The sequence below is a fragment of the Sphingobium sp. PNB genome (assembly GCF_019873065.1).
Classification (GTDB): domain Bacteria; phylum Pseudomonadota; class Alphaproteobacteria; order Sphingomonadales; family Sphingomonadaceae; genus Sphingobium; species Sphingobium fuliginis.
Genome location: NZ_JAINEZ010000011.1, coordinates 1 through 57671 on the forward strand (window position 1 = coordinate 1; position 57671 = coordinate 57671).

At 63.3% G+C, this 57671-nt stretch carries 36 protein-coding genes and 2 pseudogenes (1 of these 38 running past the window's edge); 13 read left to right on the forward strand and 25 right to left on the reverse strand.

The annotated features are described in order from the left end of the window. Positions 1-81: 81 nt before the first annotated feature. From K7W03_RS05910 to K7W03_RS05995, 18 genes and pseudogenes are all read right to left on the reverse strand, one after another. A pseudogene (locus K7W03_RS05910) lies at positions 82-1170 on the reverse strand (conjugal transfer protein TraG N-terminal domain-containing protein); the annotation flags it as partial. Between the two features lie 35 nt (positions 1171-1205). Then, positions 1206-2630 carry a conjugal transfer protein TraH gene (locus K7W03_RS05915; protein WP_222885813.1) on the reverse strand — a complete coding sequence of 475 codons (1425 nt, stop codon included), beginning with the start codon at positions 2628-2630 and terminating at the stop codon, positions 1206-1208. A gap of 1 nt (position 2631) precedes the next feature. Then, positions 2632-3468 (reverse strand): conjugal transfer protein TraF, encoded by an 837-nt coding sequence (locus K7W03_RS05920; protein ID WP_222885767.1) that lies wholly within the window; start codon positions 3466-3468, stop codon positions 2632-2634. Then, a complete protein-coding gene (locus K7W03_RS05925; RefSeq protein ID WP_222885768.1) occupies positions 3449-5155 on the reverse strand; it encodes a conjugal transfer protein TraN in 1707 nt (568 codons plus the stop codon). Before K7W03_RS05925 ends, K7W03_RS05920 begins: the two co-directional genes overlap by 20 nt. Then, positions 5152-5916, reverse strand: coding sequence for a type-F conjugative transfer system pilin assembly protein TrbC (trbC, locus tag K7W03_RS05930; protein WP_222885769.1), 765 nt, complete (start codon positions 5914-5916; stop codon positions 5152-5154). Before trbC ends, K7W03_RS05925 begins: the two co-directional genes overlap by 4 nt. Beyond that, entirely contained in the window at positions 5913-6941 is a 1029-nt protein-coding gene (gene traU, locus K7W03_RS05935; protein WP_222885770.1) for a conjugal transfer pilus assembly protein TraU, read from the reverse strand. The genes trbC and traU overlap by 4 nt, the downstream gene beginning before the upstream one ends. Continuing rightward, positions 6938-7585: a type-F conjugative transfer system protein TraW gene (gene traW / locus K7W03_RS05940; protein ID WP_222885771.1), complete on the reverse strand. Its 648-nt coding sequence runs from the start codon at positions 7583-7585 to the stop codon at positions 6938-6940. The genes traU and traW overlap by 4 nt, the downstream gene beginning before the upstream one ends. Continuing rightward, on the reverse strand, positions 7582-8106 hold the full coding sequence (locus K7W03_RS05945; protein ID WP_222885772.1) for a S26 family signal peptidase: 525 nt from the start codon (positions 8104-8106) through the stop codon (positions 7582-7584). The genes traW and K7W03_RS05945 overlap by 4 nt, the downstream gene beginning before the upstream one ends. Next, a complete protein-coding gene (locus tag K7W03_RS05950; protein WP_222885773.1) occupies positions 8093-8500 on the reverse strand; it encodes a type-F conjugative transfer system protein TrbI in 408 nt (135 codons plus the stop codon). The genes K7W03_RS05945 and K7W03_RS05950 overlap by 14 nt, the downstream gene beginning before the upstream one ends. Continuing rightward, positions 8497-8892 carry a hypothetical protein gene (locus K7W03_RS05955; RefSeq protein ID WP_222885774.1) on the reverse strand — a complete coding sequence of 132 codons (396 nt, stop codon included), beginning with the start codon at positions 8890-8892 and terminating at the stop codon, positions 8497-8499. Before K7W03_RS05955 ends, K7W03_RS05950 begins: the two co-directional genes overlap by 4 nt. 31 nt (positions 8893-8923) lie before the next feature. Next, positions 8924-11470 carry a type IV secretion system protein TraC gene (gene traC / locus K7W03_RS05960; protein ID WP_222885775.1) on the reverse strand — a complete coding sequence of 849 codons (2547 nt, stop codon included), beginning with the start codon at positions 11468-11470 and terminating at the stop codon, positions 8924-8926. Further along, the gene (locus K7W03_RS05965) at positions 11470-12240 is read right to left on the reverse strand and encodes a conjugal transfer protein TraV (RefSeq protein ID WP_222885776.1); all 771 of its coding nucleotides are present in this window, start codon (positions 12238-12240) and stop codon (positions 11470-11472) included. The genes traC and K7W03_RS05965 overlap by 1 nt, the downstream gene beginning before the upstream one ends. Beyond that, positions 12233-13114 carry a DsbC family protein gene (locus tag K7W03_RS05970; protein WP_222885777.1) on the reverse strand — a complete coding sequence of 294 codons (882 nt, stop codon included), beginning with the start codon at positions 13112-13114 and terminating at the stop codon, positions 12233-12235. The genes K7W03_RS05965 and K7W03_RS05970 overlap by 8 nt, the downstream gene beginning before the upstream one ends. After that, on the reverse strand, positions 13111-14448 hold the full coding sequence (locus tag K7W03_RS05975) for a TrbI/VirB10 family protein (protein WP_222885778.1): 1338 nt from the start codon (positions 14446-14448) through the stop codon (positions 13111-13113). Before K7W03_RS05975 ends, K7W03_RS05970 begins: the two co-directional genes overlap by 4 nt. Then, positions 14441-15196, reverse strand: a complete 756-nt coding sequence (locus K7W03_RS05980) for a type-F conjugative transfer system secretin TraK (RefSeq protein WP_222885779.1) — start codon at positions 15194-15196, stop codon at positions 14441-14443. The genes K7W03_RS05975 and K7W03_RS05980 overlap by 8 nt, the downstream gene beginning before the upstream one ends. Next, a complete protein-coding gene (locus K7W03_RS05985) occupies positions 15196-15768 on the reverse strand; it encodes a type IV conjugative transfer system protein TraE (protein ID WP_222885780.1) in 573 nt (190 codons plus the stop codon). The genes K7W03_RS05980 and K7W03_RS05985 overlap by 1 nt, the downstream gene beginning before the upstream one ends. A gap of 12 nt (positions 15769-15780) precedes the next feature. Further along, a complete protein-coding gene (traL, locus tag K7W03_RS05990; protein ID WP_169493579.1) occupies positions 15781-16068 on the reverse strand; it encodes a type IV conjugative transfer system protein TraL in 288 nt (95 codons plus the stop codon). 27 nt (positions 16069-16095) lie between these two features. After that, positions 16096-16425, reverse strand: a complete 330-nt coding sequence (locus tag K7W03_RS05995) for a hypothetical protein (protein WP_169493578.1) — start codon at positions 16423-16425, stop codon at positions 16096-16098. Between the two features lie 347 nt (positions 16426-16772). Between K7W03_RS05995 and K7W03_RS06000 the strand changes: the two genes are divergently transcribed. From K7W03_RS06000 to K7W03_RS06010, 3 genes are read left to right on the forward strand one after another with little or no spacing between them, the layout of a single operon-like run. Continuing rightward, a complete protein-coding gene (locus tag K7W03_RS06000; RefSeq protein WP_222885781.1) occupies positions 16773-17234 on the forward strand; it encodes a transcriptional regulator in 462 nt (153 codons plus the stop codon). A 47-nt stretch (positions 17235-17281) separates the two neighbouring features. Next, entirely contained in the window at positions 17282-17518 is a 237-nt protein-coding gene (locus K7W03_RS06005) for an AlpA family transcriptional regulator (protein WP_222885782.1), read from the forward strand. A 54-nt stretch (positions 17519-17572) separates the two neighbouring features. Continuing rightward, the gene (locus K7W03_RS06010) at positions 17573-18265 is read left to right on the forward strand and encodes a HEPN domain-containing protein (protein WP_222885783.1); all 693 of its coding nucleotides are present in this window, start codon (positions 17573-17575) and stop codon (positions 18263-18265) included. On the opposite strand, the gene K7W03_RS06015 is transcribed toward K7W03_RS06010, so the two are convergent. The 5 genes from K7W03_RS06015 to K7W03_RS06035 are packed head-to-tail and all read right to left on the reverse strand — an operon-like array spanning position 18247 to position 30452. Next, positions 18247-21372, reverse strand: coding sequence for a helicase-related protein (locus K7W03_RS06015; protein ID WP_222885784.1), 3126 nt, complete (start codon positions 21370-21372; stop codon positions 18247-18249). The genes K7W03_RS06010 and K7W03_RS06015 overlap by 19 nt on opposite strands. After that, complete coding sequence (locus K7W03_RS06020; protein ID WP_222885785.1) at positions 21369-23231, reverse strand: phospholipase D family protein; 1863 nt, start codon at positions 23229-23231, stop codon at positions 21369-21371. The genes K7W03_RS06015 and K7W03_RS06020 overlap by 4 nt, the downstream gene beginning before the upstream one ends. Next, positions 23221-24387 (reverse strand): DUF6361 family protein, encoded by a 1167-nt coding sequence (locus K7W03_RS06025; protein WP_222885786.1) that lies wholly within the window; start codon positions 24385-24387, stop codon positions 23221-23223. The genes K7W03_RS06020 and K7W03_RS06025 overlap by 11 nt, the downstream gene beginning before the upstream one ends. 60 nt (positions 24388-24447) lie before the next feature. Then, positions 24448-27843 carry a UvrD-helicase domain-containing protein gene (locus tag K7W03_RS06030; RefSeq protein ID WP_222885787.1) on the reverse strand — a complete coding sequence of 1132 codons (3396 nt, stop codon included), beginning with the start codon at positions 27841-27843 and terminating at the stop codon, positions 24448-24450. Further along, positions 27843-30452, reverse strand: a complete 2610-nt coding sequence (locus K7W03_RS06035) for a PD-(D/E)XK nuclease family protein (RefSeq protein WP_222885788.1) — start codon at positions 30450-30452, stop codon at positions 27843-27845. Before K7W03_RS06035 ends, K7W03_RS06030 begins: the two co-directional genes overlap by 1 nt. A gap of 306 nt (positions 30453-30758) precedes the next feature. On the opposite strand from K7W03_RS06035, the gene K7W03_RS06040 reads away from it, so the two are divergent. The 4 genes and pseudogenes from K7W03_RS06040 to K7W03_RS06055 all read left to right on the forward strand — a co-directional run. After that, a complete protein-coding gene (locus K7W03_RS06040; protein WP_222885789.1) occupies positions 30759-31442 on the forward strand; it encodes a hypothetical protein in 684 nt (227 codons plus the stop codon). Beyond that, positions 31439-32455 (forward strand): hypothetical protein, encoded by a 1017-nt coding sequence (locus K7W03_RS06045; protein WP_222885790.1) that lies wholly within the window; start codon positions 31439-31441, stop codon positions 32453-32455. The genes K7W03_RS06040 and K7W03_RS06045 overlap by 4 nt, the downstream gene beginning before the upstream one ends. Positions 32456-32463: 8 nt before the next feature. Then, positions 32464-33468 carry a helix-turn-helix transcriptional regulator gene (locus K7W03_RS06050; RefSeq protein WP_226869740.1) on the forward strand — a complete coding sequence of 335 codons (1005 nt, stop codon included), beginning with the start codon at positions 32464-32466 and terminating at the stop codon, positions 33466-33468. An 87-nt stretch (positions 33469-33555) separates the two neighbouring features. Then, positions 33556-33654: pseudogene (locus K7W03_RS06055) on the forward strand (transposase); the annotation flags it as partial. Positions 33655-33712: 58 nt separating this feature from the next. Here K7W03_RS06055 and K7W03_RS06060 read toward each other — a convergent pair. Then, positions 33713-41116, reverse strand: a complete 7404-nt coding sequence (locus K7W03_RS06060; RefSeq protein ID WP_222885792.1) for a hypothetical protein — start codon at positions 41114-41116, stop codon at positions 33713-33715. Further along, positions 41113-52191, reverse strand: coding sequence for a hypothetical protein (locus K7W03_RS06065; RefSeq protein WP_222885793.1), 11079 nt, complete (start codon positions 52189-52191; stop codon positions 41113-41115). The genes K7W03_RS06060 and K7W03_RS06065 overlap by 4 nt, the downstream gene beginning before the upstream one ends. Positions 52192-53075: 884 nt before the next feature. Between K7W03_RS06065 and K7W03_RS06070 the strand changes: the two genes are divergently transcribed. The 6 genes from K7W03_RS06070 to K7W03_RS06095 form a co-directional block, all read left to right on the forward strand. Next, entirely contained in the window at positions 53076-53345 is a 270-nt protein-coding gene (locus K7W03_RS06070; RefSeq protein WP_222885794.1) for a hypothetical protein, read from the forward strand. A gap of 519 nt (positions 53346-53864) precedes the next feature. Continuing rightward, positions 53865-54251, forward strand: a complete 387-nt coding sequence (locus K7W03_RS06075) for a DUF1304 family protein (protein WP_222885795.1) — start codon at positions 53865-53867, stop codon at positions 54249-54251. 32 nt (positions 54252-54283) lie between these two features. Beyond that, positions 54284-55042 carry an MBL fold metallo-hydrolase gene (locus K7W03_RS06080; protein WP_222885796.1) on the forward strand — a complete coding sequence of 253 codons (759 nt, stop codon included), beginning with the start codon at positions 54284-54286 and terminating at the stop codon, positions 55040-55042. 21 nt (positions 55043-55063) lie between these two features. Continuing rightward, positions 55064-55597: a ComEC/Rec2 family competence protein gene (locus K7W03_RS06085; RefSeq protein ID WP_319024298.1), complete on the forward strand. Its 534-nt coding sequence runs from the start codon at positions 55064-55066 to the stop codon at positions 55595-55597. 88 nt (positions 55598-55685) lie between these two features. Further along, entirely contained in the window at positions 55686-57188 is a 1503-nt protein-coding gene (locus K7W03_RS06090; protein WP_222885797.1) for a helix-hairpin-helix domain-containing protein, read from the forward strand. Further along, positions 57185-57671: the beginning of a patatin-like phospholipase family protein gene (locus K7W03_RS06095; protein ID WP_222885798.1), read on the forward strand. Its footprint extends 1349 nt past the window's final position; only the first 487 of its 1836 coding nucleotides appear in the window; its start codon is at positions 57185-57187; the stop codon falls past the right edge of the window. Before K7W03_RS06090 ends, K7W03_RS06095 begins: the two co-directional genes overlap by 4 nt.

Genomic DNA, 57671 nt, shown 5'->3' on the forward strand with positions numbered 1-57671 from the left:
CCCCTCCCTGCGATCAGGCCAGACAACCGATCCTACCGGCCATCATAGTTGCCGCTGAACCGGCCATCGTAAATGTCGCCGCGCAACCGGGCCGCTCTTGGGCAACAGGAATAGCGGAAAGAGGACCGGGAAGAGGGCGTAGAACAGCACCGTCAGGACGATATTCAGAAGCGGCACCCACTTCATCGCATTGCTGGCGATCGAGCTATAGGTGCGCTCGGTCTGGATGTCGGCGCGCGTCTGGGAATAGACGTCGACACTCGACGTCCCGCTGCCGCCGGCCATCGAATGCATCGCCTGGCTCATCGCGTTGATCGTCAGCGTTTGCTTGAAAATTTCGGTCGCATTGGCCGAGACGCCGCTCAGATACTGGTAGGCCACGGGCAGGTCTGCGAACAGTTTGGCCTTGGCGAGCGCAGCTGTCTGGTTGGGATAGAGCTGGCGGCCGAAAACGGTGCCCATGTCGTCGACCAGGCCCGCCCACTGATTGTTCAGCGCATCATAAGCTTCCCGGCAGGTCACGATACTCGAGGTTACCTGGCCCGAGGTCGCATCGCGGGTCAGGAAGCGCTGTGCCCGGGCCTGACTGCCCGGTGCGATCGTTGCCCAGATGTCGTTGGATTCGGCGAGCTGCTTCATCGAATAGCGGCCGAGCAGCACGTCGTAGAAGACGCATTGCCGAAAATGCTCATCGAGATTGGCGGCAAATTCAGGGTCGGAGATGCGCAGAGACCGCGTGGCGTCGTACAGCCGGGCGCCGTAGATCATGCCGTTCCTGGAGTAGTTGAGATCGCCGGGCAGGCCGAACACGACTTCGGCCGAGCCCGTGAGATAGTCGCCGACCTGGCTGGTGAAGCTCGCCATGAGCGCGAGACCCAGCGGCACGTTGCTGACATTGGCCGGTGCAAGGCTCGGGTTGAGCCGGTCCGTTACATGGACGTCGAGACGCGGCACCATGAGGCAGGAGTAGATCAGTGTCGCGCCGAGGAACCAGTTGATCCAGGCGCGCCAGTCCTGGTTGAACGCAAGCGTGAGCGCCGACAGACCGAGGCCCATCACCATGACCACCTGGAGCAGGCTCTTGTAACCGCCGTTGCCGGTCCAGGCCGCGACTGCCTGGAACACATTCACCAGATAATCGCCGCCGCCGACCGTGAAAATTTCAACCATGTCTCATGTCCCGCTTGGGTATGCGCTCTGGGGAATCAGTGGGTGAGGGCGCGGTTCTGGACACCGCGCGACCAGTCGAGCGAGGCGGCCATGCCCGGAGACAGGGAGGCTGCGAGGACGTTCTCGATGAACGCCGTCTTCTCGATGATCTGCATGATCGCGTTGACCTTGAGGTGCGTGTTCGCCTGCCGGTCGGCGAGCGCCTGACGCACCACGTTGACCTGACCCTGCCACATGGCGATCTTCGCCTCATCCGCGCCGATGAAGCTCGACATCGAGCGGCCGGCCTCCCCGACGATGCGATCGAGAACGGCAAACAGCAGATCGACGCTTGCGATTTCGGCCAAGGTCTCACGATCATCGGTCGGCATGCCGCGGCCATAGGCAGCTTGCACCGTCAGGATCTTGTAGAGCGGCGCCGACGAGACCTGGAGCAGTTCCTTCTGCGCCTCGGTGATTGCCGTATCCTCGCGGATCGCCTGAACCATGCTGGCGATGAGCGCGGAGACACGCGGCCGCAGGGCCTTCGAGGCGGGCAGGCTCAGCGACTTGAACCCCGGATCAAGGCACTTGTCGGGCTCGTCGCAGTGAAAAATCAGGACATTGCTGCCGCTCGTGCCATCGAGCAGCGACGTCACGAGGGTTGATGAGGCTTCCCCGACGATCGGCACGAACTTGCCCGGCTCGTCATCCTTGGGCGGCACATAGATGATCGTGCCGAGGAGCGTCATGGCGTATTCGGCGAGCTCCTGGTCGAACGTGCCGTTCGGCGAAAAGAACGCGGACTTCTTGAGGATAGTCCAGGTGTAGTTGCGCGCGACGCCGGTGTTGACGTCGTCGTACTTCCCTGCGCCCTGGGCGGTGGTGCTGGCGCGCTGGCCTTTGGTCCCGCAGCCGTGCTTGGCGGCGGCATAGTCAGTGAAAATCCCCTCGGAATTGCCGATCGCCTCGCAGATCGCCTTGTCGGCGAGATCACCCTTGGGCCAGATTCCGCCGACCAGACCCTGGGCGAGCTCGCAGCTGTTGATGTTGAGATTGTTCATGAGTTGAGCCTTCTGGCTGAACTCCTGCATGATCTTCGAGCATTCCGGGCAGACCGTGTCAATCGCCAGGCTGAAGGCAAAGCCCACGGCGTTGTTCGCGACCGCTTTCAGCATGGCGACGATCTCGCTCGCGTTGATGAAGCTGAAGGAGCCGGCAAAAATGTCGATGCCGCCGCAGCCGGCGCGGGCGCGTGGCAGTTGCAGGTTCGCGATATTGGTCGTCTTCTGCGGGAAGCGCGTCCATATGTTGCCAAGGCTGTAATAGCCCGCCGATTGCCCCTGGAACGCGGTCGGGCCGTTGACGTTGGCCGCGCCGCCGACATCGTTCAGGAACGAGTCCATCGAACTGCCCACGTCGGCGGAAACGCTGGCGAGGGGGAGGGTGGCCGCGACGATCGCGGCGATGACGCGTTTAATCCTAGTAGTCACGGCCGGCTTCCTTCGATGTGAGGAGGTAGATGCGGTCCTGCAGCTCGTCGGCGGACATCACGCCGTAGCCGATCGGAATCGCCTGGCCCTTGGCGGCATCCCACAGCACGACGGCCGGGGTGATCTTGGGCTCGAGCCCCATGCGGCTCCGCTGGTTGGTCTCGACCGTGTAGGCCGGGAAGTGCCGGGAGGGGCCGCCATCGGTCGAGATCGCGCGCACCGTGATATGCCAGGTCGTGGCGACGCTTTGCACGATCGGCGACATCACCTCACAGGCGCCGCAGCTCTGGGCGAAGAAATAGAACAGGCCGTAGCGTTCGGAGAGATGCGCCATCACCGCGTTGCGTTCCGCGCCGCGCGCATCCTGCCATTGGCGCTTGCCCAGCGTCGAAACCGGACGCTGCAGCGTGTAGTCGAGGTCCGGATCCTGCCAGATCGCCCGCTGCCAGACGTCGCTGAACAGCGATGCCCGGTCGAGCTGCTCGCGCTGGAAGCGAATGTAGGCCGTCACGTTGGCCGGAGTCGGCTCGAGGATCGCTTTCGCCTTGAGTTCCCGCAGCTCGGCGGTGACCGCGTCGAGCTGGCTTGTCGCGCTTGTCGCCGGCGCCGTCTGCGCGTTGTCACGCTCGAGCGGCTTTGGCCGCGCACAATAGAACCAGTATCCGAGCCTGCGCTCCTGGCAGTAGAAGCTGTCCTGCCTGTCATCGGTTGTGATGAGAGGCGGTTCCTCGGCCCGCGCTGGAGCGGTGGCAAAGGGATAGGTGGCGGTGAGGGCCAGGCCGCCGGCCAAAAGCCGCCGACTGACCTTACTGGCGAGCGCGGGCATAGTAGTCCTCGATCTTCTGCTGGATTTCTTGGGTTGCCTGCAGTTCATCGGGCAGGCGGGCGGCATCGGTGAACTCGGCGTAGACCTCGCTGAAATCCATTTTCGAGAGGTCGAGCCGGGCAAACTCGTCGATACTGAAGCCGAGGCACTGCTCGGTCTTGGGTTTACCCCAGGGCTTGTTCAGCTGCTGGCGACCCTGCTCTTGGAGGATCCGCGAGAGCTTGGATTCAAAGCAGCAGTAGACCTTCCGCTTGGTCAGGCACACGCCGAGGAACGACGACGAACAATAAGTGCCGACGTAGGCGCACAAACCTTGCGCGTCCTTCTGGTGAAGCAGCATTTCCTCGCGGCTACAGCCCAGCGCCACGAGCAGCTGGATGCCCGGAATGAGCGGGAAACCCTTGCCCTTGCAGCAATTGAGGACCCCAAAGACCTTGGATGAGCAGGTCTCGCGAGTCCCCTTGAACAAGGTGAGCGTGTCCGGGTCGAATTCGCGCCGGGCCTGGTTCATCGCGTTCAATGCGACAACGGCATCCTTGAACTCGCCATTGGCCTCGCGCTCGATCGTCTCACACGACCCATCGATGCAGTAGACATCGCCATCGCAGATGAACTGATTGGTGCTCGCAGGTTGGTCGGGCACCGGACAATCGTAGACGCGCTCCCAGGTCCGGCAAGGCTCGTCGGTCAGGCAGTCTTCGCGAACCAGATTGCAGCCGGGCGTGGTTTCGAGCGTCTGGCAATCCTGCGCTTGCGTGAACTTCGCGCAGGTATAGCTGCGCGACCAGGCCCAGCATGGCTGCGCGACGGAAACCCCATCGACGATGCGCGTGACCGGATCGCTGTCGGTGCAGCTCTCGGTGTCCTGCTGGCAGGTGCTGTCTGCTGCGAGCCCTGCACATTGGCTCTCGTCGCGGGTCGTCGTGACGACGTTCTCGCCGGTCACCGTGTAGGGCGTGGCGCCATCGATCGGCGCCGTGCAGCTCATTTCATTGATCGTGAACGACGTGCAGCCGAATGAGGGGTCACAGATGTTGACGGGGATGGACTGGACTAAGCGGCATTGCGGAGCGGGGTAGCGCGCGCAGTCATACACCGTGTTGGGGTCGCCCGCGCCCGGCAAACAATAATAGCCGTAGGCCTGGCGCTGCTCGACTTTGGCGACCAGCGTGACCGGGCAGTTTCGCGTCTCCTGGGTTGCGGTGTAGCCAGTGTTGCAGGTGGCCATGTAACGGCCGCCAGTGCCGCTTCCGGGAGGCAAAGGGACGCAGCGGCCCTGGCTGCCGCTTATGCCCATTCCGCTGGTATAGGAGAGCGGGTCGCCGCCGATGACCTTGCTGCGCGCGATGGTTGCATCGAGGTCCTGCGGGGCGAAGCGCGCGCGCCGATCCATCGAGTCCCGCATCGTCCGGTAGCCCGTGCTCGAAGTGGCCTGACTGGCGGCCTCCCGGCTCATGCGTTCCGGATCGTCGAAATAGCCCGACTGGCTCGGCACCCCGCCAAAATTGGGGATGCGGCTCGCATCGGGATCGGTGGTGGCGGCCCCCTGTGCTGCGGCGGCCTTGTCGCGGCCGAAGGCCTTGCCGTCCGCTTTTGCCGCATCGGTCGTCGTCTGGGCGCGAAGCGGTACGGCCGGGTTGAGCGTGGTGGCAGCAAGACAGGCGATGGCGAGGAGCAGCCGTTTCATGGGACGGGCCTTTCGAGGCGGGCAAGATGTTGGGCGGCGAGCAGCGCTCCGGGGCCGCCGCCGCGCGCGAAGGTCTCCAATGCGTAGTGAGCCGTCACGTTGCCGGTCATGCGGTCGTGCGGGGGAACCTCGCTCTTGCAGTCAAATCCGTCGCACAGGTCGAAGTCACTGCTGGTGACGACATAGGTCGGAGCGGTATCGATCCCGAAAGCGCGGAACAGCCGAGGATCGATCCCGACGCCGTCCAGTTGCTCGCCTTCACGGGCGACCTTGGACAGTGCGGCGGTCAGCGCCTTGGCGCTGTTTTGCGGAAGCCCGCGAAAGACCACGACGCCGCCGGCGCGAGTCACATCCTCGATCATCGCGCGAAGCGCCGTCGGCGGCATCGAAGTGCTGGCGAAGGCGATGAACCGGGGCGCCTGACCCATGCCTTCGCTCGTCATCGCGCCCGCGGCGGCGACCATCTTGTCGAAATCGAAAGTGCTGTCCGGACCGACCCGTTGGGCCTTCGCAGCCTCCCCGACGTAGCGCTTGCCGTGGGCCTCAGCGCCCGCCGCACTCGTTCTTGCCTCGTCGGCCACACTTTCGGCGCGGGAACGGGCATTCGCTGCGAGGGCGTCGGCTTCGGCCGCCTGCACGGCGGCACGCGCGCGGATCGCCTCCAGATCGAGGTCGGATCCTGCGGTCTGCGCCGCGGCGCCAGCAAAAGCGGCAACGCTTGCAACGCACGCGATTACAGCGAGATGAGGAAATGTCTTCATAGTGCACAGCAGTTCCGCTTGCGCCAGACCAGATAGCCCATGTCCTCGCCGATGGCGGGATAGACCTGGCCTGCCGACATGAAGGTGGTTGAAGCGCCAATGGGCGCGCAGGCGTAGCGGCCCTTGGTCTGCGGATTGGGATTGGTGGCCTGAAAGCGGTATTGCTGCTTGCGCATCACCGGCATGAGGTATTTGCCGCAAAGACCTTTGCTGCCCATCGTGCCCCAGGCGACCAGCTCGCGGTGGAGCTTGTAGGAGAAGCGGGCAAGCGCGAGCCGAGAGGCCTGGACGTGACCGATCGTCGCCGAGACGTTGCCGTTGAGCGGGTACATGGTCCCCTGGCAGCCGGCGCACCAGAACAGTTCGTCGGTCGGCAGTTTCGCCGTCGCCGCCACGCAATCGGCGGCACATGCGGCAAGCGCCAAGGGATTGGCAAAGAGGACCGCCTCGGGATTGATGATCGCGGTGAGTTCGCTGTCCTGCCAGAGCGGGTCGATCTCGGTGATATAGAGAATGTCGATCGAACCGGACTCAAGGCACAGGAAATCCGCGACGATCTCCATCCAGTAGATCAGCGGATAGGCATACCAGTGGACGTGCCACTGCGAGTTGTACTGCGTCGCACCGCCCACGGCCGAGGGGCCGGCCATCGACTTGTAGCCGATGTCAAAACCCGGATCGAGCTTCATCCCACCCAGATTGACGAAGCACCACGGCTTCATGCTGACGTCGGCAAGCCGGACCGGCTCCCAAAAACCCATCGCGATCCCGGGCCTGGGGCCGCACAGACAGACAGGGAGCGCCGGATTACCCGTGTCGGGGCGGCTCGAGGGCCAGATCTTCAGGCCGCCGATCGAGATCGGGAACAGGCAGGACCAGCAGATGTCGGTGATGGGGTTGACGAACTTGCCCGTGCAGCGGCCCGGCCCTGCGGAGGCTTGAGCGGGTGCGCTGACCGCAAGGCTCAGGCTCGCGAACAGGAATATGCCGCAAAGCCATGCGAAGATGCCCTTTTTCCTGTTCATGAGGGGGTTCGCTCCTGCGGCTTGATCGGCAATTCCTTGACGATGAGGATGCGGCCCTGCTGCTCGACGGTTGCCGGCACCGCGCGAATGCCGAAGTGCTTCACGAGGGTGCCGCCCTGGTCGAAATAGAAGCGGCGCTGGCGGGCCTTCATGAGTTCGAGCGGGGCACCGCGCACGAGAATCAGCTTCGCGGCGGTTGGACCGAAACGTCGGCTCGCCCAGGCCAGCTGAGCGGGATCATCGCCGTCGAGGAAGACGAGGGGTGCACGCAGTGGAACCGTGTCGAGTGGATTGACCCGCGTACCTGCCGCGATGATGGTCCGCCCCTTGTCGTCAGCGATATCGCGTTCGACCGTGATCGTCGGATCGAACCGCAACACCCGGGTATCCGCGGCCAGGCTCACGCCGGCGACAGGTTCGGGCCGGTTGACTCGCGCGATGGTTCGCCGCTTCAACTCTTCGTTGAGCCTTGCGGTCTCGCCGGTCGCTTCCAGATGCTGGAGACGTGCGTGGATCTGTCGAAGCAGATCCGGCTCGATTACCGGCCAGACAGCGCCCTGCTGACCGTAGTCGCGCGCTGCGGCAGGGACTGCACCGACCGTGCAGCCAAGGAGGAGGCCGAGAGCGAGGAGGCGGTGTGTCACAGGATCGGCCTCCCCACTCCCAGAATGCGCTGACGGCAGATCCAACCGATCGCCGCATAGCGACTGTCGAAGCCGTCCTTGTGCCCGGTCGTCACGAAGTAGCAGCCTCTCGGCACCGTGCCGGTAGGGCCGAGGGCCAGCGGCTCGCCCCGCCGGCTCTTGAGCTTCGCCTTGGCGACCTGGCGGCCGTTGACGAAGTAGACGCGGTCCTTTTCGGTGACGACGTCACCCGGCATGCCGCTGACACGCTTGCCGAAGGGCTTCGGCTCCTTGCCGAAATGCTTCGCGAAGAGCGGCGAAGCCGGCGGATCGAACAGGATGATATCGCCGCGCTGCGGAGCGGCTCCGCGGTCCAGCCAGATCGCCCAGTAGGGCAGGCTCGGGCTCGCGTTGATCATCAGCGCATGGCCTGCCGCAAAGGCGGCCAGCGACGAGAGCGCGAATGCCCCGGCGCCGAGACCACTCCAGAGCGCTAAGCGACGCCATGTCGGGGATCGGAGGATGATATCAGCGGCGCGCATCGGGAATGGCTCCCATCCGGCGCTCGACATCGACGCGCACGGTTTCGGTGAGGTCGGGGGTGCTGCCGGCAACCACAGCTTCGGCGACCAGGACCGTGCGTCCGTCGCGCGCCAGGCGCTGGACGGATGCCTCGACCGCCTGGAGGTAGGCTTGCACCCGCTGCTTGGTTTCTTCCGGCGGCCGCCCTGTGCGCGCTTCGGCTTCGACGAAGTCGCCCATGATGCGGCTCAGCCCGACCGTCACGACCTCGCGCTTGCGCAGATCGAGGAGTGCTTGGGTCGCCCAGACGCCCCAGAGTGTTGAGCCGAGCATGCTAGCGCCAAGCGCAATCGCGGTAAGGTTGAGCCGGGAAAGCCGCTTTGAAACGGCCCATGTTGCCAAAATGTTCTTCACAGTTTTTTCTCCCGGAGCCCGTCGGCGACCTCATTGAGGAAGCGCGGCATGCGCCAGATCGCCATCAGGGTGGCGAGACCGATGAGACCGAACTTCAGTTCTTCGACGAAGCCGGACTGGCGAGCGGCATCGGCCGACAGAAAGCGATCAGCCAGATTGGCGACCTGCGCGAAAAACACATCCACGCTGCCGCCCGAAATCATCAGGAAGAAGAGCAGCGGCAGGCCAAGCGTCATCAGATAGGTCGAGGCCAGGAAGCCGCCGGCCTTGACGAGGATGAAGCAGGTATCCGCGGCGTGCCGGCGCCAGGTTGGCCCGGGCGGAAGATCGAGGCCCTCGTCCAGCTGGGGTTCGTGAGCCCGATCGAAGGGAGTGACGACATGAAGAGGCATGGAAACAACAATCCTTGAATGAAAGGGGAATTCAGGAGCGATTGGCGAAGGCGATCCGCTCGATCGCGTCGGCGAGCTGGTGGCCACGGGCGATCTCGGCGTCGATCGCGGCAAAGGTCTGCGGAGAGCTCGAAAAGAGCGTCGCCGAATAATCGTCGAGAACGAGCCGCCCGATCGCTTCAGTCTCCGGCCCCTTAATGAAGACCTCGGAATAGTCGTTGCCCGAGCGCTTGAGGCTGCGGATCAAGGTCTCAGTTCGGTCGTCCATGTCGAGGCGCTTCGATGCCTTGAAGTCGGCGATGGTTTCCGGCTTCTGCTGGAGGATCAGCATCCAGTCGCTGTTCTCGAGTGCGGCGGTCGCGCCATCGGACTTGTAATAGTCGTTGAGCGATTGGGTCGCGGTGGCGAGCGCCCCGCCATATTTGCGGCAGGTGCGGGCATAGGTCTCGACGAACTCGCCCATCGAGCCCCCCTTCAGCATCGACCACGCCTCGTCGATCAGCAGCAGCTTGCGAACCGAGCGAGGGCTGCGGGTCATCGCCTGGCTGGTCATGAACATGATGGCGGACAGGACAACCGCGCGCAGTTCCTCCCGGCTCGCCAGGTCCGACATTTCGAAAACCGTGAAATCGGCATCGAGGTCGAGGCTGGCCTGCCCTTCGAAGAAGGCTCCGTAGGTCCCGCCGGCCATGAACGGGGCGAGCGCTGTCGCGAGATCGGCGGCGGCCTCGCTGCCGAGGGCCACAAGGGCATCGCCAACGGCGGTGATGCTCGCATCGGCGCCATGTTCGTTCCACACGGAATTGACCGCCCGGTCGATCAGACCGCGTTCGGTATCGTTGAGGCGGGCGGAGTGCCGGGCCATCTGGCCGACGATCGCCTTGATCATCCCGAAGCAGTCGAGGCGGTAATCCTCGTCCGCCTGAGCCCGCGTGACGTCGATCATCGAGAAGGGATTGAGGCAGAAGCCTGCCTTCATCGTGAACTCGACGAAGCGTCCGCCCTGGAGCTTGACCGAATGCTCGAAGCTGCGGCCATCGTCGATGACCACCACCTGCGCGCCCGCCCCGCGCAGCGCCGCGCACATCTCCTGGAGCAGCACTGATTTGCCTGAGCCCGACTTGCCGCAGATCGCGACATTATGGTTCCCGGCATCATTCTCGAACGGCGACCAGAAGAAGGGCTGGCCCCGGCGTCCGACGAAGAGCAGATGCGGATGAGCACTGCCCAGATATTCGCCCTGCATCGGGGCGATGTTGGCGGCCGTCGTCGACAGCACGGTCTTGAATCGCTTGAGCCGCTCCATATCCGCGCCAAGCCCGTCGGCCAGCGTCAACGGCATGGCGGCGAGAAGGCCCTGGACCTGGAGATAGCGCTCGTCGGCGAGGTCCCAGCCAGCAGCCTTGTAAATCGACTTGATGGCCCGCTCGTGCCGGTCGCCTGATCCGAGCGGCGAGAAGGCCGTCAGGCCGTAGAAGACCCGGACAAGCCGGCGCCCTTCCTGGAGCTCGGACTGCACGTGCTGCCATTCGGCTGCCTGCTCGCCGATGCGCGGCAGGAAACGGGCGCTGCGCGTGCCGGAAAGGCTCGTCGTGCGCATGAACTTGAATCCAGCCTTTGCGGCAGCGGCTTCCTGATCGGGATAGACCAGGCAAAGCATGGTTGCGGTAGGACATGGGAAACGCAGCTTGTCGGTGAAGAGGTCGCCGATCAGCCGCGCGCATTCCCACGGCGCCCATCGCTGCGGCATGTTGCGCGACGCATAGTGCCGCACGTCGAAGGCGTCGGGATAGACGGTGCCGATCTCGGGCACGCCGTCGTTGACCTTGCCAGTGGGTCGGAACCGCTCGGTGCGGAGCTGCATCCGGTCCTCGTGGACGACGAGTTCGATGTCGTGACGGATGGCTTGGGCAGCAATCGGGTCGTTGGGATTGTAGGGAACCGCATCGTCCTGCGGTGCGGTTGTCGGCGACGTCAGATCGTCGATCACCGCGATGAGTTCCTGTGGACCCACTTCGGCCACCCCGAGGTTCAGGGACTTGAGCATCGCGATCAGGCCGTCGCGGGTGTGCTTGAGATCCTCGTTGCTGGTCGCCTTCGCGGCGGGAACGCCGACCGACACGATCACCTGGTGATGGCGGGCATGGAACGGAGCATCGCTCGAGCCCGATTGCCAGACGAGACTGTAGAGCCGCTTTGCCCGGTGCCGGGCGATCGCTTCATAGACGCCGCCCTGGACGTAGCGCGGTGCAAACCAGGGAGCGACGATCCGGCTGATGCGAGGGCTGGCAAGGTGCAGCACCTGCAGGCAGGCGCCCGCCGGTAACCCCTCGGAGAAGAACTGCCCCAGGATCTCGCCGGTCCGTTCATCGGCCCCGATCAACGGGGTGACCGAAAGGACGAATCCCTTCGACCGCGCGTTGAAATAGAGCCGGCTCTGGGGATCATAGACCCGGTAGGGAAGCCAGTCCGACAGCATGTCGAGCATCAGTTGCGGGCGGCCCTTTTCGGCATGCTCCGCATCGCCCAGCAGACCCGAGAGGACCCGGTCGACGATCAACTTCAGTTTCTCGGCCATCACTTGTGATCCTTCTTGGGAGCGGCGGACTTGGCGGCTGCTGCCTTGGCGGCTTCGATCGCCTCGATGCTCGGGAAGGTCGGCGTGACGCCCTGGACAAGAGGCCGAGGGGTTCGATCATGCGGGGGCGGCACGTCGAACCCCTCGACCGCCGGCGCCGTGGCACCGGCAACGGCCTCGCGCGCCGTGGAGGGGAGGACCGGCGGCGAGGCAACTTGCGTATCGAGGGCGGGAGGAGCGGCGAGTGAAAAGGGCGAGGCGTCTGGCACGGCGTGGGATGCTTCGCGCGCCTGCTCGGACTCCTCGATCATGTTTGGCGACGCGTCATCGGCAATGGCCTCCATCCTTTGCTGCGCCGATTTGAGCTTTCGCCGCAGCTCGCGCATGAGCGGCGGGGCAGGATCGTCGCCGGGCCTGCGTCGCAGCTCCGCCGCCCAGCGGGGATTTTCGATGACGGCCCAGGCGACGGCCTCGTCATGCAGCGTTCCGGCTTCATCGACATGCGCTGGAAACACGATCTTGAGCGTGCGCTCGGACGTACGCGACGTATCGCCTGCGGCGACCCCTGCTCGCACCCGGGCCAGCTCGGTAGACGCGGCCGCGCTATCGATTTCGGTGGTGGCACGCGCATCGATCACGTGGGAGGGGGCGCAGTCGCCCTTGGGCGCACGGCAGGTGAAATCGCCCTTGACGTTGGTGCCGAAGGTGGCGCAGCCGCTCACCAGGGCGGCGAGGCAGACGCACGCGGCTAGGCGCATGGGATTAGCCATGGGTTTTGTCCTTTGCGGAATCGGGGGTGGGGGCGCCGGAGAGGAAGGCGCGCAGTGCCGCCGCCGGGCGGAAGCCTTCGAGGACCGCGCCATCGGATGGGCGGACAATGACTGGCGTGCCGCCAAAGCCGTGCGCCTTCGCGAAAGCTTCGTTGGCGTCGAGGCCGCTGGTATCGCACGGCTTGGGATTGGCGAGCGCCAGCCCCGAATAGGCCATATGGAGCGCGATTTCCGGCCGGGCCGCGCAGATCACGCGCTCGGAGTCCTTGCGGCTTTCCGCCCCGAAGATCGAAATCGGCCGTTCCTCGACCCGCGCGCCGATCGCCTTCAATTCGGCTTCTAGCTTCTTGCAGTAGCCGCAGTGGAAATCGGAAAAGACGACCACCCTCGGACCATCGGCCGGTCCCCAGGAAATTGCGCCGCTGGCCGGAAGTTGGCCAAGCGAAACGCGCGCCGGAACGCTCGCGCGCTGCGGGGGAGGGGCATCCTCCCCGCCCGAACGCCGGGCTGCGCCTGCTGCGAGGAGGTCGGGATTGAGCGCCAGCAGACGGGCAGCCGTCAGGTCTTGGCGCGCCTCCATGTCGTAGACCCGCCCAATGACCAGATATTTGGCCGCGCGGTCGACGTAGAAGAGCGTCGACTTCGAGGCGACCTCGCACAGGCCGCCAAGCCCCTTGCAGGTGATGGCGTCGATCGGCGTCTTGGGAAGGCGCAGCTTGAGCGCTGCGCGGACCTTGGCGGTATCGGGTCCGCTGGCAGGGGAGGCGAGACTGGCCACGCCCCAGCCGGTGGCGGCGGACAGGGTGATCAGAGCGGCAATGCCTGCCGCGGGACGAAGCCAGCGGCTTCGCCCTTGCTTGGGGGCTTCAATCATCGGGAGTTCCTCACGTAAACGCCGTCGAGAAAGACGATTTCGACATCGATGCCGGTCGGCATCTCGACCACGGGCTGGTACTGTTCGGCGCGTTCGATCAGGTATTTGCTGACCGTGTCGGCGGCATCTGCCGCGCCCTGGCCGAACCCTCCGCCGACAATGTCGCCGGCGGAGAGTTTCGACCGGCTGCCGTCGGCATTGGTGCGGGTCGCGGAGAAGGTCGAATTGGCGTTGGCTGAAAAACCGCGCCCGAACCCGCCAACGATCCCGGCGAGCAGCGCCTGTGTCACGAGATTGCCCTCGCGGCTCACGACACGCCCGCGCACCCCGGACTTGCCGGCAAAGCTGATGAAGCCTTTGACCTCGCTCACTGCGACGCGCCCGCCAGGCTGATCGCAGGTCATGCGGGCGAGCTTGACGTAGACCTTCTCCGACGAGAGATCCCCGCGCGCCGCGCCGTTGACCACGCAGCCCTGGATCCGGGTTGTCAGTACCTTGCCGTTTTGCAGGACCGATCGCGCCGGCCCGGTGATCCTCAAAACCACCGGAAGGGGATCGGTCTGGCTTGCAACCCCAGCGGAGGCATCGACGCCGACAATCACGCGTGCCGATGCGTAGGAGTTCGGCGGCAGATAGTCGGGTGAGTCTTCGACCACAACCGGCGGCGCCTCTGGTCTGGTTGCTTTCAGGCCGCCGGTGTTCGCCTTGTCCGAAGCAAAGCTCATCAGCTTCACTTCGCCGGGGGCAGGGACCGTCGTCTCCCCGCCAGCCACGGCGCCTGCGCCGGCCTGCGGCGTGGGTACGGTGCGGCCACGCGAGTCATACCCACCCGCCTGCGGTCCGTATGCCGGTGCGGTGGAAGACGGTGCCGGGGCGGAACCTTGCGCGGTAAGCCGGGATTTGAGGTCCGCATTCTCGGCCGAGATCGCGTCGATCGCGGCCTGACCATCAACCCGCATGGCCTGGTTCTCCGCTTTGAGAGCAGCGAGCTGGGCCTCAACCTCGTTTCGCGGGACAGCCGCGTCCTTGAGCGCTTTCTGCTCGCGCGTCACCGCGTCGAGGCGGTTTCCATAGGTGGCGACAAATTCGCGTTGCGAGAGATCGCGGTTGACGAGCCCGGCCGTGTCGATGGTACGGGCCGCGTCGGGATCGTTCGACTTCGCCTTGTCGTCACCGCCCAAGATGAGCCAACTGCCGCCGGCCAGGGCAATCGCGCCGATGGAGGCGAGAAGCAGCTTCTGCCGTTTGGCGGTTCGGGCGTTGAGACCGGCCGCTTCCGACGGCGAAGCAGGTTCGGCCTGCAGGGAAGGCTGAAGGTCGTGCGTGTCAGTCATGGCTGCTCTCCCCGTTCATGCCGACCACGAACGCGGTCGTGCTGGAGCCGGGGTCGAGCGCCGGATTGGCGATCGAGACGGCGAGGCTGTCCTTCGGCGCAAGGTCGCGCTCGGAGAGGTTCAGCCGTTTGGATCCGCGGTTGGTGACCCGGATGACCTTCCCGGCGAGGTTGGCGCCCCGATAGTCGGCGACGAGTTGGACCTCGATGTCGCCGATGCGGGCAGGCACGGCCGAGGACTGCCGTACCTCGAAGCCTTCGATGGTCCGATCGTTGGCCATCGCCTGGACAAGGCGAACCGCGCTCGTGGCGAGCGGGGTCTCGGCTTCCCAGCGGGCCGCGTCATTCTTGGCGATTGACGGATTGGTGATGAAAACCTGAGCCGCAGGGATGCTCTCGACCTGGCAGGCAATCTTGTAGACGAAACCCTTCTTGGTCGTGGCAAAGAAGCTGATTGACCTCGCCGCGTAGGTCTCTGGGACCGACACGTAGATGTCGCCGCGCAGCGGTTCGTTGGTGACCGCGAAGTCGTTGTACGGTGTGCCCGTCGACATCTTCGACACGCTGGCGAATTGATCGTCGACCAGGGCGAAGCGCGTGAGTTCGCGGGCCGAGACCACGCACTCGATGCCAGCGCCATCCGCGGCTTGCTTGAACTGGTCGGCGAAGGCCGGCCCGGCGACGCATGCGGCGATCGCCGCAAGGCCATGAAGGGCGGCTCGCGCACGCCTCTGGGTTCGGTAAGCCATCACTGGGCCTCCTTGGCTTTGTCTTGGTTGGGGAGTTGGACGAAACCCGACAGCGCGAGACGCAGTCCTCGGTAGGTCCATTTGAAGCGGAAGCGGCGCTCGTCGCTGGCGATGACCTGAGCGCCAACAAACGTCTTGAGCGTGCCAGTCACGTCCGACGTCAGTCCCTTCGGGTCCACTTTCATCGAGCGAATGACGAACGCCTGGGTGACATCCGAACCGCGCTGCTCCTCGACGATGCGAACGAGGTCAGCCTTGAGACCCCCGTAGCTGGCCGGATCGGCAAGCTTCAGAATCTCGTTCATCCAATAGTCGAGGCCTTCCGGGCTCCGGTTCAGAAGAATGAGCGCGGTGTCACGGGTGACGAGCTCGAGATATTCAGCCTGCACGCCGGCGCTGGTCACGGTCAGTTGCTTGGGCAACGTTGGAAGCAGCACTACCTCGCGGTCGCGGGTCGCGGCGAGGCTGGTCGCGATGACCAGCGCAAGCCCAAGTCCCGTGGTGGTCAAGGCCAGGAGATTACGCTGGCGCAGCAGCGACTGCTGACGCTCGTGTGAAATGTCGGCAAACATGGGTTTCTCCCCTCAACCGGCAAGCAGACGGCAGTGGGAAGGCGGCGTCGACCTGAGACCCAGAAATCCGGCCGGCAGATACCAATATGCGGCATGGGCTACCCAGGAGCTGGCGCGTCCTGCTTTTGCCTTTCGCAGCGCGAACCAGGCGCCGAAGGCGACAACGATGCCGATGAAGATATGCTGGCTGAGGATCCCCCAGGTGAAGGGGACGATCATCCCGGCGAACTCGTCGATGGTCCAGAAGCCGATGAGCTCCGGGTCGTCGAGCCGACGAGGAATGATGTATGGGTCCGCCATGAAGACGCGCCTTCCCGTGCCCGACCGTCAGATGACCGCGGTCACGACCGAAGTGACGATCGGGACACCCGTGCCGACGCCGATGCCGACGCCGACCGGAACCGCGACCTGTCCGAGCGAGAACCGGCCCGAGGCGAGGCCGATGAGACCGCCGGCGAGACTGAGCACGGTGATGATCTTGCCGCCCGAGCCTTCGAGAAAGTCGGTGAACTTGGTCAGTGCCGGGGTGAACGTCGTGTCGGCGCCAGCGTAAGCTGCGCTCGCGGCAAGAGCGGCGAGCGCGACCGGGATGGCAAAGTTGACGGCCTTGCCAAAGCCGTTCGCGCCGATGCGCCGGGGGAGGGTGAGGGACTGCATATGGAGCTCCGTCTGGAGGGGTGAACACAGCGTCCTTTCGTTCGCTGTGCCTTCCACATGCATCTAGGAAATCGGTGTAGGAAAGATCGGGAGGTGCAAACGCCCGGAACGCGGACTGATGCGGACAGATCAAATCAGCACTGCCGGTGATTACGGCATGCAATGGCGGAATACGTGGAGTATTCTGGCGACGAAGTCCGTCATCTGCGTCGACGATCTCCGGCGACTCACCGTCTGGGAATGATTCGCCTACAAACGAGAAGTTCCGTATATGTTCTTTTCATTTTCCTACATGCGCGGGGGCAGGTTATGGCTGTGACTCATCCAGCCAATGAGGAGAATCGGCCATGCACCCAACCCCATCAACGACCGGCCAGGCTAATCACAGCCTCGCACGCATCCTCGCTCACGCTGTTGAAGCGGCTGACAAACCGAAACACCAGATCGCCCGCGAGGTCGGCATGCACAGGGAGACATTGCTGCGGGTCATGCGCGGCGAACGGCCGATAGGGCTTGATGAAGCCGCTTGCATTCTCGTCGTTTGCGGGGCTTTCCCCCGCGCCAGCATGATCCTCGCCCTCGCCGGGCAAGAAGATTTGGCGTGCGAGTGGATGCGCAGCGAGATGGGCGAGTTTCTCGAGGAATTCTTCAGCGCCCTGCCGGGCCACCTTGATCGAACTCTAGGCCGTAGGATCGCGGATTTGAGGCCACGTTGGGCGAATGGCACTTCGCAGCTCGTCGCGCGCATGCTGGCTAAGCACATCGACGACTTTGCCAACCGTGACATAGCGATGTCGTTGCCAAGATGATCCGAAGCCTCGGAGGGGACCGAGATTTGCCAAGACAGGAATGACGAATGACCGCTGCTCCCTCGAACGAAGCCGCCTCTCCGCACTCTGACGAGGCGGCGCCTCTGCCCGCCCGCCTTCTGCGCTTGCCAGATGTCATGGCTCGCGTGGGAATGAAGCGTTCCGCGATCTATCAGCGGATGAGCGAAGGCAGGTTTCCGAAATCACGATCGCTTGGCCCGAAATGCGCTGTGTGGGTCGAAGCGGAAATCGACGATTGGATACGCGGAATCGCATCAACCTAGATCGGCCTATGGCCCGCTCCTTGCCGCAAACGCAGTTCCGTCTAAGTTGCGGGCATGGTCCATAGATACTTACCCGGTGATCTTCTCCATCCCGATAGCCTGAAGGACAAACAGCGCCGTCTACGCGGCGAATTTCCGACTCCGCTGACGCTGCGCGTTCACCGGTCGTTGTCCTGGCTGCGTCGCGCTGAAGCCGAAGCCGATGATCTCGATATCCGTTTCATTCTCCTTTGGATCGGTTTCAATGCCGCTTATGCGGGCGACATTGAGGCGTCGGCTGCCTCGCCCGCTCCAGAGGGTGAGCGTGGGCTGTTTCAGGCATTCTTTTCGACGCTCGTTCGCTTCGATGGTCGCCATCGGGTTTATGACATGGTCTGGGAGCGGTTCAGCCAAGAGATCCGGCTACTTCTCGGCAATCGCTACGTTTATCATCCGTTCTGGCAGCATCAGAACGGCATCGTCGGCTACGCGGACTGGGCAGAAAAGCTTGAGCGCAGCAGGACTGCCATCAATCACGCGCTGCGCGAGCATGACACGGTCAAAATCCTCTCGATTCTCTTCGATCGCCTATACGTCCTGCGCAATCAGTTGGTTCATGGCGGCGCGACCTGGAATAGCGATGTGAACCGCGATCAGGTGCGAGACGGGGCGTCTCTGTTGGGTTGCCTGCTGCCGATTTTCATTGATCTGATGATGGATAATCCAGACCATGAATGGCCAATGCCGAACTACCCGGTCGTGGAGTGATCTGATTGGGCATTCAGGCGAATTCCTGGTCTGAGCGAAATCTGGAATTCCGCCAGCTCGCTCACGACCTCTTCGCTCATCCCTGAGAAGAGTTCGATCAGCTCGTCCTGCCGCGGTTGCCCGAATGCCAGTCGATAGCTCGCGAGCGACTTCTTCAGGTTCTCATAGCGTTCATGCTCACGGCTGAAGGGAGGCATGAGCACCATGCGCTCGATCTTCGCCTCGCCAGGATATATCCAGTAAGGCACGATATCGCCGGGATGCCCATCTGCCGTTTGTTGATCCTGCGCCGCCTTGAACATGGCGGTCCATGGTGCCTCGGTGCCAACGAGCGCCGAAGCGCAATTGCCAAAATCTGCCGCGATATTGCGGCGCACCGCATGATTCTTGAATCGATGGACACGGCCCTCGCGCTGTTCGATGTCGACCGGATTGCGAGGAAGGTTCCAGTGGACGATCCGCGCGCAATATGGGTGAAAATCGAGGCCCTCTTGTCCGATTGACGTAGATGCCAGCACGAATGGGCGAAATGGCGATTTGAAAGCAGCCTGGACGAGCGTGGTTCGGCGAACGCCCTTTTCCTCTTCGGCTTTGGTCGCGAAGCGCATGGCGAACCGCGCACGGATTTCGAATGTCTGGTCCTGCAAACGCGCGCGGCCGGCCGTCCAGTGATCGAGCGTAATCTGAGCGGGCCGCAGTGCGACAACCTCAACCACCTTCATGGCGATGAGCCGGGCTCGCTCGGCCGCATCGACTTGCTCGGCGCGTTCACTTTCCAGGACGAGATGGAGATACTCATCCAGCACCGCGGAAAGATCGTGCTGCGCCGAGTGTGCGTTGACCTGGCGCCAATAGTTCAGGGGCGAGGCTTCCTCCAGTAGAGCGCGGCTTTCTGGTTGGTTGTATAGGCTGCGAAATCCGAGAGCGACCACGATCGCCGCGCCAACAAGCGCCGGATCGTCGATCTGCAACTCTGGGCAAAGGCGAGCGAGGGCGCGGAGCGCGCAGGTCGCAGGTGAGCCAAGCGCAAATTCCGCCAGCTTGTCGAGTATGTCTCTTGGATCGGGGTCGCCATGATGGTCGTCGGAATCCAATGCCTGCCTAATCGCTTCGATCGTCCGTGCCATCGCGCCATGTTCGTCATGCGCATCGTGCTCGATGGCACCGACGCGGCCCCAGTCCACACCTCGGCCCAGTTCGGCCTCGACTGCAAGGGGCATCAGGCGGTCGGATCGCTCGGCCAGTCGGGAAAGACACGCTCGATCGAGGCGTTCCCCAAGAACCTGACGAACCTGGACAAGCAGTTCAGTAAAAGTGCCCGCTCGTCCATGGCGCTTTTCTAGCTGCAAGGGATCCACCCAAGCGGCAAGGGTGGGGGATGGACACAACATCGGCATCATTTCTTCGACGCCGATTGGGCGGCTTGTGCGCCCCACCAGATCCGGTGACATCTTCATGCGCCGGCTTGCCTCATGCGAGAGAAGCGCCGCAATTGCGTCCGGGACCATCGACCAGTCCGAGAAGACCAGCGTCTTGGTCGCCGGGACAGGCTCTCCGAATGAAGGACGGGAAGGCGGAATCCACAGCGCACGATCAAGGCCGTGTTGGAAGGCGGTGTCGGCGAGCGCGCGCATTCGTCCGTTGCGAAGTGGAATCTCTGCGAAGTTTTCGACCTGTGCCTTGTCGATGAAGTACGGCGCGGCGGCTCTAATCGCGGTGCGCAGCTCCCTGGCCGGCCGCAATTTGACTGCCTGCAGGCGCTCTCGCAGCTTGTAGCCACGCATGAAATTGAGAAGGTACGGCGACGACTTCCAATATTCGACGATGCCAGGCGCACTGACGAGTTCGGCCACCTGCGAGACCGCTTTCGCCTCCCTCAGGTCGTCCGTCTCTATCGTCAGCGGGGGCTTCAACTCCCTCACAAGCGAATTGCGGTCCGCGGTGGAGTCGACGCGCTCCGTCCGGGCAACGACCTGGCTGAGGATGTGATGCACGCGGTCCCGCTGGATACGCGCGGCGGATCTTGACGCAGGCATCGCCTGCAACGCACGCCGGAATTGCGAGAGCTCATTCTCGAGTTCCCTGACACGCGCCTCGCCGTCCACGTCGCCGAAGAGGAAGCGCATGGTTCGCAGGAAATCGCTGTAGTGATCGCCTTCTTCCGGATCGTCGCTGCTCAAGGTGAGCATCCGGTACGGCGTAGCGGACAGCAACAGCAGGCGTGCCGACGAACCGTCCGTGCCAGAGTAGGAAAACAGCGCCCGGGCAAGCTCCGCAGCCGCTGCTTTTTCGGGCGCAAGACTCTCATCGTGCTCATGCAGCAATTCGGCAAACCGCTGGAACTCGTCCAAGATGATGAGGTCCGGGGTAAGTGCGTCGACGCATATCCGTGCCAGGATGCGGCGAAGTTCCCCGATTATCGAGGCCGGGCGCTGGTCGGGTGGGTAGTCAGGACTTTTCTTGTTCCGTGCCAGCTCCGATGCCGCGCGAATGCGTTGGATGAAGTCATCCCCGATAGCGTCGTTGAATTGCTCGGGTATCTCTTTCGAAATCGACTGGCTGCGCATCCAGTCTGTCCAGCCGGGCCAGTTCTCAGGCGTAACTCCGCCGCGAAAAATGCGCTGCACGCCACCATGCCGGATGCCTAGCCTTTTTCTCAGCATTTCATAAATGAGAGCGCGCTCTTTTGCCGTGCCCAACGATGACTTGAGATCGAGCGCCGTTCCCGGTGTCAGGCTGATAAGATTTATGGGCCTGGATGCGATCCCTCCTTCCTGCTCGATCTCAAGCGGCAGGAGCGTGAGGCGGGTGTTCAGCGGTTTGGTTGCTGATCCGATAACATTGAGTGACTTGATATTCTGCTCGGCTATCGCCTGGTTCGAGCAGATGTAAACCACGTCTATCCGGTCAACCTTCCCGGTCAGTTGTTCGATCGTCTTGGCGATAACGCCGCGCGCAACCATGGTCTTTCCCAAGCCGACTTCGTCGGCAACAAGGAACTGGCGCGTGGGCGACGCATCCGTGAACAGGCGCTGGAAGACGTAGTCGACCGTGGCGCGCTGGAAGGGCTTCAGGAGTTCCAGATGGTCGTTCGCCCGATAGGTCACTGCCGCGCTCCCTTGGTGGCCAGGAGCGGCGCAAAACTTGCCCAAAGCGCGAGGAACTCTGGCGGCACTATGTTCGCGCCGCCATCCGGATCTTCAAGGCGCTTGATGAGCTGATCGATCTCGGCGAGCTCGCCGCCATCGAGGCTTAGAGCGCGGACCATCGGTTCGAGAAGCGATGTTCCGCCCTGACCGAGCCGGCGCAGCCATTGTCCTTCGCCGGCGGCCTCGCTTTCGAGGAAACTACCTTCGCCCAGACTTCCGAGGAGCAAGCTCAAATATCGAAAGAAATTCTCGACATTCGCAATGTGCGCCCGCAGCACGGCGGCGTCGCGCCCATCAGGGACCCCGACAAGCCGCGCACCAAGGGTGAAGGCAACTTCCACGCCAGTCTGCTCGTCGCGAAGGCGGATTCCCAACCAGCGGGTGACCTCGCTCAATGGCACCGAACCAAGCGTAATTCGAGACTGTGCTTTCGAGAGCAACGCCGCAGCATCGTATCCCCGTTCGTTCGCAACGGTGATTGCGCGCATGAAACAGCTTACGCCGTCCGGTAGCTCGAGGGATGGGGCTTTGCCGGCGATCTCGACTTCGAGCGCAATGGTATCCGTCAATTGGGTGCAATGAAGGTCGAGCGCGATCGCCGCGATTTTGATGCGCAGTTTCTCCAGCGCTTTTTCGGCTGCCGCCACAGCGTCCTGCTCGGGCGGCTCGGATGGTGTATAAGGAGCCAGGAGGCGGCGAAATCCTTCCGAGAATACCGTATCCTCAATCGTTCCCATGCGGGATTTCGGGCCATCGAGCGTGGCCATGATCTCTACGTTCTGCGTCCGGCCTCCGTGGGTCGGCACCAGCGCAGCCGTCGTCGCATTGGCGGACCCAAGATGAACGTGCAGGCGTGAGCCGCGCTCGACGACATAGGCCTTGGCGTGAAGGCCCTCGAGATCGGCTGAACAGGCCTCCTCGCGGTCTTCTTCCTCGTATTCGGTGGCGCGGTCATCGAGGGTTTGAATCTCAAAAAGACTGCGAATGGCCGGTTTGACGCAATCGAGTTCCTCGGCCCGCGCGATGAGTTGGCAAGATGCGGGATCATCGTATCCCGAAGCCAGTAGCTTGAGCGCGTCCCCGCTTACAAAGGGAGACAGGATAGCGAGGCGCTCCCCCTTTTGCGGCGCCCACGCTCCCGCTTCGAGGCCGTTGACGGCGAAGCGGATCTTGGTTGCCCCGGCGGGAAGATCGTCCCACCAGCAGCAGGCGAGATCGCGCAGCAGCGAAGGGAGGAACTTTTGCGCCGTCGGCCGATTGGCCGCATTCGCCAGTCCCGGAAGAGCGCGTAAGAGCCCAACGACGGGCTCATTGCCTTCGCAAATATCGTCGGCGACCGTGCCATCGAGGCAAAGCGCCAAATCCCAGCATCGATCATTGGTCAGGTTACGCGAAAGAATCGCCAGCCGCATGCGGATGGGCATGCCCTTGCGTTCCGGTTGGAAGCGAATGCACCACAATTTAGGATGAAACGCTCCGCCTCCCGGCGCCGCAACCTCGGTGATGGTTTTCTCATAGAGGGCCATCAGACGCGCTGCATTCGGGCGCGCCTCCTTGATGCGGCCACGATCGCAGTAAATGGCCATCCGGCCCGCCATCCGTTCGACGCTTTGCAACAGAGCCAGGGGGCTGCGCAGCATCTCGTCGCGATTCTCCGCGTCGCGAAATACTATGGCGATCGGGATCGCGAGGGCGGTCTCGAAATCGAGCGAATAGGTGGTAGCTATGGCGTGGTCGAACCTATACCCGTCGGGCGAGCGCATGAGCGAGGTATAGAGTTCGCGATTTTCAGGGTCGAAGGCGGGGTCAACTGGCATCGGCAAGCTCCCCGAGATAGCGGCTGGCGATGCCCCACCTGAAATCGAGTCGCGCGTCCCCCGAGGCCCCTGACCAGCGTTCAAGCGGCGCATCGTGAAGAAGCCTTGCCTTCATCCGTTTCAGCCCATGCTCTCGCTGCTTGAGCAGTTCTATCGCTTGGTGATCAGCCTCAAAGGGACCAGTGCCATCCCGGGCGACTGTTACCCATCCCCGGATGAAATCCCGCGATGACTTGGTGAGGTTGTGGCTGGTCCTGCCAATCAGGCCGAAGAGGTCGTCGAGATCCCAGTCGTTCAACGCCAGGTGATCGAGCTCCGACCTCCAAACTTCGATGCGTGAGCGATAGTCCGCCGCCAATGTGTCCGCATCGGCATGTTTCTTGGCGTTTGGCCGGTCTGCAGTACGAAGGGCCAGCAGGAGGTTATAGAGAAGGCTGGCTCCGTACATGACGCCGGAAAATCGTTCGGCATGCCGGAGGACCGCGCGATTGGCGTCTGAAATGGTGTCTTCGGCGATCTGCCACGGCAAGTCATCCGCGAAGGATTTGCCCTTGCGAGCCAGCTCGTTCAGCAAGCTTGAGCCCGCATGGCTTTCGATGCGGTCTCGCAGGAAATCAGCCTCACCATCGGCCAGGGCGAAGGACGCTTGGTTCAGGAGATTTGCGGGTGGCTTGGGAAGGTTGGACGACCAGAGTTTCAGATCGTGGTCCTTCAGGCTTTCGGGGCCATAGGACAGGAAGGTCGAATGGCTGCCCGGCAGCGCCCGGATGCCTAGCGTGTTCAGACCCGCCCAATAGACGCTTGATGCAAGGCGCTTCAGGTTCCGCCCCGCGTCTCGTCCGATCACCCCGATCGTCTCCCCACCGCGCAGCAGGGCTTCGCTCAACTGGAATTCCAGATCGCGAGCAATAACCGTGCGTTCCGCCTGCGTGGCCTTGCGACCCTGTGCTTCCAGATAGATCCACGGAATGAAAAGCATGTAGCGCAGCCGCGTCTGGATCGTGCTGGTTCCGGGAAAGAGAAGATCGGCCAGCCCGTCACGCACGGTGCCGAGGCCGAGCTCGTCGCGCGCCTCGGGCTGTTTGAACAGGTCGATCAGTGTTTGAGCGCGGCGACGCTCTTCGGGGTCAAAATCGATCCAGGCGAGATAGGACATGAATGCTTCTTCGGGACATACTTGGAAGGGCAGGGCAGCGAGGTCAGGTTCTCGGCTCGATCATGGCGTCGAGCCGACGCTGGATGGCGAGACCTCGATAATCTCACCCCTCGTCATCAGGACGATCATTCCGCGTTCGGCGCCAGTCATGTCGAGATAGGCTTGCACCTGACCTCTGTAGTGCTCGAGCGACACGGCATCGGGCGCTACATCGCTCTTCCAATCCACGATCGTTCCCGGCTTGCCCTCAGGCGTCAGGGTGAGGGCGTCAGCAATTCCGGAGGTCGCATATTCATGCCCATCTTCGGTGTGGCTCGCAAACACCGGGAACTCGGCTATCAGCTCTCCGCGTACTGCCGCAATCGGATCAAGCTTGAGTGTCTTGTCGACGCAACTGGCCACTTCCTCGGCGGACAGGCCTGTCGTGGCATTGCTGACCGCAGTTCGGCCGAACTGAACGATTAATTCCTTCGCTCGTTCGGTCAGCGAACCAAGGTCGTCGAAGGTTTCACCCGTCAGAACCTCCTCCATCAGCTTGTGGAGGATCAGGCCCCGCTCACGGCTGCCTTGAATGGCGAGCTGTGGCGGGAGCTCCTGAGGTTGCCTGTCATCGGAGTCTGTCCAGAGGTCTGGTTCCTCCGAGACGACGACGGGGCCGGAGGTATTTTCGCTGCGGCTCGGGGCGAGCCAGGTCAGATGGACCTGTCGTTGCCGGATTTCTTCAGCTTCCGCCGCAAATATCTCTCGCGTCTGCGCATTGCCCACTTCCCCTGCTGGCGATGGTGCGCGCTCTGGCAGTTCGCCGGGATCGATGGCTGGAAGCTCGGCAAGCGAAAGGTCGAGCAGGCTTATCCATGCCGACTTCGATGGTGAGACATCGAGACGAGGAAGTATCAGCAATTGCCGCGCCCGCGTGGCCGCCACGTACCATAGACGTATCCGTTCCCGATCCAGCTCGAGCTTCTCAGCCTCGATCGCCGCTTCGTGGCCCTCGGGGGGCACGCCGAAGATCGGGCAATAGAATGTGTCCGACTGGCGATCTGTCACCGCGCTGTCGGGAGCCATGACCCCCGTCATGGTGTTGATGGGAATGACGACAGGCCATTCCAAGCCCTTCGCCGCGTGCATCGTGAACAGCGAGATGGCTTCCTCTTGCGCGTCGGGACGACCTTCGACCGCTCGGGCCTCATCCTCCCACGCCGTTGTCATCGCCTCGGAAAATGACCGCAGGCCGCGCACCGCATATGCGGTCGCGAGATTGAGGTAGAGGTCGACATTGGCGAGCGCGCGCTCCGCCTGACCGCGATGACGCTCGACGAGAATGGGCCTGATGCGCAGGACATCAATCGCCTGCGACAGGAGTTCATGCGGCGTGGTGCTGTTCGCGCGCCGCGCAAGAGCCTGGAGTTTCACCAGGACCGCCCGTGCCAGATCGTGCGTGATGGTGTCAGCATCGACTGACAGGGTCAGACGCGGGATGCGCTCGGGTTCGCTCTCACTGCGCGGGAGCGCCCAGACAATATCGAGCAATTCTTCATCTGTAAGGCCGACCAATGGCCACCGAAGCAGGGCGCCCAGCGCCAAGGTGTCGCGACGATCAGCAAGGACACGGGTGACCGCGATCAAATCCTGGATTTCCTGACGACGGAAGAGCCCTTTGCCGGCTTGGGTCGCAACCGGGATACCGCGGCGTTCCAAAGCTTCTTCGTATCGCCATAGTTCGGCGCCTGTCGGCGCGAGCAAGGCGATGTCCCCCGGTTGGCAGACGCGCGGAGTACCTGTCCGGCGATCGACAATTTCCTGCCCGTCGATCAGCCGGGCGCAAAGGTCGGCAACTGCCTCGGCTTCACCGTCTCGTTGCTGCTCCACTTTCGCTTTGCCATCCTCGCCGGCAACCGCGACGTCGAGGGCGGCTACGCATACGCCTTCGGCGGGATCGGCGTGGAAGGCATCGAGGGCCGTGAAGCCTGGCTGACCATCGGCAGACAGAACAGCTTCGAAGCGCGCGTTGACGAAGGTCAGAATGGAAGCGCACGACCGGAAGTTGGTCGAGATAGAGAGCAAGCTTTCCTGACTGTGCGCGATAAACGCGCTGCGAGCCTGTACGTAGGCACCGACGTCGGCACCGCGAAAGCGGTAGATCGCCTGCTTCGGATCGCCCACGAGAAACAGCGCGCCCGGGCGGATTCGGAAATCCGCCCAATCGTCGCCTTCATGCTGCGGATCACCGCATAACCGCCAGAAGATCTCGGTCTGGAGCGGATCGGTGTCCTGGAACTCATCGACGAGGACGTGGGCAAAACGCTTGCCAAGCGCCTGGCGTACGGCCTCATGCCTGCGCAACAGGTCGCGCGCGGCATAGATCAGATCGTCGAAATCGAGCTGCGCGCTGGAACGCTTGTAATCCCGGTAACGCTCGAGGATTGGAGCGGCTTCTGAGACAAGCGCAGCCAGAACGTGGCCGGCAATCGCCTGCTGCATCGCAGCCCACGTCGCGCAGCATTTCACGTAGAGATCGTCGGCGGCGATGTTGAGCTGCTCACCATCGGCTTTGGACAAACCGGCCTGCTTCGCCGCTTCGACCCACTTGCCCTTCTTGCGATAAGCGGCAAATCCACCGGTCTTGGTGCAAACGTCCGGATGGGCGCGCGCAACCAGCAACTGAACAAGGCCCGCGGGTGATTGGGGTTCGGCAACCGCGGCTACCGCTTCTGCCATCTGCGCGAAGCCTGCTGCATAGGTGGCTGTCTCGGGCTCGTGGGCCGAAGCATTCTCTATGAAGTCGCCCAAGGCCGTGGCCGCCTGTTGGAATTCGGCCATGAGTGGAGCAAACGGGGAGGGCGCAGGTGCCTTGAGAGTTCGCCTGCTGCGCAAATTGGCCGCGATCTTGTGAAGCAGCTCGACCGTGCTCTTCGGATTGTAGAGCACCATTTCGGCAATGATGCCGCCGTGTTCGCCGGATAGCCGCTCTCGCAGCCAGCCATCGACGATTTCGAGAAACGCAAGGTCAGCCAGGTTCCGATCCATCACCGTCGCGCCAGGATCGATGTCTGCCTCAGCCGGGTAGGGCTTGATGAGGCGCTGGCAGAAGCCGTGAATCGTCGAGCAGGTGACTTCGTCGATCGCCGCGCTCGCGGTGACGAGATTGCTGCGCTGAGCATCGCTGAGGCCATCGGGAAGCGCGACTTTCAGCTCTGGCGCGATCCGACCTTCGCTCAACTCCGCGACAAACTCCCTGACCCGCGAGACCAATTCGCTTGCCGCCAGTTCGGTAAATGTCACCGCAGCGATGGCGCGCGGAGAGGTTCCCTCCGCGAGCATTACGGCGATACGCCCCGCCATAACCGCGGTTTTGCCCGAGCCAGCGCCGGCCTCGACAAGGATCGAGCGAGTATGCCGACCAATTGCATCGAAGCGGGCACCGTCGTCCTTCAGTTGCGCAGACATGGTCGTCATCACTCCGCCTCCCACACCTGAGCCGCATCGCCGAGCATGGCTGCCGCGATTGGACGCTTGCGTTTGCAGTAGGTCGGGCCGGCGTTCGCAGGCAGGGCGAAGGCGAGATCGTCGTAATCATCGCCGGTATCGGGGCCCGGGATTGCCAATCCGGATTGCAGGTTCGACCGGGCGGCAACGAGGTAGCCGGTGACCTCGGACAATACGGCGTCGGGATCGTCGAGCTGGAGGTCCAGGTTCTCCCGAGGATACAACAGCGAAGCGGTTATGCTCACATCCTCGCCGAGCAAGGATTTCACGGCGAAGCCATAGAGACAGCGTTGAAGCTCCTTGCCCCCGTTGAGGCGAATGGCCGACCGTGGTGCGCGTCCGGTCTTATAGTCTCGCACAATGGCGCGCTTGCCATCGTCAAGAATGTCGAGGCGGTCGATGTATCCCTTGATCGCAAAGCCTGCGCCGGGAATTTCGACCCTGGTGCTCGGATCCCAGGGAATGGCCCCGTCCGATTTGGCCGTAGATCCACCGAACGGCACCTCGGCAAAACTTTGCGCTCCCGCCAGTTCCTGATTGCCATAGGTCAGGGCATTGCTTGCCGTCATTCGAGCGTCTGAGAGCGTGCGTGTCCAGATGATCGCCGGCGGCACCGGACGTTCACTTTCCCAATCGGCCGCCACTCGGGCTGCGGCATTTTCGACCAATTCGTCGATAACCTGCGCCGTTGCGCTGCCGAGCCCGCCGGCGGCCTCGATGCTCTGGAGGGCGATGTCGAGCACCATGTGGACAAGGTCGCCCATTTCCAGCGGATCGAGCACCAACGGTTCGGCCCCGGCGTCAGGGGCGCTCCAGTGGAGTCCATAAACCCAGACAAAGCCGAGAGGGTTGCGGAGCAGGCGTCGCAGCGAACTGGCTGACTGCGTGCGATCGAGAACGGCCTGGATCAGGGGATGGTCTGGCCTCACCTTGCCATCGTGAGCGGTAATCTCCTCCCGCTTCCAATCCCGCCAGCAGGCCAAGGCGCTGACCGCTTGGGAATAGCCGCGAAACTCTTCCGTTCTGGCCATCAACCGATCGGTCTCGCTGAAGGCATGAAGCGGAACCGCATTGCGACGAAGATACATCTCGGTGCCAAGTCCGGCGAGCAGCGGACTACGTCCGAGGAGCCGGCCATCGCTGTCACGGCGGGCACGAGAAAGTACGAGCTGGCCGGATGTCGTCGCCATAATAGTCTCGAAATCGCGCCTATCCGCCTGGTTGATCGGAAGTGGATCGAGCACATGGGTTGGGATGATGTGATCGGGGATCAAGCGGTCTTCAGAAATGCCACGCGGCCAACGCGAGGAATTCAGGCCAATCAGACGGACAAACCGGCGCGGTGATGCGGCAAGAGCACTTGCGGGCATCCACGTAACCGAGACGCAGGAATCGAGGCCGTCATCCTGCTTCAGGTTTTCCAGCGAAGTGTCGATCGATGCGGCCGGGCCGGCCATGAGTGCCTTGCGCCAAATCGCGAGCGCGCGGCCTGAAAGAAAGGCCGGGCCGATTTCATCGGCAGCGTCGCATCCCTTTGCGAGCAGTTCGATCGCGAACTTGAGAGCAGCGGAATGGTCGTTTCCATCCGGCCAATCGTCGGCTGCGAGCCCCGACAACAACCGGTTCCATGCAGCAGATGTCGCCATCGGTGCATCGGTTGGCAAGACGCGCAACCACCCTTCGGGAAGGGCTGAGAGCGCGGCGCCATCCGAACAGAGTGCGGCGAGGCGCCGGATACGGGTCTGTGACAGACCGCGAACGAGAATGTCGGCAAGTGCCGCAGCGGCCTGACCATCGCGAGTCGTGACTGTCCGGACGCCATGGACAAAGTGCAGGTCGACGTTGGCATCGGACCGCAACGCCAGGAAATGATCGTCATATTCGGCAGGCGACGCCGCTGCGATTGCGATTTCGTGCGGGGCGACGTCGCCGGATGCCAGAAGAGACCGTGCCCAGCGCAACGCCTCGATCGCCTCGTGGAGACCCGAGGCGGCGCTTGCGAGGCTGACCTCGGGATGCTGGGCCGCAGCTTCGACTACCTTTATCGCGGATCCCGCCAACCAGGACGGAATCCGGCGCGGCCCGGCATTCCACGATACCGGAATCTCGGTCGCGAGCTCGATCAGCAATGGGCGCCAGCACGGCGATAGCTCGGTCAATCCCTCAACGGTCAGGGCGCCGAGCACCTTCTGAGAATGATGAATCCGGCTCCGCGCGCGGGCGACGACATCCATCGGCCTGAGCATTCCCGCAGGAAGTTCGGCCAAAACAGCAGCTTCGAGGTGGGCCAGCGCCTCTAGCCTGGGATGGTCTGCTGCGCGTGCGGAGAGGTCAATCCCGGCCCGCCAAACCTTGTGAAGAGTGTCGGCCGCAGCGTTGACCATGCCGGGGAGCGACTTGATGTTTTCCAACTCACCGAGCGGCGTCTTGGGGAGCACTGACTGCAACGTCGAACGAAGCGTTTCGTCGTCAATCGGCTTGATGAAGCCTCCGGCCAACCGCACCGCTGCCTGCTCGAAGGACATGATCTGGGTGCCATGATGCCGATCGCGCGCAGCAAGCAGCCGCTCGCAGCGCATGGCATGTCTTCCGTGGCACACAATAGTTGAGCGACAAGCAGCATTCACAATCGATTTCCTTCTGACAAGCAGTCAGCAAACTAAATGATCTTGCTACGCCGACTTGGCGCACAGAATCGTGAATCTTGTGACTATTGGCAGCCCCCTACGAGTACCGCTCATACAAGCCTTTTGATGATCGGATGCAAGGTGCCCGAACGGCAGTTTCATCGGATTCAAGCTTGCTGCGACCGGTTCTGTCGTGGAGACAGTCTCCAAGGTCCGACCGGAAGTCCGGATTCGGCCGAGGGGCGGCGGGGGAAATTCATGGGATTGTTCAACCGGATCTTTGCCGGGCAAAAGATCGACGAATGGGCGTCCGATTACACCCTCGTCGCTGCGAGAACGCTCAATCAGGTTGCGGCCGATCTGATCGTGTCTGCCGAAGATGAGATCGCCAAGGTCGGTCTGAAAGACGGGCTGTTCAGCCAAGCCACCTTCATCCAGGAGCGTATCGCGCCAATGGTGCGATCTGTGGCGGAACCCGTCGCCATCGAGATCCTCGACGAGGCGAACACGGCTCTGCTTGAACTGGTTGAGGAGCAGGCCGTTTGGGTGCGGGGGCCAGAGCATGCGGAGGAACCGGAAGGTGCCTTCGAGGGGGCAAGGGATGTCGCGGCGGCCGCGGTTCCGTTGGCCGCGGGGGTGGCTACCGCTGCTGCCCTTCCATTCGCAGCCGTGACGACCACGACGGCCTGGCTCGGGTTGGTGACCACCACAGCTATAAGTTGGCCGGTGGTGCTGGGCGGAGGTGCCCTTGCCGGATTGGGTCTTGCTACCGGCGTCTTTAACACAGCTAAGATACGCGATCGCACGTTGGTCCGTCTGCGAAAGCGGGTGCGAGGGTTCATCGTCGCCTCGTTGATCGACGGAAGCGAACAGTCTCCTGCAATCCTGCAGCAACTCGCGACCGAATTTAACCGAGCCGCCAAGCGGGCGAAGGCCCTGTGATCGGCTCGCTTGCCAACACGCTGCTGCGTGAGATTCCCGGTCACCTTCTGGCCGGCGTTGCCTCGGGCGAATACCGCGTCTCGGGCTCCATCATCCAGTCCGTCACCTCGGGAAGGATCGTCGGGCATTTGCAAGAGACCTCGGCGCTCTCTTCGTTGCTGAGTTCCGGCCCCCTGGGGTTGCCCCAGTTGGCGCTCGAGGCCGTGAGCGTCGTCCAGAACGAACAGATCAAAGCTGCGATCGCGGTGGTTCAGTCGCTGCAGGTCGCCAACCTCGCATTGAGCGGCATATCGATTGGGGTGTCGATTGCGGGAACCGCCCTGCTTGCCCGTCGGATCGCGCGCGTTGAGCAGAAGGTCGATGCCATCCGTCCCGGACTAGCAGCGATTGCACGAGGGATTGAGGGTTTGCGAACCGAGCGAATTGCGGAAGATTTTACACGGCTTCGCACTCTGGCCGACCAGGTCGAGGAAGCATGGCTTCCATCCGCGACCCACACCGAATGGACGGCTATTGCCCGCGATTCCCATTTTCTCGCAGACAGCTTCGAACGCCGTGCCCGTGACCTTGACGATGCCAGTGATCGTCTTTGTGGCGAACCCTTCGTGGATGCGTATGCATTGGCTTCGGGACTGCGCATTACCGCGAGGTTGGCCGCAGGCCAGGATGACATGGCGCGTCAGGCCGCTACGGCGCGTACCCACACGCTTCTGGCGCTTGGCGAGCCCGTGCGCCTTGGCCGGTTGGCCCTCGCAGCTTCGCCAGACCATGACCTGGCGGCAACGCCGCAGTGGCAAGAGCGAATGGATCAGCGAACCGAAGACTTTCGCACCATCGTCAAATCAGCGCGCGAACGCGAACTCGCCGCGGCCGCCAGCGTGGAGACGCTGGAAGAATTGGCAAGGCAGGAGATTTCCGGACGCGACTGGCTGGAAGCCTCGCGATCCGAGGACAGCAGCCCTCTGCTATTCCTGCCGGTAGGGCCCTTCGACCTGCAAGGGGAAACGCCGTGACCCAGAGGATGGCCAAGCTCGATCGCACGCTGAAGCTCGTTCATATGCTGTGCGACAGCGGGGAAGGCCTGACCCTGGGCGAGATGGCTGCCGGGCTCGGGGTTACCAGGCGAACCGCCGAGCGCCTGCGCGACGTGATCGCGCTTCATTTCGATGTCGTCGAGGACAGCGATGGACGAACCAAACGTTTTCGCATTCGAGACGCGCTTAGGCGGGTGTACACGCGTCCCACGGCTGCCGAGATCGCGGCACTCCAGGCTGAAGCCGACGCTCGCAATCGCGAGATGGCACCTCAGGCAGCACTGCTCTCCAGCCTGCTCGACAAGACAAAAGCTGCATTGGATGATCGCGAGAAGCGAAGGGTCGATCCGGACCTGGAAGCCTTGGTCCGCCTTCAGCGCAGCAGGGTTCCCGCCGGGCCGGCCGTCGTCGCCGACCCGGAAAATCTGGCCGCTATCCAGGGCGCCATCATGGCAGGGCAATGTGTGGAATTCGATTATCGCGCCGATGGGTCTGATCTCCCACGATGGCGCCGCGTGATACCCTTTGGCCTTGTGCATGGTCCGATCACGTACCTGATTGGCAAAATGCCCGATCGCGATGCCGACCCAGTGCCCTTCCGTCTGGATCGGATGAACAACGTGCGTGCGGCAAACACGTCGGGACTACCTCCAGAGGATTGGGACCTCGACCGGTGGCTGTCACAAAGCTTTGGCATCTGGCGGGAGGAAGATCACGCAGTCGTGTTGCGCGTGCTCCCATCCTCCGTCGAACGCGCACGGCAATGGCGCTTCCATCCGGCTCAGGAACTGGAAGAAACGGCTGAGGGCCTAATCGTAAGGTTCAGGGCTGGCGGTCTTCGCGAAATTGCCGAGCATCTTTTTACATGGGGCGGGGAGGTTGTGATTGAAGGCCCCGACGCGCTCCAATCGGTTATGCGAGAGCGATTGGAGGCGGCCAGCGCATCCCTGCGACCGCTTTTGACGCAGCATGATGTTAGCTCAGGGGCATGAGAAAACCCGACTCTGTTTCTGCGCTCGCTGAGTAGCCCCTAGATTTCTGGACGCCTTCGATCCTAATTTTGAGGGCAGGAGGCGATGATGGGGAAGCCCAATTTCAGCGACGAGTTCAAGCGTGATGCGGTGGCCCAGGTCACCGAGCGTGGATATCCGGTAGCCGAGGTCTCGCAGCGGCTCGGCGAGGTCGAAGAGCGACGGCGCTCGGCCTGAGCCTGCCCGCGTTGTTCGGCTCCGCCCATCACAGAAGACTAAAATCATCCTCCTTCTCGGGAATCTGCCCGCCGCCGGCCCGATCCACTTTGACCAGGGCGGCATAGGGCATTCCTTGCATCGGCGTGGGCGTCGCGAAGCGCCAGATGAAGAGACCCCGGCGGCGCACGAACCCCGCCGCGAGATCCGCCAGAAGGTTCGGCGCTTCGATCACCTGCGGCATCGGGGCACTCGCATAGAGCGGTATGCTAGCCGCTACGGGAACCTGCGCTGCATCGCGCGAAACGGTGACTAAGCCATAAACCGCATCGGGTGCCGGAGTGATGAGTTCGGCGACAATCTGGACGCGCACGACAAGGTCGTTGCGGTCATCCTTTGCGGTGATGATCAGTTGATCGCCAGGCTCAAGTCCGCGGTCGTCCGACAAAAGGCTGCGCAGCGGCAAGCTGTGAACCGCGCCCGCCACGACCTTCAGCTCGCTCAGACCGTCGACGGTAACCGGCTTTAGCTCAGCTGCCTTGTCGAGCGCTGCGCCGGAGAGGCTTGGGTCCTGCGCGCGCTGTACCTGCAGTTCGAGCGGCCAGACAGGCTGTGCAGTACCATCCTGCGCGATCGTCGGAGGTTTAAATGTGTTCGTCGCCTTATCGATCTCGCCGAAAGCGAGCAGAATGTCGACCGAGCGGTCGTATTCGGGCCGATCTACTGCCAGCAGAAGCCGCCCGTCTGCTGTGCGAGACGACTGCGCGCGGCTGGAGAGAGTTCGATCGTAACTGGGGTCACCAAAGGCGACCAGCACGGTCTCCAATGGCAAGCTGGGGCCCTTGCTAGCCGTGAGAGGCAGCGGGATGTCGACAATGCGCGGCGGTCCGAGTGCGAGCGGAGAAACTGCGGGATCTAAAGGCAGCGGAATCGCATTTCCGGGTGGCGGAGATAGCCCAGAGCGCCCGAGCGTCACCCGCAGGATCGGAACAGCGTCGGCAGAGGCGATGGTCAGCAGTTCGCTGGCTCGTCCTATCCCATGGTCAGATCTGTCGCCAAGAGCGACCTCGATAATCACGTAATCGCCCGCGACATCAGCTTTCAAGCTGGCAAATGCAACGCGCGCTGCTCCGATCCGCAGCTCGACGCGCGTCAAAGGGTCGAAAAGGCCGGCCTCGACGAGCAGGGCGAGAACGTCCGTCCCACTTGTCGCAGACGGTCCTCGCGCCATTATCTTTAACTTGCTCTCGAACGGGACCGGGAGCCGTCGCAAGCGTTGCGGCATTTCGTCGGTGTCGGCTCCGTCCACCACCAGAAACTCGATGCGCGTAGTCGCATCGCCGAGCCGGATGAGACCCGCAGGTCCAAGAACGATATGACACGGTTTCAGCGCCGTCGTTGCGGCTTCGATATCCGCGGCTGAGACGAACGTGCGCCGACGCGCAGCGAGGTCGGGGGTCTCCGGCAATGGACCGGCTCGCGGCGCGCGAAGCTGCCGCGAAACGTGCGCGAGGAGGTCGCCGCGGACTCCGAAACGTTGAACCTGCGGGTCAAGCGCGAGGCCTTCGCCGCTGGACACGATCCCGTCGGTCTCGAGGAACATGGCGCCAGCTCGTCCTCCGAGCGCCGCGCGTTCAAAAGTACCCGGCAGCATGCCGCGGATGGTCCCGTTCTTCGCGGCAACCCGCTCAAGGGCTTCGGATGTCGCCGCAGCGGTGGGCGCCCGCAGTCTCGCTGCGGCGGGACTGAGGTGCCGCGCGGGCGGCGCCGTGCCGCCGCCCGACAGCCGGCTACGCCGGAAGATCGCCCGCCGGCTCGTGAAAAGGTAGACCGCGTGTTGCGCTGCTTGAGTTATCTGCTCTGAAGACCGGATATAGGCAGGTGTTGCAAAGGCGGCTGCGCGGCCGCCTAGCGCGAGTTCGGGCGCATGCAGGACGGCCTCTTCACCCGTGACGACAACGGGTTCGACGTCGAGGGGCATCGGTTCCGGCCGTGTCGGCCAGCCTCGCGTGGCAGCCGCATAGAGTGTCTGTTCTCGCGGTCGCAGCCTGAGACTCGCGGTCGGTAGCACGATGGGAGGCGGTGCCTCAACTGAACGGCGCACGATAGCATTTCCGTCTTCGGCAACCGCTACGATGGCGATCGGATACCGCGTGATCTCGAGCGCGGCGCTCGCCAGTCGGCGCATGGCCGCTCCGCTCGCCAAAGCGGTGAGGTCGATCTCCGACGGAGGCGGCACGACCTGGGCTAGGCGGCGTTCGAGGACGATCAGCTGGGCTGACTTTTCTTCAGGCGAGGCGGTGCGATGAGAGATGCTCAAAGCCACGCTGCGCTCCGGCGGGCGATCGTCCCGATCCGGACGGGCAGGGATCAGGACCTTGATCGCCGAAGCGAAGTGAGACTTTGCTGTCTGTCCCCCCCACACTGAGACAATCGTTCTCAGCGCAAGCAGACTGCGCAGAAAATAAGGCATTTCCTGCGGTGTTATCGGCGCTGTGGCCTCGATGTAGCTCTGCTCTGCCGGCCAAGCGACGGCAGGTTTCAGGTAATAGGGCGGTGCCTGGGGTGCGAGCGTGGTGGAGCCATCGCTGTAAGGCCGTTCGGCCGGCCATATTGGCGCTGGCCGACCGGGTTCTACAAGAAGCGGCCTAATCGTCTTGAGGATTTCGAACTCCGAGGCGCCGAGCACAGCCGGTGCGCTCGGCGCAAGACCGATTGGCACGGCGACGCCAGCATTCAAATCGACGTCGGTTGCACGAAATGCCTTGGGCGTCGTTGGCGCTTGGGGGAGAACATTCAACGCCGAATTCAGGGGAACGTTTGTGAGGTCATCTGGCCAGGCACACAGCCACGGCAAGGTCAGTTGAACGCCGACATCACCATCATTGGTCGATGCAGTTCGCACGATTGTCGCCGCCCCGCCAGCGAACAATAGGGCCTCTGTTGCGCCGGTTGCCGGCGTTGCGGCAAGCGTCCTTGCCAAAAACAAGTCGGGAATACCCACGGCAGCAAGCGCGCGGCGCGCGATCCCTGGGTTGCGCATGAAGTCGACCGTGCGATCCCCGCGGTAGATATCGTTCCGGTAATGCGGGACAAAACCATATTCGGTTCGGGCCGAGTTCGATGCCGTGTCGACGTCGCCCGTCGCCGCACGGACGAGCAAGACGTGATCAAGAACGGTCAGGGCCTCAACACTCGTCCAACTGAGGTCGGCGATCTGGTGGCGCGCGCGTGCCAGCACTCGCCACGGCGCATAGATCCTTACCGCATCGCGATCGGACCCGAGCAAGTCGAGCCCCAGCGCGTGTCTTTGTAGCTCGACTGTCACCCGGTGGACTAGCGGCGGGCCCGCGTCGCCGATCGTGATGTTTACAGCGCGGCCCGCTGGTGGCGGGACGGGGAGCGCTGCCACAGCATCAATTGGCCACTGAATGCGGCTTAGCCGTTCGCGGGCCGGTAAAGTCACCGCCAGATCGCTCTCGGTCCAAGCTCTATTGGAGATCAGGAGCCGATGACGAAAACTCGGCCGCTGTTCGGGACCTTCCAAGTAGGTCGCTGTCAGGTCAGCGTAGCCCGATCGCAGGTTGGCTTGTGGCCAGTCGCCAGCGACGGGATCAAACACCAAGCTCACATGGCCTGCGATAGCCGAGCGGCCCACGGGCAACCCGACGATAAGCGCGCCCTGCGCCTCAACCGTCCCCGGAAGGTCGAGGCTGATACATCCGCATGTGTGGTCGATCTCGATGGGCGGGTTTGGCAGCTTGAGCCCGAGCCAGGTCAGACGATCCGGTGCGAGGGAAAGTACTTGAAGCGCTGGTATGGCGAGCCCGTCAACGGACTTGGCCGGCCGAGTTAGGACCGCAGTGAAGGATTTAAGGTTGACTGTCAGCTCTGTCGCCGTGGCAGTTACTTCAATTCCGCCGGGATAGGCTTGCGCGGTCGGTGTCGCCGGCGGGCTGAAGCTGACCTTCAGGATGTCATCGGCGGCAATGGCCGGCTTGCTATTCGAAATTGACCAGTCTTGACCGAACAGGCGCACGTCGAGCGTTGCCCGGTCGAATGCAAGGCTCTCCTCCTGCACGCTCGTGGCTCTGGGAGCCAGGACGAGATTGAGCGTGGCCAAGCCAGTCCCGCCCTTGGTCGCACCTGCCGTAATCCGCGCATCGCAGCGGCTAAATTGTAGGGGTGTATTCGGCGCGCGGACGAGAGCAGCATCGCTATCCGTGAAATTTACTTCGATACGCTCGGCTGCGGAAAGCGTCAGTTCCTGCGCGCCGCTGCGCGTAAATGTCAGCAAGACGAGGTTTGCCGACTCGTACTCCGGATCAGCCGTAATCTCGCGAGGCGGTGCGAGTTCCAACACGCCGGCGATCGCCATTGACGCAACCTGCAGGCCAAGGGTCGCGGGGGTCGTGGCTTCGCACTCGACTTCGTGAAGGCGCAGAGGTCGGAATCGGAAAGGCCCGAAAGCAATTCCGGCTGCCGGTTCAACATCCGCATCCATCGGTTCGTAGAGCCGCCATTCATGCAGACCGAAAGGAAGTCGGTCGCGGTCGAAGGCCGTCGCACTCGGCCCGCTGGCTCGCTCGGCTGGGCTATCGGCCATAGCGAATGTGTTCTGAGCATTGAGGACGAGGTCGCGAAACCAGAACTCGGCGACCTTGGTTCCGAGTTTCACTTGCATAGGCGCGCGCAGACTGGCGCGCTGGAAGGTGCGTACCGGTTGTGCCGCTGCGCCGATGCGGCCGGGATCGAAGGCCGCCTGGCGCAGGCCCACCTCCGCTGTGGGCGCCGACGTCGGAGCTTGTGCGATCGCGTGGCCGCGGTTGTCGTAAGCATGGACGCCTTCGGTCCTCAGTCCCGCAGCCAAACCTCGGACCTTGAGCGGCGCGCCCGCAAGCTTTCTGAGCTTCAGGTTCGTGCGGTCGAGATCGAAGTCGCGGTCGGGTCCGCCAGCGAGAGCCGAACCGCCGTAAAGCAACTCTCCGTCCAGCCGGTAGGCGCCGAGCGGCAAGGCATTGGACGAGGCATCGATCTTGAATGAAGGCTCGAATTTGAAGCGTGTGGACCAGACGAAGGGCTCGGCAAGGCCTGCAATCTCCACGGGAATTGCGTCGCCGGTTGTGGGAGACCATGGCACGAGGCTGGCGCTTTGCGTCCGTGCAAGCGCGAGGCCCTCCGCCGCCTGGCGCCAGACCGCGGGGAGCCGGAATGGTTCGAGCGCGGTAGGGGGGCTGGGCGCTCCGGCAGGATCGGGGGACGCGGCCATGGCTACCGCCTTGGGTGTCCGGATACCGGCGAAATATTCGGCGAGCAGCGGAAGGTCGTACCCGAGTGCGACCTTGAGACCCGGCGCGTCGACGTTTCTGAACGTCGGCCACGCGAACCGCGCCTCCGGAAGAGTCGGCATGACCATTTCGACGGCCGGCTTTTCTTCGCTATCGCCGTCCTCGGACAGCGCGGGCCATGGCCAGTGGTCTTCCCACGCGGCGATGGTTGCCTCAAGCGAAGGAAGCGCGGCGGTGGGCGACAAGATGAGCTTGGGCGCGCCGTTCACTTGGTGCGGAACAAGCGAACGCGTATGTAACGGCTCGCCCGCGGCGGCAGTGCGGGTCATAGGCGCTTGCACGATGAGCGGCAGTGTCTTGTGCCCAAGCCAAGCCAAATTGACGCGTTTGTCGGTCTGGGGGATCGCTAACTCAAGCTCCACGGTCTCTCCGCCGGCGTCGTGCCACTGTGCTTTCGCGCGGATCTCGTCCTTGGCACCCAGTCCGAACGGCAAGACGACGTCCCGAACCGCGGCTGGCCCTGCGAGCAGGGAAGGCAGGATTTCTTTGGGTGAGGGACTGGCCGCCGCCACGTATAAGTGACCGCGTAGCCGGCCCCAGGCTTGCTCGAAACGCACCAGAGTGACAGGCGGAATGGTGCGGTTCGCCCACGCCCAGGTAAGCGTGAGGAGAACACGAAGCGCTCCGTCGACCTCGATCAGTCTACGCGTGAGATCGTCCGCGTCCGTCGCGGGGCTCCAGGTCTGCGCAGTCGCGCCATTCCATAGCATGTCGGCGCCGCGCGCACTCGGAGGTCGCGATGCTGAGCGGGGTGCGCTTGCCGGTGGCGGATCGGGAAGGGCCATTTGCAGCCAGCCGCGTTGCACGGGGACAAAAAAATAAGGGCTCGTCTCCTGGCCCTTCGGTAGCACGCCCGACTGAGCGTATTGGCGCCCCAAGTCTTTGGCCAGACCCTCATCGTCGAGACCCAACGGAACGGCGCCTGCCGGCGAACTCATCTTACCGTGGAGACGCGCATCGCCCGGCTTCCAGCTGAATTCGACGTCAGCGCGCAATTCGTCCGAGGTCGGCTCTCCAATCGGTGTCCCCGTGTCGGCCTCCACCGTTAGGCAGCGTGCCGCGCCAACACCAACCGAGGATAACTGCAGCGCATAAGGCGCGATTTCCGCAACTTGTTGCGATCCTCCGAGCGTTTCTGGCTCGCTGCGAAGCCTGATGCGCACGCGGTCACCGCGGAGAACGCAGCGCATCTGGTCGAGCTTGAGTTGGCCATTGACCACGGTAAGGGGCCAAGAGAGCGGCGGCGGACCATCGCCAGAATTATAGTCAATACGAACGCGCGATAGGGCTTCGTTCGTGGGGCGGAACACCTCCGCCAATGAGTCATGTAGCCGGTGAATATCCGCGGCCTCGGCCTTTACCAATTCCAGCACGTACTGGAGTTGAGGTTCGCCTGCCGCGCCGCCGCTTGAATCCGCCTTGGTCGTGAGACGATAGGTTAGTCTTGTGGCTTCGGTTAGACCGGCGTTTAAATCCCGCAGAAATTGCGGCGGGGCTGCTTCGAACTCCAGTCCGAGGGGCGTGAGTTTGACCCTGAGCTCCCGTCGCCTCGGCGCGTTAGGGATGAGCAAGTCACCCAAGACCATGACGCGGTTGCCCTCAAGGCGCAGGTTGAGAGGATCCCGTCCAGCTAAACCCGGCTTCAAGACCGCCTCGAGGCCACTCTCGACTAGGCGGAGAGACGGCGTGCTGATCGCGGGCGCGTCGTCGCCCGCGGAATAGGCTTGCCTGGGCCAAACTCCGGCGGGACTGACGAAGAGTGTTCTGCGCTCCGATACGGGAACCGGCTTTAGCTTGAACTTGGCATCCGGGTTGGGGCGAAGGCTGAAATCGGCGTCGGGATCGACGTGGGCAGCTACGGCTAGCAACGCAGGCGGCCGGAACTGCGTAATCCCTAAGCTCGGTCCCGCGCTTGGCTGGTATCGCAAATCCTGGACGCTGTCCTGCGCGAGCACGGTGCGTAGCCCGAAGGCATGATCGACGACGCGGATATTGACAGCGCCTTGGCCGGGCTTGTCATAGGCGACCCGCAAGGAGGCTCGCCACAAAAAGCCTTCGCCGACGGCAAGGCGAGGACCGACGAGCGAGATATTGCCCAGCATCATTGCGCAGGTTCCAACGTGCGAGTGAAGGAGCGCCGAACCGGCGGGGCGAATCCATGATAGGCGGTGAGCACGGGCCTGCGATCAGCTCCGAACAATTGGTCGTCGGCGAGTGCTTGCAGGCGGTTGCGCACCGTGATGCTCGGCAGGCTGGCGAGGTCTGCATCGGTTGGCGGACGCCGCTGGGTCACCGCGTAAGGTCCTTCAAGGTTGCCAAGCTGCACGGCTGGCTGACCAGCCTGCGACGTCAGCGCCTGGCGAATTCGAGCCAGCGCATTTTGACGGTCGCGGTGGCTCAACGGCAATTCGATGGGTGCAAAGGGCGCCTGGCCGTCTTCCCATGCCGCGAGAGCATCGATCATCGCGGTTGCCGTGGGCTCTGCCTCGGCCACAGCGAAGAGAGCCGCGACCCGGTCACGATCCAGCTCGCCAGTATCGAGGAGCGGCGCGGTGCTGGAGACGCTCCAAAGCACGTCCCATGCATCCGGAGCAGCAGCGTCGACCGCTGCGAACTCGGCGCTCTCACTGTCGGGCACCGCGGCTGTGACGCGGGCGAACCCGGCCATCGGCGGCGCCTGGGCGGCGACCTCGCGTGTTCGCAGTCCCGTACGAATAGCGCGAGAGAGATCTGCGACATCGGCGGCGACGGCTGGGGCGACCGGGGTCAGACCGGCGAGCGCCCGAGCGAGGCGCTCTCGCGCGGCGAAGTCCGCTCGCGGCGGGGCGGGCCAAGTCCAATCGCCGTAGTCTAGAACTATGTGGTCGCGGCGTGCGAAGGCGACGGCCCCGGGCCAGCTCGGAGTGGGTAAGCGGTAGCGCTGTCCGCTAGCCTCCCCCGCGCCGCCAAGCTCCGGCGCGGCGAGCAAGGCTTCCCAGTCACGCTCACCGTTATTCCCATCGCGGATCTGCCTGGCGCGGTCGAGCAAAGCCAGACTCGAGGCTAGGGCGGGCGCGTACGGAGGATCCTGATCGGCATATGCGGTCAGCTCGGCCTTTGTCGCCTCGATTTGTGCTCGGAAGTTCGCCCAGTCGGTGACGTTACTGTTGCGGTTCATCCGCCGAGGAGGCCGGAGCAGAGCGATCGAGGCGGCCGAGGTCGGCAAGAAAGCCGAGATCCAGGCTGCATCCGCTGGCGTGGCGGCGAGGGATTCGAGGCGCTTTGCAAGCGCTGGAGCCGCGCCGTAGGCTGGTAAAGCCGAAGACTGACCACCCTTTTGGCGCACCTCCAGGTCGAGCCTTTTGCGCACGGTCCCTGCGGCGGCGTAACTCTGGGTGACCGCCGCGTCGTTGAAACGTGGCCCGACTTTGTCGGTGCGGAAGTCCTCCTGATCTGGCGTTGTCTCCGCGGCGATCTCGAACTCCGCGCCCGTGCTCACGACGGCGTCTTGGTAAAGCGCGTCCAACGAGACGCGATAGGAGACGGCGGGGTCAGGCGTCTGCAGCAGCGGTGCATCGATGCCCCAGAGATCTCGGGCTCCTTGCGGCATGCCGTCGACGTATCGCACGAGGGGTATCTCGAACGTGATGGTGACGCCTGTTTCGGTGACCGCCTCGACCCGGCAGGCCGGTTCGACGCCTGGCAGCCGCAACTCGTACTGGCCCTCTTCGAATGTCGCGGTACTGACGGGCGAGACGACAACGCCCGCCGCCGCATAGGCAACAGCGTGCATGCGCAAGAAATGTGGCAAGTGGCGCGTTCGGTAGACGAGGGCGCCGCGCCACAAATCGGGTACCCGGCCATCGAGGTCCTTGAGGGCGTCGCGATCGGTCAGGCTTAGCGGTACTGGCCGGGGGGCGTCGCTGGAAAGAGCGACGATAGCGGCAGCTTCGTCGTTGGGCGAGATGCCCATCGCGGTGGCCCATTTGGCGTAGGCATGCTCAGCCCAAAAGCTGACACCAAGCCCGTGAGATTGGACTGCACCCTCTACCATGGTGTTGGTCTCCGCCAGGGTCTCGTCGACGGCACGGGCAAGGACAAGCTCGAGATGCTCGCCGGGCCGCAAGATCTCGCCTTGCAGAACATCGCGGCGACCAACGGCAAGTACGACCGGAGCCTGCACGGGCTCACTGCGGGGGATCGAGACTTCGGCCCAAGCATCGATACGTCCCCTGAGCGCACGCACAAGAGAGGGCGGCGGCCGATTGGACAGCGGCGGCTCGCCTGCCGCGCGCGGCAATGTGCGCTCGACGGCCTCGACGAAATTTTCGTAACGGCCGAACGGACGCACTGTGTAGCGCCGGCGGGCACCCCACCGATCCTTCTCCAGAAGCAGGATATCTGCACGGCCGTCGGCACGGGCCACCGCCCGCCAAGGACTGGGACGCGGCACGCACGCCAGCGAGAATCCGACATGTTGCGGGGGCGGCTTGACCGCGGCGCCGAAGCGAATGAAACGCCGCGACCAAGCCTCCATCCGCGCCGATACCTCGTCGTCCGTATTTTGGGGCTGGCCCGATGGCTTGATGTAAGGCGCGGCCAGCCGCAACAGGTCACGGTGGTGGTCTGCGGCAAGCGGGGGTTTGCCCTGCGCTCTAGGAACGAACAGCAACGTGTGGATACGATCGGCGTCGAGGGGGGCGAAGCGTCCAAACGGATTGGCGCCACCACCCGTCTCCTTCGGTCCGTCGATCGCCTCGAAGCGGAGGCCATCGAAGTGCGCCTCGATCTCCGCTAGGTCGTTATCCCCGCCAGGGCCGCCGAGTGAGATGATGCGCACTAGAGCAAGTTCCACGCCTTGCGCCAGTCGTTGCGATGCTGCTTGCGCGTCGCTGATATCGATCAGCAGCTCGGCGGGAATGGACGTGTCCGAGAGGAGCCCGCCCGCAGCCACGGTAAACCGAGCGCCGCGGCCCGTGCCGGTCAGCATCTCGAGATCGATAATCGCGCGGCGATTTTCGCTGGTGACGATCCGCGGATTTACGCTTTCGCCGACACGGAGCCGGCCATAGCGTACAAACTTGCTGGTGCCCTCGAGCATTGGCTCAGCGACTGGGCGAAGCGCGATCTGCGAGAAGCTCAGCAGCTCGTCGTCCAGTTTCGTAGCAGGCGTCCCGCCGTCAAACGATCCGACCCGTGCCAAACCTTCGTGGCGGGCGAAGACATCGACGAAAGGCGCGCCAACGAACGCGTCCTCGTAGTCGGCCAGCGTATCGACAAATGCCTTGTTGATCTTGGACAGAAGGTCCTTGCTCGCCACGAACGCGCCGCGCTCGGTATCGTAAAGGCGCAGCGCCGCGCAAAGGCCCAAGGCTCGCAATGCGCCCCAGCCATGCGGGTCACCGCCGGGTGCGGTCTCATCGAGCAACGCGGTAAAGCTCGTCGCCTGGGGTGTGGGGCTCGATTCCAGGACAGTCTCGTAGCGACGATAAAGAAGACCAGATTTCGAACGCTCGTGCCTTAAAGTGTCGAGGACGTCGGCGAGGACCGGGTGCAACGGGCCTTCGAGCGGCAGCGCAAGGTCGACGGGTTCTCCGAGCCGGCGTAGGCCCTGAAATGCGGTTAGCCTCAACATGGCAGCGCCCCACCCTGCAGAATTGCTGGCGAAGGCCTCGTCGACCTGTCGCGGCGTCGCGCCTAGCGGAGTCCAGCGCAGGGCGCGCAACCAGCTGCGTACGCCGTCGACGGTCAGGCCCCCACTCGCAGAGACGTCGTTTGGCAAGGCGTTGAGCTTGATTTCGCCCTGCAGAAGACCCTCTGGAATGACGAGCTCGGCCGCGACGCGGGTGGGGCGCCCAGCAGCAAACAAGCACGCGAGCGCCGCCTCGTCAGGTGCCGGAGCCAGCCGGCGGCGCAATACCGTCTTCGGCCAGGCCAGAAGAGATTCGGCGGTCGAATACCAAGGCGCCTCGTCGGCGCCAGCCGCGGTGCGCTGCGGCTCCTGGCTCGGAAAACCGGCCTCGACCCGGGCCAGATCGCCGATAGTGGCGGGCGTGTGGGCGGCCAGGGTTGCTGGCAAGAGTTGAACGCGGCCCAGGTACTCGGCGTGGTTTTCCAGATGCTTCGCATCCTCGTCCGGCTGTTGCTCCGGCGTGGCGGCTTTCGGCGCCGGGGCCAAGGCGTCGGGGTGGAGCGTAAAGATGTCGAAGCCGCCGACGAAGGGTGCGATGCTTGCTCCCGTGGTTGGACCATCAGGGATGAGCGACAAGCTGGGCGCCGCCGTGTTCCATGCCAGCGTGACGCCGGTTCGGCGTTCCGGATCGAGGATGAGCTTGGTGGCGGCGGATTCGCCGTCTAGCAGCCCGGACAGTGACGCATCTTCCGCCGGTCTCAGGAGATGCAACCGGCCGGCTTCGGCGGCGACGTCTTCAATGCCGAGCGCCAGGAACTCCGCATGAACGGGGTGCTCGAAGATCTCGACGGGAGATTCGACCGCAAGCGGCCGGGTCTCGAGCGGCGGCGGAGCGTCCGCCGATTTTTCTGCGATCGCGATGACGAGATCGACGGGCAGCCACGGGCTGTCCTTCCGGCGGGCATGGACACGCAGTGCTTCGACGTTGAAATCGGCGCCGATTCCGAGCGCGCTCAGCAGCGAAGGTGCGGTCGTATCTGGCGCGACAGCATAGAGCGACTGCGGTCGCGGTGCTTTATTCGGCTGGAGGCGCGCCACTTGCAAGGCGACGCGCGGAGCAGGCGGACGCGCCACTTGAAGCGTATAAATGCGATCGCCGTCGAAATCGCGTTGGATGTCTTCGAACGCCGGGCGTCCAGCGGCATCGACGAGCGCGTCTGCGCCGAAAAGACCGGCGCCGATCATGCGTTCCGACCGCACGCGCAGCTGCAGCCCATCCGTCGCGGCGGCAAAGTCTGCTTCATCCGGCCAGTTCAGCAGTAGGGATAGGATCGGCTGCGAGACGGCACCGAGCACCGGTAGGTCCGGATAAAGAACTTTTAGTCTCGCCTCGGTCAACCGCTTGCGTTCGGGAGCCGGCAGCGGCAACTCCGCCTGCAGCGGCTGCACTTCGGATTCCGACCCCGCAAAATCCACAGCGACGATCTGGTATTGGGCTTCGATATAGGCCTGACCGGTCTCTGCAAGCTGCGTGCGCGCTGCGCTCACGGCTTGGGGCGACAAGTCGTCGAGCGGCAAGTCGAGCAGCAGGGCGCGCAGTTCGGGACCGAGATCCTTCAGGTCATCGACGAATTGGTAGCCCTGGTCGGCGGGCTTGACGGTGATGGGCGGGAGGACAATGCCAAGGCTAGGGATGCGCCGTTCAATTCGGTAGTGCTTGAGATGGAACTCGGGGTCGCCATAGGTCGAGGCCGACGCCGTCCAGGCCGGCTCGAGATCCCATGACAGCAGTACGCCTTGCGGCTTCACCTCGGCCCGCTTGCCTGCCAGTTTTGGCTGCATGCGTGCGAAGTGGCGCCGCGGCGGATTATAGGCGTGGACGAAGCCGGCGTCGGTCGGACGCGGCTTCCAGGCCCCCCCGTTTCTTTCACTCGCGCAGGATACGAGGCTGAAACATGCCGCTTCAGGGCGGCTGTCGTCAGCAAGATCGGCCGCCTCGAGGAGGTCGGCAAGCTCGTTTTCCGGGATCCAGAACGTTAGTCCAAGGTCGCGCGCATCGAGACCCGCGAATGCGGGCGCCCAAGCGCCTCCGCTTTCGCCCAAGGCGGCAATACGCGACGCCGTCTCGCCAACCGCAGCAATGAGGCCGGAGCGGCGCTCATCCATCTCATAGGCCAATCGCGCCATGCCGGTGGCGTTGGCGCGCTGGCGCGCGGCGCGCGCAAGGGCGCTCGCCGCAGCGTCGGGATCGGTGGGAAGCGGCTCGGCTCTGCCTTGGGCGGGATCATAGGGAGATTTGGGTTCGGTGTAGGTCCGCGATTCCCCATCGCCGAGATAGCATTGCGCCTGCATCGCCTGCAGCGTCGCTTTATCGCTCTCGGCCAAGCGGGCGCCCCACTTCACCGTTGTTTGGGTCACCCACGCGGACCGCTGGTTCGGTCCGCCAGGATCAAGCACACGCTCGGCCGACTGGAGGGGCACCGCATTACCGGCGGCGCTCAATTGCAGCATACCAGCCGGCGGGACCCGTCCTGGCTTCCAGACGAGTTCGTGATCGAAGGTGCGGACCTCGCCCGACATCGGCGGCGGGGCGAAGTAGGTGGCGTTGCGCGGCGAGGCCGCGTCCGGCGCGCCGGGGTCACCAGGAAAAGCGGTTTGCAGATCGCGCGGAAGCAGCTGCACGACATACCCTGGCTCGGCCTGACGGCGTGTGGGGAAGAGCATCAGCCACCAATCGGTGCGCTTAAGTTCGGCGCCGACGATCGGAGTGCCTGGCTGGGGTTCGGGGGCGGCAACATCATCCTGCGCGCTCGCTTCGGTCTCGATCGCTTTGTCGACGACTTCCGTGCGCTGGGCACGCGAGCGTTCGGGCTGCGGGGCGGGCGCCGACGCGCTCGCTAGGCCCGACCCGGGCTCGGGTGTCTTGGCAGCGAGCCCCAACTCGAGGAAGCGGTTCGCACGAAGGCGTGCTTCTGAAAGAAAGTCGTTGTTGAAGCTGAAACCCACGCCGAGCGACAGCGAGCGGCCGAGTGCGCTGACGCGTATCGAAGCGGTGGCGCGCCCGCCGAGATAAGGATTTGCAGGTTGGGCAGCGAGTTCGACTGCAAAGGACAGCGAGAGAGAAAGCGAGAAACCGGCCTCGAGGTGGATGTGATTGTCGAAAGGGAGATCGATCTCCAACCAGACCCGAACCTCGAACGAGATGGAGACGTCGAGCCGCAATTGACCGTAAAAGAGCGTCTTTTCGCGGTCGCGCACCGAGATGTAGGCGATCAACTTGGAATCGAGCGAAAAATCGGCGCGTGCGCGTGCGGAGGCGCCAAAGCTGCGACCGCCGATCGAGCCGCTAAATTTTGCGAAGCCCTTGGCGCGCAAGGCGGCGCCATAGAGCATGGCCCCATCTTCGATGCGCAGGACGAGGCCCCCTCGAACCGTCATGAAGAAGGGGCCATCTTCGCTGCCCATCTTGTAGCCGAGCTCGTAAGGCCAGCCGAACTCTTGATGGAAGAGCCCTGGAGTCACATAGAGGGTCGAGGACCATTCCAGTGCGCTGAGCGCCTTCTTGAGCGGTTCGAATAGGGGTGGGCGTTCGCCCACGAACCCATTCGGGTCTGCGACGAGCCGGGCCAACATCATCTGCCGCGGCACGGACAGGTAGAGATAACCCCGCAGGCTGGGCTTTTCCTTCCACCCTTCGGGATAGGGCGACTTCTCGGCGATCCAATCGTAGTAAGATACGCAAAGGAAAGCGCGTCCCATCATTAGGAAGGTGAGGTCGCTACGGATCGCGGCGACGAGGTCGAACAAGACAGGGTTCGACTTGTGCGCCTTCTCGCGGTCTTCGTCCCAAACGCCCCCGGTCGAGGCAGCCGAGAAGGCGAGCATGACCCGCATGGCCAAGGTCACGCGGTCGCCAGACGTTTCTGGTCGCCAAGACTTGAAGTCGTTCAGGTTGCCCTGGTATTTCGCGACTTCGTCGAGAACTTGGATCAGGGCTTGCGGCGTATTGACGCGGTCGGCCTCGGCGAGACCCGCTAGGGTATATCGGTAGCCAAAGCCGAAACCGATCTCTTCGAGGTAGATATCGTATCCGAAGATATTGATCGGGTAGGCGAGCTTTTCCATCTGTCCGTAGACGAAGAATGCGTGCCTGGGGTCGCTTCGCCGGCCGCGGCCGAGATCCTCCCGCAGCTCCAAGAAACCCATGCTGGCCCGCACGGAGGCCCAGCTGGAGATGTCGAGCGCACCGCGCGCCAGGAAGCCCTTAGCCTTGATGTTCGCGGGCAGCTCTATGCCTGTGTTGAGCGAGGGCGTATCAGCATCGACGGCGATCGCCTCGCCCGAAATGCTGGCCACCCCGCCGACCGAAACCGCCACGCCGAGCCCGCCCATGCGCACGCGGGGCAGGCTTTCGCTTGGCGCCGGCTTAGCGATCATGAGTTCGTGGAAGTCGATCTTTACGTTCGGGATATCACCGCTCGGAACGAACCCGACTTGGCCCGAGATTGACAGTGCGGCGTCGCCGCCGAAGAACGGCGAGGAGGGATGAAAGCCGATCCCTCGGATCTTGAAGCTGAAGATGTCGAAGAGCGTGGTGGATATCGGCGGGTCAATCGGCGTCTGAACTTCGATGCCGCTCAGCGCCTCGCCTGAAAGCGGCGCTCGGCGCATGACGATGCGGGTCTTTGCCAGGTTCGCGAGCAGGCCAGACTGGAACTCACCGTCGCCTGGCTTGAAGCGAGCCTCGCCCGTGAGCAAAAACAGGAACTTATAGTCGCCGTCTCGCTCGACGAAGGTAAAACCAAGCTCGTCGATCTGGAAGCGGAACCGCGTGCTCTCGCAAACGAGCGGCGCACCAGGCTTTAAGTAGCCTTTGGCGGCTTCGACAACGAGCCCGCGCTCGTGCGCACCCAGTGCAATCGATACCTCGGCACTGGCCTCGCCGACGAGATCTGGCGGCAACTGACCGGTGCCGGAGATATTGGCGCTCAGCAGCTTGCTCTTGCGGATCGACAAGCCGCCGGCTGTAAATCGGAATGCAGTGCCGACCCCGGCAAGCTTGACGGCGTCCGGCTTAATGCGCGCGGTCAGATCGAGCCCGTTGCGCGAGACGGCGAATTCATCCACCGCGAACACCAGCCCGCGACCCGAGGCTGCGACCTTGTCGTAGCTCAGCTCGGCAACCGCATCTTTCGAGAGCGCTAAGCGTGCATCGTCGTCGGAGAAGTCCAAGACAAACTGTTCAAAAGCGCCTTTGTCATCGAGCTTGGCGTCCTTCGCCTTCGCCAAGCTGAGCTTCATGTTCAAGAGATCGATTGTCCGAGCCTTTTGGCGGATACCGACGACCTTTCCGCCGGCCAGCCTCACGCGCAGTGTCCGGGCATCGACGATGAGTTCTAGATCGGCGTCGAGCTTTTCGCCTGCCACCTGCACCTCGATTTCCAGCGGCACGCGCGCTTCGCCCGCCTCGATCTTTGCCTCGCCTGTCTTGCGAATGGTCACCCGCTGCGAGAATTGAGACCCCCCTTCGGCTTTGGGCCCCTTCAGGAAAGGCAGGAGCCGGTCCTTCATGTCGCTGAAATCGCCGAGCTTGAGCTCAACTTTGATGTCCCCGCCGCCGCCGGCCCCGATATCGAGATCGCCGAGGCTCAAGTCGGCGCCGAAGCCCAGCGCGAAGTTGGACCCGACGGTTATCTGTTCTGCCGCGATCGATTTGAGGCGGCGGAAGAAGCGCGCCCGTCCGCCCTCGATCGCGACAACGGCGACCGCGAGCGGTGCGGCGACCGCGCTCGCGGTGACTTTGACCAACCGCTCGGGCTGCCGCTCACCTGCCTTCGTGTCGCGAACCGCTTCCGTGCCGCCGCCAGAACGGCCAAGCCAGAGGTCGGTCTCGAGCTTGGCCAACTCCGCGCCGTCGGCCGTGAGTACTAGAGCGCAAACACCTTCGCCCCGCAGGTCGAGCAGCAATGATGGGCGAGCGCTCGCCGCAACACTGACGTGCAAAGGCGACGCCGGATCGTTGCCGATCATCGCGGCAGCGCCTCCGTTCGCCCTAGCTGGCATCAGAATGATCTGCTGTAAGGCAAGTGTCCGCGGATCGAGCCGAACTTCCAGAGCCATCCCGCTCATCGAGCTCGCCCCGTCGCGAAGCCAGTCCAGGAACTCGCCAAGCGCCTCGACGGCACTTTCGCCAAGGCCAGCGAGGAGGCGGCCAGCCGCTCCCGCGGCTTCGGCCGCCCGGCGGCCCAGCCATTGCAAGGCCGCGGCCAAGATCTCGCCGATCCGCTTCAGGATCGTTGGGACCGCCATATCCGGGCTATCGAAATCGAAGCCCACGACAAACCGAAACGCGTCGCGAAGCGCCGTCACGGCGGACAGATCGATCGAGAGTTGGGTCGGCGCCACGACGGCCAGGTTCGTCACCTTCGTGTCGACGTCTCCTCCGGGTTTGCCCGAGAGTTCGACTTCACCGGCAAGCGTAAGGACGAGGCTCGGGTCTTCTGTGGCGGCGATCGCGAGCCGGGCGAAAGCAATTTTGGTGGTGACCTCTAAGCCATCCGTCGCCGAAAAGGTCACCTCCGGGGTAATCGAAAGGTTGCTGAGCGTCAGCGTCACGGGGCCCGCCGGCACCACCTTGCGCTCGATCAGCTGGGTTTTCGGTCCTCGCGACGTGAACCTTCCGTCCCAGTGCGAGTTGCCGGCTGGATCAAGCGTCACGCTGAAGCCATCGATGTCCACCAAGCGGTTCGCCGGCACCTGTTGGTCCGCCGGGGTTGGACCCACGCCCACGTAGCCGATGCCCGGGGTCGGGGTGGCGATGGCGAGCGCGCCATTGTTGAGAGTGACTCCGAAGACTGGCGTCGTCGTCCAGTGGACGCCCGCTTGAAGGTTTGGAATCGGGAATGCAAACGCGCCGAGATCGGGCGCTGGCAGCGAGAGGGCGTCGATCGAAAGCCGCGGCAGAGTGATCTTGGGCCAGCGAAGAGACAGCCCCTTGAGGCTCGGTGCTTCGATGGCAAGGAGGGCGCGCACCGCTTGGTCGAGCGCTGCCTCGGCTTCACGGCGAGAGATCGATATCTCTAGGCTGATATCGGCATTGACTGCCCCGCCGCCATATTCGGGCACAGTGATCGACATCGTCCCTCGCGCGAAAGCGCAGAAAAGCGGCAAATCGTCTTCCTCGTCGTTGTCGGCGAGGTTCCCAAGGTAGATTGCCAGGCCCGCGCTCCACCCTGCCTGACCGGCCATGCCGAAGAAACGCGCGTCGTTGTCGAGTTTGAGAGTGAGGTTACCCAGTTTTCGCAGAGTTTCGGCCAGCTTGGCGCGGGCGGCGGTGGCAAGTTCTGAGCGGGGGCGGAAGGTCTCGACGGCCCCATCGGTCGAAGGCTGCGTGAGGTCCTGCGTCATCTCGAAAGGTGCGGCAAGGACGAGATCGGTTTGGGTGTCGACGGCGCCGATCTTGAGGTTCAACCAGACCTTGTCGATCAACTGGGAACCAGCGGCGCCGCGAAGTTCCAGCTGGAGACGGCCAATATCGGTCGTCCGCTCAAACAAGCGAATGCGTCGCACGCCAGCCCCCGTCCTAGGTCGTAAAGTGCCTTACGAAGAATCGAAGTTGACACAGGTCGTTAACCATTTCAATCATCGGCTAGCGAAAGAATTTCGTCGCGATTCGTGCGTTCACGGAACTAGGAGTGGTTGCTCACTCCTGGTCTGTGGCGGACTTTACTTTGCGTGGTATCGATCTTCGGCATAAGATCGTCGAAATGCACGGCACTAGTCTGCTGGTTGGCGACCGAATCGCCCAATTCTAGGGATTTCGCTGTTATCTCGTCCTTCCGATGCAATCGCGGCCGCTTCTCGGTCCAGACAAGGCGGCGCTGACGGCGCGGATCCTGAACGGTGTCTGGGAAGCTGCTTAAAAGTCGGCGGTTAGCGAAGCTGGCGACGATCGGTCAGCAGGCTTGAGTGTCCATATATCCCGATCAGGAAAATTTCTCAGATTAGGCGCTAAATCAACGTTGATATTCCCGATCGGGAATTTTGGCATCCGCGGCAGCCATCATCGCCCCCTTTCGCTCAAGCTTGGCGCTAGGCCTCGGACGAAGCCTGGAGCCCGGTCTGATGCGGCTGGGGTCGCCGTTGCGAAATCTGTACTCGCCAACAGAGCCGTCGTTCGTGGCTTAAATCTAGGTCCGCGATAGCCGACGAGCGATGGGTTTCGAGCAGCGGTGACAAGGATCAGCGGGCCGTTGGAGCCTTCATGAATCGAAGCGATCGTCGGTAGGCCTTCAGAAGTTATCCGGCATGGGCGGAGTTGCTGTCAGGTTCCAAGAATGAGAACGGCGACAGAGAATACAAGACAAGGATGTTCCGACTCGACGAATGAAGCAGCGAGTGAGAAGCTGGTGTGCGTTCGTTCCAGAGTCGCTGATTGACGTATAGAAAGGCACTTGCTGCTCATGCCAAATGCCAGAACCGATTTTTTCAACAACGACTTTGCCATCGTCGCAGCCACGGTTCGGCCTGCTGGGGGCGGCATTCACAATTTCACGGTCCCTCAGGGTCAGACCCACACCTTGCAAGGGGAAGAGGGCGAAACTTTTGCCATCGCTTGGCACACTCGCAACGAAGTCGTTTCCGAGCAGGAGTTCGCAGACTTCGCAGTGGACTGTCCATGGGGGCAAGACTTCGTGTTTGCTGAAGAGGGCAAAGCAGATTGACGCTGGTCGTGACAGTTGAGTTTTCTTCCGAGCTCGGGAAATTCTCTATTCCTACATAATTGCGTGCGTACTCCTTGCGATATCTGGTGGTAGGAAGCTAAATAGGTTGCAAACGGCCATGCGCATTGCGCTTGCCGAGTTTAAGGTATCGGCATAGTTTTCTCGCGAGGAAAGAATCTCGGGGGACTGATTCTTGGCCGATATTGTCATTCGCTTGAGCACGTTGGAGGTTTCGGGTCAGTCGATACTGCCTGACCTCAATAGCTGTCGAGCACAGCGACAGGTGGGCGAGATACGGCGGGAGGCTTGCATCCGCCCACTCGTCCTGGGCGAACACACCGTAGAGCGAAAGGCCAACCCTGGTGCTCGCCTACGAATGACCTTTTTCCAGAGCAGGGTGTGCTGTGCTCGTCGGATGCGCCGAGTATCCGATGGCAAGGCGCGGTCTAGGCCGCGTCAGGGGATGTGGGCGGGTCAATGCTCCGGTTGCGGGGGATAGGCATCTAACGGGGGCAGGGCATGCAGACTTTCGTTGTGATCGTCGCGGGCTTAGGGGCGCTCGCTCATGTCTATTTCGCTTATACCGAAATGGCGAATTGGTCGCTTGCGACCGTTGGGCGAATCGCGCCGACCTGGCTCGCTGGAGCTCCAAGCGATGCCGATCACGTAGTCTGGGCGCGCCGGTTGGCGTTCAACGTCGGCGCTTACAATCTCGTTCTAGCGCTCATCTTAGCAGCGACTGCTTGGCTCTCTAACGCGGCGCACGTTGCGGCGCCGGTGCTGGGCCTTGTCGCCGCTGCTTGGCTCGCGGTCGCCGCTTTGGCCGCACTCGCGACGCGGGTCGTCAAGGCCTTCCTCATCCAAGGTGCGCTGGCTGCGCTTCTTGCGGCCGGGATCGCACTGTGAAGGGGCTCGGATGGATCAGAGAGCTGGGCTTCATGATCGCGCGCCAGCGCGCCTTGCGCCTACCGCGAGCTATGATCGCCCTGGTCGCTGTCATGTGTTCGACCATGACCGCGAGCCCGGCGCTCGCAGACCACGTGGTCGTCAAGCGTCACGTGACGCTGCGCGAGGGGCCAACCCGCGAGAGCGCGGTCGTCCTTTATCCTGAGCTAGGTGCCACCTTTCGCCTGCTCGACGATGGCGCTCGGCAGCGCGGTTATTACCGTATTGCGCTCGAAGACGGGAGCACGGGCTGGATCTATTTTGCTTACGTCGAGCGCCGCGCCGGCGATCCGCCAGGATGGCCTCCGGAAACCCCGGTTGCTGCACGCCCGGTCGCGGCGATGGCGGTCCACTACATCGATGTCGATCAAGGCGCGGCCGCGCTCGTCGAATTTCCGTGCGCCGCGATCTTGATCGATGCCGGTGGCCGCGGCACTGCGGCTGGCGACCACTTGCTAGCCTATCTCGATGCTTTCTTTGCGCGGCGACCAGACCTTAAGAAGGGTCTCGCCGCGGTCTTCGTCACCCACACGCATGTCGATCACAACAGCAACCTTCGGCGTATCGCAGAGCGTTTCTCGATCGGCGGCTACATTCACAACGGCATCCTTACCGGCTCGGGCCGCGTCGCCGCGCGGTGGATGGACGCGCGCGTGCACCAGGCGCCGATGATTCCCGCGCTGGCGGTGACCGACGTCATGGTCGGCACATCGGGACGCGGACTGTCCAACGGCGTTATCGATCCGGTTTAGTGCCCAGGCATCGACCCCAAAATCCGGGTTCTATCGGGGCACTATCTCGAAAACCCTGGCTGGCCCGACGGAGAGTTCGACAACGGCAACAACCAGAGCCTCGTCATTCGCATCGATTTCGATCAGGCGTCGTTTCTGTTCACCGGCGACATGGAGGAAACCGCGCTCGAGACGCTTATCGACAAATATGCGGAGACGCGCATGCTCGACGTCGATTTCTACGAGGTCGGCCATCACGGCTCGCATAATGGCACGACCGCCGAATTGCTCGAAGCAATGAGCCCCAAAGCCGCGGTCATCTCGATGGGGCCAGCCGCGATCGAGGAGCGGTGGACCGCTTGGGCCTACGGCCATCCGCGCAGCGATGTCGTCACTCTCCTGGCCGGTGCGGTCTCGGACCAGCGGGCCACTGCCGCAAAGGTGAAAGTCGCGCAGCGCGTCAAGCGGTTTGCCGAGATCGACATGACGAGGGCGGTCTATGCCACAGGATGGGACGGCGACGTCGTCGTTCGCGCCCGCACCGACGGGACCTACTCCGTCGAGCTTGCACGTTAATGCCGGCCCGGCAGCGCCGCGGTTTTTCGGTCCGCGGCGCTGCCCGCCGGCGCGTTGCGATCAAGGCTGACGAGGGAGGGGACATGCCATGCTAGATACCATCCTGAATGCAGACTGGTGGGCCGAGGCCTTTTGGGCAGCGCTCGGCGGGCTCGGCGTCAGCGCCGTATGCTTCGCGTTCCAACCCGCTATGCGCGCGGCCGAGCGATTACGGCGAGTGGTCAATTCGCCTCCGGTCGATCAAGATCCTGAACCGCACAAGGATCCCAGCGAGCCCACTCCTGAAAAGCCCGTCCAGCTCGCGGCCATCGAAGGGGTCGGAGCGGTCATCGCCAAGCACCTCGTTGGCAACGGCATAACATCATTTGAAGATGTCGCGCGCCTCTCGCCCGCCGAGCTGCGTCTCGTCCTTGCCGCCGGCGGCGACCGGTTCGCGCTCGCCGAGCCAATGTCATGGCCGCTCCAGGCGCATTTTCTCGCCACCGGACAGTTCGAAGCCTTTCTCGATCTCGCCGTGGCGTTACCGGCTGGTGTGCCGCGCCTCGAACATATCAGCGGGATCGGTGAGGCGTACGCCGCACAGCTTCGCGAGGCCGGCATTTCCTCGCTCGAAACGTTGAATAAGGCCGGCCCAGACGCTGCAGCGAAGGCGACGAATGTCGAACCGAGCGAGGCCGCGGCGTGGGTTGGGGATGCGGCGAAGCTCCTGCGCGGCGACCGCAAACTGCTGGCCGACGTTGCCGAGCTGAAGACAAATGGTCTCGATCTTGGGGATCGGGCTGCTGGCGAGGCGCTCTCACCAACCGAAGATGGCGAGGATTGGGCAACCGAACGCTCGCAGCCGCAGGGAGATGCCGATCCGGCGCAGGGAGAGGACGTGCCGGCAGCGATCGAACCGCCGGACGCGAGCGACATTCGCATGGCAGGGCCGCCTGCACCGCGAGGCTGTCCGCAGTGTTGCGGCGCGCTCGTGTCAGCAGCCGTGCTGATCGTCATTTTGATTGCTGCAGGAACGGGAGCCATCCCGCCGAAACCACCCGAGCCTGAGCCCGCGCCCCCTCACTGCCCCGAACCCCGATTCCATCAGGAACTGTCGGCAGACCAACTGTTCGAAAGCAATGCCGATCGCTTGCAGCCGCAAGCTCAGACGATGCTCAACAACCTCGCGAGCACGATCTCGGCGAAAGCGGTAATGACCAACGAGCTGCCGGGCGCGCTCGTCATCATCGGGCACGCCGATCGGCGACGCTCGTCACGTCCTGGGGGCAATGAGCAACTCTCGCTGGACCGCGCCGAAGCAGTGTCGAACTACCTGACCAAGCAGCTCAACGCCGGTAACCGGCGCTGGCCCTCCGAAATCGTCTTCGCGCTGGGGAAAGGCGCGAAGGTGCCGCATCGGCTCACACCAGCAAGCTGCGAGGGAACACGTGAGCAGCTGGATCTTTGCTATCAGTCGGACCGCCGGGTCGATGTCTATGCCTTCTACATCGATAAATCCGAAGCCCCGGGTTCGGGACAATCCTCGGCGCCCGCGATCGCGCCGTCCGTCACCGCATCCAAGGACTCGCAGCAAAAAGGTCCCAAGCCATGAGCGACGCACAATCTGCCCGGCTCTACTGCGACCTCATCATGCAAGGCGGCATCACCAGCGGTGTCGTCTATCCCAAGGTCATCACGACGCTCGCCGAGAAGTACCATTTCCACCGTATCGGCGGAGCCTCGGCCGGGGCGATCGCCGCTGGCGTCGCTGCGGCCGCGGAATATGCCCGCGTGCTCGGCAAGACTGGCGACGGCGTAGGCATGGCGTCGGTCGAAGGACTACCCGGCGAATTCAACGCCGGCGTGCTTCGCTTCTTCCAGCCTGTGCCGCCCTTCCGCAAACTCTTTGAACTAGGTCTCGGCGCGATGACGCTCGGCAAAGCAAAGGGCGGCCAGACCCGCGCTGCGATGAAGCTGGTGCAGGCGCAGTACGGCGCCGTCCTGCCGCTTGGCTGGGGCTGTTTGCTGGGCGTGGCTGCGGCTGCACTCGCTATTGGCGGTTGGTATAGGTTCGGCGTGAGCGGCGCGCTCAATG

Excerpts from the sequence above, each read along its gene's own strand:
- traC (WP_222885775.1), bottom strand. The coding sequence starts at position 11,470 with ATGGCCGAGAAACTGAAGTTGATCGTCGACCGGGTCCTCTCGGGTCTG.
- K7W03_RS05970 (WP_222885777.1), bottom strand. The coding sequence starts at position 13,114 with ATGATTGAAGCCCCCAAGCAAGGGCGAAGCCGCTGGCTTCGTCCCGCG.
- K7W03_RS05995 (WP_169493578.1), bottom strand. The coding sequence starts at position 16,425 with ATGCAGTCCCTCACCCTCCCCCGGCGCATCGGCGCGAACGGCTTTGGC.
- K7W03_RS05965 (WP_222885776.1), bottom strand. The coding sequence starts at position 12,240 with ATGGCTAATCCCATGCGCCTAGCCGCGTGCGTCTGCCTCGCCGCCCTG.
- traL (WP_169493579.1), bottom strand. The coding sequence starts at position 16,068 with ATGGCGGACCCATACATCATTCCTCGTCGGCTCGACGACCCGGAGCTC.
- K7W03_RS05975 (WP_222885778.1), bottom strand. The coding sequence starts at position 14,448 with ATGACTGACACGCACGACCTTCAGCCTTCCCTGCAGGCCGAACCTGCT.
- K7W03_RS06000 (WP_222885781.1), top strand. The coding sequence starts at position 16,773 with ATGCACCCAACCCCATCAACGACCGGCCAGGCTAATCACAGCCTCGCA.
- K7W03_RS06020 (WP_222885785.1), bottom strand. The coding sequence starts at position 23,231 with ATGCCAGTTGACCCCGCCTTCGACCCTGAAAATCGCGAACTCTATACC.
- K7W03_RS06025 (WP_222885786.1), bottom strand. The coding sequence starts at position 24,387 with ATGTCCTATCTCGCCTGGATCGATTTTGACCCCGAAGAGCGTCGCCGC.
- K7W03_RS05980 (WP_222885779.1), bottom strand. The coding sequence starts at position 15,196 with ATGGCTTACCGAACCCAGAGGCGTGCGCGAGCCGCCCTTCATGGCCTT.
- K7W03_RS05945 (WP_222885772.1), bottom strand. The coding sequence starts at position 8,106 with ATGCGCGCCGCTGATATCATCCTCCGATCCCCGACATGGCGTCGCTTA.
- K7W03_RS06060 (WP_222885792.1), bottom strand. The coding sequence starts at position 41,116 with ATGATGCTGGGCAATATCTCGCTCGTCGGTCCTCGCCTTGCCGTCGGC.
- traU (WP_222885770.1), bottom strand. The coding sequence starts at position 6,941 with ATGAACAGGAAAAAGGGCATCTTCGCATGGCTTTGCGGCATATTCCTG.
- K7W03_RS05955 (WP_222885774.1), bottom strand. The coding sequence starts at position 8,892 with ATGCCTCTTCATGTCGTCACTCCCTTCGATCGGGCTCACGAACCCCAG.
- K7W03_RS06075 (WP_222885795.1), top strand. The coding sequence starts at position 53,865 with ATGCAGACTTTCGTTGTGATCGTCGCGGGCTTAGGGGCGCTCGCTCAT.
- K7W03_RS06035 (WP_222885788.1), bottom strand. The coding sequence starts at position 30,452 with ATGCGCTGCGAGCGGCTGCTTGCTGCGCGCGATCGGCATCATGGCACC.
- K7W03_RS06090 (WP_222885797.1), top strand. The coding sequence starts at position 55,686 with ATGCTAGATACCATCCTGAATGCAGACTGGTGGGCCGAGGCCTTTTGG.
- K7W03_RS06050 (WP_226869740.1), top strand. The coding sequence starts at position 32,464 with ATGGCCAAGCTCGATCGCACGCTGAAGCTCGTTCATATGCTGTGCGAC.
- K7W03_RS05985 (WP_222885780.1), bottom strand. The coding sequence starts at position 15,768 with ATGTTTGCCGACATTTCACACGAGCGTCAGCAGTCGCTGCTGCGCCAG.
- K7W03_RS06080 (WP_222885796.1), top strand. The coding sequence starts at position 54,284 with ATGATCGCGCGCCAGCGCGCCTTGCGCCTACCGCGAGCTATGATCGCC.
- K7W03_RS05920 (WP_222885767.1), bottom strand. The coding sequence starts at position 3,468 with ATGCCCGCGCTCGCCAGTAAGGTCAGTCGGCGGCTTTTGGCCGGCGGC.
- K7W03_RS06010 (WP_222885783.1), top strand. The coding sequence starts at position 17,573 with ATGGTCCATAGATACTTACCCGGTGATCTTCTCCATCCCGATAGCCTG.
- K7W03_RS06005 (WP_222885782.1), top strand. The coding sequence starts at position 17,282 with ATGACCGCTGCTCCCTCGAACGAAGCCGCCTCTCCGCACTCTGACGAG.
- K7W03_RS06030 (WP_222885787.1), bottom strand. The coding sequence starts at position 27,843 with ATGACGACCATGTCTGCGCAACTGAAGGACGACGGTGCCCGCTTCGAT.
- K7W03_RS05925 (WP_222885768.1), bottom strand. The coding sequence starts at position 5,155 with ATGAAACGGCTGCTCCTCGCCATCGCCTGTCTTGCTGCCACCACGCTC.
- K7W03_RS06040 (WP_222885789.1), top strand. The coding sequence starts at position 30,759 with ATGGGATTGTTCAACCGGATCTTTGCCGGGCAAAAGATCGACGAATGG.
- trbC (WP_222885769.1), bottom strand. The coding sequence starts at position 5,916 with ATGAAGACATTTCCTCATCTCGCTGTAATCGCGTGCGTTGCAAGCGTT.